Annotated in this window: 57 protein-coding genes and 2 pseudogenes (1 of these 59 cut by a window edge); 29 read left to right on the top strand and 30 right to left on the bottom strand. The window is 52.9% G+C overall.

The window, feature by feature from the left end; translation table 11 throughout:
- The 6 genes from yidC to gyrB all read left to right on the top strand — a co-directional run.
- Positions 1-1,147, top strand: partial view of a membrane protein insertase YidC gene (yidC, locus tag ACYZYZ_RS10430; protein ID WP_461484200.1) — the 3' portion only. The gene continues 530 nt to the left of window position 1, outside the view; only the last 1,147 of its 1,677 coding nucleotides appear in the window; its start codon lies beyond the left edge, outside the window; it ends in the stop codon at positions 1,145-1,147.
- A 43-nt stretch (positions 1,148-1,190) separates the two neighbouring features.
- Positions 1,191-2,549 carry a tRNA uridine-5-carboxymethylaminomethyl(34) synthesis GTPase MnmE gene (gene mnmE, locus ACYZYZ_RS10425; protein ID WP_461484199.1) on the top strand — a complete coding sequence of 453 codons (1,359 nt, stop codon included), beginning with the start codon at positions 1,191-1,193 and terminating at the stop codon, positions 2,547-2,549.
- A 339-nt stretch (positions 2,550-2,888) separates the two neighbouring features.
- The gene (gene dnaA, locus ACYZYZ_RS10420; protein ID WP_305170325.1) at positions 2,889-4,304 is read left to right on the top strand and encodes a chromosomal replication initiator protein DnaA; all 1,416 of its coding nucleotides are present in this window, start codon (positions 2,889-2,891) and stop codon (positions 4,302-4,304) included.
- Positions 4,305-4,401: 97 nt separating this feature from the next.
- On the top strand, positions 4,402-5,505 hold the full coding sequence (dnaN, locus tag ACYZYZ_RS10415) for a DNA polymerase III subunit beta (protein WP_461484198.1): 1,104 nt from the start codon (positions 4,402-4,404) through the stop codon (positions 5,503-5,505).
- Between the two features lie 24 nt (positions 5,506-5,529).
- Positions 5,530-6,636 carry a DNA replication/repair protein RecF gene (recF, locus tag ACYZYZ_RS10410; protein WP_461484197.1) on the top strand — a complete coding sequence of 369 codons (1,107 nt, stop codon included), beginning with the start codon at positions 5,530-5,532 and terminating at the stop codon, positions 6,634-6,636.
- A gap of 39 nt (positions 6,637-6,675) precedes the next feature.
- The gene (gene gyrB / locus ACYZYZ_RS10405; protein WP_305170322.1) at positions 6,676-9,093 is read left to right on the top strand and encodes a DNA topoisomerase (ATP-hydrolyzing) subunit B; all 2,418 of its coding nucleotides are present in this window, start codon (positions 6,676-6,678) and stop codon (positions 9,091-9,093) included.
- Between the two features lie 74 nt (positions 9,094-9,167).
- Here the strand turns inward: gyrB and ACYZYZ_RS10400 are convergent, their stop codons facing one another.
- The 5 genes from ACYZYZ_RS10400 to glyQ form a co-directional block, all read right to left on the bottom strand.
- Positions 9,168-9,341 carry a hypothetical protein gene (locus ACYZYZ_RS10400; protein WP_305170321.1) on the bottom strand — a complete coding sequence of 58 codons (174 nt, stop codon included), beginning with the start codon at positions 9,339-9,341 and terminating at the stop codon, positions 9,168-9,170.
- 82 nt (positions 9,342-9,423) lie between these two features.
- Positions 9,424-10,149, bottom strand: coding sequence for a lysophospholipid acyltransferase family protein (locus ACYZYZ_RS10395; RefSeq protein ID WP_461484196.1), 726 nt, complete (start codon positions 10,147-10,149; stop codon positions 9,424-9,426).
- A 1-nt stretch (position 10,150) separates the two neighbouring features.
- A complete protein-coding gene (gene gmhB / locus ACYZYZ_RS10390; RefSeq protein WP_305170319.1) occupies positions 10,151-10,714 on the bottom strand; it encodes a D-glycero-beta-D-manno-heptose 1,7-bisphosphate 7-phosphatase in 564 nt (187 codons plus the stop codon).
- A gap of 3 nt (positions 10,715-10,717) precedes the next feature.
- Complete coding sequence (glyS, locus tag ACYZYZ_RS10385; RefSeq protein WP_305170318.1) at positions 10,718-12,805, bottom strand: glycine--tRNA ligase subunit beta; 2,088 nt, start codon at positions 12,803-12,805, stop codon at positions 10,718-10,720.
- The gene (glyQ, locus tag ACYZYZ_RS10380; protein ID WP_461484195.1) at positions 12,802-13,752 is read right to left on the bottom strand and encodes a glycine--tRNA ligase subunit alpha; all 951 of its coding nucleotides are present in this window, start codon (positions 13,750-13,752) and stop codon (positions 12,802-12,804) included. Before glyQ ends, glyS begins: the two co-directional genes overlap by 4 nt.
- Positions 13,753-13,924: 172 nt before the next feature.
- Here glyQ and ACYZYZ_RS10375 point away from each other — a divergent pair, with 172 nt between their 5' ends.
- The 6 genes from ACYZYZ_RS10375 to ACYZYZ_RS10350 all read left to right on the top strand — a co-directional run bounded on the left by ACYZYZ_RS10375 (position 13,925) and on the right by ACYZYZ_RS10350 (position 18,209).
- Positions 13,925-14,563, top strand: coding sequence for a DUF2959 domain-containing protein (locus tag ACYZYZ_RS10375; RefSeq protein WP_305170316.1), 639 nt, complete (start codon positions 13,925-13,927; stop codon positions 14,561-14,563).
- Positions 14,564-14,595: 32 nt separating this feature from the next.
- A complete protein-coding gene (cysK, locus tag ACYZYZ_RS10370; protein WP_461484194.1) occupies positions 14,596-15,507 on the top strand; it encodes a cysteine synthase A in 912 nt (303 codons plus the stop codon).
- 109 nt (positions 15,508-15,616) lie between these two features.
- A complete protein-coding gene (locus ACYZYZ_RS10365; RefSeq protein WP_305170314.1) occupies positions 15,617-16,516 on the top strand; it encodes an MBL fold metallo-hydrolase in 900 nt (299 codons plus the stop codon).
- 5 nt (positions 16,517-16,521) lie between these two features.
- Positions 16,522-17,088 (top strand): GNAT family N-acetyltransferase, encoded by a 567-nt coding sequence (locus ACYZYZ_RS10360; protein WP_461484193.1) that lies wholly within the window; start codon positions 16,522-16,524, stop codon positions 17,086-17,088.
- Positions 17,089-17,877 (top strand): ceramidase domain-containing protein, encoded by a 789-nt coding sequence (locus tag ACYZYZ_RS10355; RefSeq protein WP_461484192.1) that lies wholly within the window; start codon positions 17,089-17,091, stop codon positions 17,875-17,877.
- 77 nt (positions 17,878-17,954) lie between these two features.
- Positions 17,955-18,209 (top strand): GrxA family glutaredoxin, encoded by a 255-nt coding sequence (locus ACYZYZ_RS10350; RefSeq protein WP_305170311.1) that lies wholly within the window; start codon positions 17,955-17,957, stop codon positions 18,207-18,209.
- A gap of 12 nt (positions 18,210-18,221) precedes the next feature.
- Here the strand turns inward: ACYZYZ_RS10350 and ACYZYZ_RS10345 are convergent, their stop codons facing one another.
- Genes ACYZYZ_RS10345 through ACYZYZ_RS10335 form a run of 3 tightly spaced genes read right to left on the bottom strand, consistent with a single transcriptional unit; the run spans position 18,222 to position 20,609 of the window.
- Positions 18,222-18,638 (bottom strand): acyl-CoA thioesterase, encoded by a 417-nt coding sequence (locus tag ACYZYZ_RS10345; protein ID WP_305170310.1) that lies wholly within the window; start codon positions 18,636-18,638, stop codon positions 18,222-18,224.
- A 22-nt stretch (positions 18,639-18,660) separates the two neighbouring features.
- On the bottom strand, positions 18,661-20,052 hold the full coding sequence (locus tag ACYZYZ_RS10340) for a TRAP transporter large permease (RefSeq protein WP_461484191.1): 1,392 nt from the start codon (positions 20,050-20,052) through the stop codon (positions 18,661-18,663).
- A complete protein-coding gene (locus tag ACYZYZ_RS10335; protein WP_305170308.1) occupies positions 20,052-20,609 on the bottom strand; it encodes a TRAP transporter small permease subunit in 558 nt (185 codons plus the stop codon). The genes ACYZYZ_RS10340 and ACYZYZ_RS10335 overlap by 1 nt, the downstream gene beginning before the upstream one ends.
- A gap of 221 nt (positions 20,610-20,830) precedes the next feature.
- On the opposite strand from ACYZYZ_RS10335, the gene ACYZYZ_RS10330 reads away from it, so the two are divergent.
- The 7 genes from ACYZYZ_RS10330 (at position 20,831) to ACYZYZ_RS10300 (ending at position 27,863) form a co-directional block, all read left to right on the top strand.
- Entirely contained in the window at positions 20,831-21,916 is a 1,086-nt protein-coding gene (locus tag ACYZYZ_RS10330; RefSeq protein ID WP_461484210.1) for a substrate-binding domain-containing protein, read from the top strand.
- Positions 21,917-22,023: 107 nt separating this feature from the next.
- Positions 22,024-23,412 (top strand): phosphate ABC transporter permease subunit PstC, encoded by a 1,389-nt coding sequence (gene pstC / locus ACYZYZ_RS10325; protein WP_461484190.1) that lies wholly within the window; start codon positions 22,024-22,026, stop codon positions 23,410-23,412.
- A complete protein-coding gene (gene pstA, locus ACYZYZ_RS10320; protein WP_461484189.1) occupies positions 23,405-24,691 on the top strand; it encodes a phosphate ABC transporter permease PstA in 1,287 nt (428 codons plus the stop codon). The genes pstC and pstA overlap by 8 nt, the downstream gene beginning before the upstream one ends.
- 99 nt (positions 24,692-24,790) lie before the next feature.
- On the top strand, positions 24,791-25,588 hold the full coding sequence (gene pstB / locus ACYZYZ_RS10315; protein WP_461484209.1) for a phosphate ABC transporter ATP-binding protein PstB: 798 nt from the start codon (positions 24,791-24,793) through the stop codon (positions 25,586-25,588).
- 12 nt (positions 25,589-25,600) lie between these two features.
- Positions 25,601-26,293 carry a phosphate signaling complex protein PhoU gene (gene phoU, locus ACYZYZ_RS10310; RefSeq protein WP_305170305.1) on the top strand — a complete coding sequence of 231 codons (693 nt, stop codon included), beginning with the start codon at positions 25,601-25,603 and terminating at the stop codon, positions 26,291-26,293.
- Positions 26,294-26,404: 111 nt separating this feature from the next.
- Positions 26,405-27,061, top strand: a complete 657-nt coding sequence (gene can / locus ACYZYZ_RS10305) for a carbonate dehydratase (RefSeq protein ID WP_305170303.1) — start codon at positions 26,405-26,407, stop codon at positions 27,059-27,061.
- Between the two features lie 34 nt (positions 27,062-27,095).
- Positions 27,096-27,863, top strand: a complete 768-nt coding sequence (locus ACYZYZ_RS10300; RefSeq protein ID WP_305170302.1) for an enoyl-CoA hydratase/isomerase family protein — start codon at positions 27,096-27,098, stop codon at positions 27,861-27,863.
- A 9-nt stretch (positions 27,864-27,872) separates the two neighbouring features.
- On the opposite strand, the gene putA is transcribed toward ACYZYZ_RS10300, so the two are convergent.
- A complete protein-coding gene (putA, locus tag ACYZYZ_RS10295; protein ID WP_461484188.1) occupies positions 27,873-31,010 on the bottom strand; it encodes a bifunctional proline dehydrogenase/L-glutamate gamma-semialdehyde dehydrogenase PutA in 3,138 nt (1,045 codons plus the stop codon).
- A gap of 164 nt (positions 31,011-31,174) precedes the next feature.
- Positions 31,175-31,636, bottom strand: a complete 462-nt coding sequence (locus ACYZYZ_RS10290) for an Lrp/AsnC family transcriptional regulator (protein WP_305170300.1) — start codon at positions 31,634-31,636, stop codon at positions 31,175-31,177.
- A 226-nt stretch (positions 31,637-31,862) separates the two neighbouring features.
- Between ACYZYZ_RS10290 and leuA the strand changes: the two genes are divergently transcribed.
- Complete coding sequence (gene leuA / locus ACYZYZ_RS10285; protein ID WP_305170299.1) at positions 31,863-33,554, top strand: 2-isopropylmalate synthase; 1,692 nt, start codon at positions 31,863-31,865, stop codon at positions 33,552-33,554.
- An 89-nt stretch (positions 33,555-33,643) separates the two neighbouring features.
- Here leuA and ACYZYZ_RS10280 read toward each other — a convergent pair whose 3' ends face one another.
- The 4 genes from ACYZYZ_RS10280 to ACYZYZ_RS10265 all read right to left on the bottom strand — a co-directional run bounded on the left by ACYZYZ_RS10280 (position 33,644) and on the right by ACYZYZ_RS10265 (position 36,079).
- Positions 33,644-34,180, bottom strand: a complete 537-nt coding sequence (locus ACYZYZ_RS10280) for a GNAT family N-acetyltransferase (RefSeq protein ID WP_461484187.1) — start codon at positions 34,178-34,180, stop codon at positions 33,644-33,646.
- A gap of 163 nt (positions 34,181-34,343) precedes the next feature.
- Entirely contained in the window at positions 34,344-34,934 is a 591-nt protein-coding gene (locus ACYZYZ_RS10275) for a malonic semialdehyde reductase (RefSeq protein WP_461484186.1), read from the bottom strand.
- On the bottom strand, positions 34,921-35,646 hold the full coding sequence (locus ACYZYZ_RS10270; protein WP_461484185.1) for a pirin family protein: 726 nt from the start codon (positions 35,644-35,646) through the stop codon (positions 34,921-34,923). Before ACYZYZ_RS10270 ends, ACYZYZ_RS10275 begins: the two co-directional genes overlap by 14 nt.
- A 28-nt stretch (positions 35,647-35,674) precedes the next feature.
- Positions 35,675-36,079 carry a DoxX family protein gene (locus ACYZYZ_RS10265; RefSeq protein WP_461484184.1) on the bottom strand — a complete coding sequence of 135 codons (405 nt, stop codon included), beginning with the start codon at positions 36,077-36,079 and terminating at the stop codon, positions 35,675-35,677.
- 130 nt (positions 36,080-36,209) lie between these two features.
- On the opposite strand from ACYZYZ_RS10265, the pseudogene ACYZYZ_RS10260 reads away from it, so the two are divergent.
- Both ACYZYZ_RS10260 and ACYZYZ_RS10255 read left to right on the top strand, forming a co-directional pair.
- Positions 36,210-36,392, top strand: a pseudogene (locus ACYZYZ_RS10260) (helix-turn-helix domain-containing protein); the annotation flags it as partial.
- Positions 36,393-36,533: 141 nt separating this feature from the next.
- Positions 36,534-37,079, top strand: coding sequence for a substrate-binding domain-containing protein (locus ACYZYZ_RS10255; protein WP_461484208.1), 546 nt, complete (start codon positions 36,534-36,536; stop codon positions 37,077-37,079).
- Between the two features lie 3 nt (positions 37,080-37,082).
- Here ACYZYZ_RS10255 and ACYZYZ_RS10250 read toward each other — a convergent pair whose 3' ends face one another.
- Positions 37,083-38,642, bottom strand: a complete 1,560-nt coding sequence (locus ACYZYZ_RS10250) for a M48 family metalloprotease (protein ID WP_461484183.1) — start codon at positions 38,640-38,642, stop codon at positions 37,083-37,085.
- 82 nt (positions 38,643-38,724) lie between these two features.
- Here ACYZYZ_RS10250 and yaaA point away from each other — a divergent pair, with 82 nt between their 5' ends.
- From yaaA to ACYZYZ_RS10235, 3 genes are read left to right on the top strand one after another with little or no spacing between them, the layout of a single operon-like run.
- Positions 38,725-39,498, top strand: a complete 774-nt coding sequence (gene yaaA / locus ACYZYZ_RS10245; RefSeq protein WP_305170292.1) for a peroxide stress protein YaaA — start codon at positions 38,725-38,727, stop codon at positions 39,496-39,498.
- Positions 39,499-39,509: 11 nt separating this feature from the next.
- The gene (locus ACYZYZ_RS10240) at positions 39,510-40,130 is read left to right on the top strand and encodes a DUF938 domain-containing protein (protein WP_305170291.1); all 621 of its coding nucleotides are present in this window, start codon (positions 39,510-39,512) and stop codon (positions 40,128-40,130) included.
- Positions 40,100-40,573 carry a methyltransferase family protein gene (locus ACYZYZ_RS10235; RefSeq protein ID WP_305170290.1) on the top strand — a complete coding sequence of 158 codons (474 nt, stop codon included), beginning with the start codon at positions 40,100-40,102 and terminating at the stop codon, positions 40,571-40,573. The genes ACYZYZ_RS10240 and ACYZYZ_RS10235 overlap by 31 nt, the downstream gene beginning before the upstream one ends.
- 3 nt (positions 40,574-40,576) lie before the next feature.
- Here the strand turns inward: ACYZYZ_RS10235 and ACYZYZ_RS10230 are convergent, their stop codons facing one another.
- The 11 genes from ACYZYZ_RS10230 to ACYZYZ_RS10180 form a co-directional block, all read right to left on the bottom strand.
- Positions 40,577-41,113, bottom strand: a complete 537-nt coding sequence (locus ACYZYZ_RS10230; RefSeq protein WP_305170289.1) for a BPSL1445 family SYLF domain-containing lipoprotein — start codon at positions 41,111-41,113, stop codon at positions 40,577-40,579.
- 26 nt (positions 41,114-41,139) lie between these two features.
- Positions 41,140-42,285, bottom strand: a complete 1,146-nt coding sequence (locus tag ACYZYZ_RS10225; protein ID WP_305170288.1) for a GNAT family N-acetyltransferase — start codon at positions 42,283-42,285, stop codon at positions 41,140-41,142.
- A gap of 73 nt (positions 42,286-42,358) precedes the next feature.
- Entirely contained in the window at positions 42,359-43,648 is a 1,290-nt protein-coding gene (gene phoR / locus ACYZYZ_RS10220; RefSeq protein WP_461484182.1) for a phosphate regulon sensor histidine kinase PhoR, read from the bottom strand.
- Positions 43,649-43,657: 9 nt separating this feature from the next.
- A complete protein-coding gene (gene phoB, locus ACYZYZ_RS10215) occupies positions 43,658-44,359 on the bottom strand; it encodes a phosphate regulon transcriptional regulator PhoB (RefSeq protein ID WP_461484181.1) in 702 nt (233 codons plus the stop codon).
- Positions 44,360-44,443: 84 nt separating this feature from the next.
- Entirely contained in the window at positions 44,444-45,316 is an 873-nt protein-coding gene (gene ubiA / locus ACYZYZ_RS10210; protein ID WP_305170285.1) for a 4-hydroxybenzoate octaprenyltransferase, read from the bottom strand.
- 19 nt (positions 45,317-45,335) lie between these two features.
- Positions 45,336-45,890, bottom strand: coding sequence for a chorismate--pyruvate lyase family protein (locus ACYZYZ_RS10205; RefSeq protein WP_305170283.1), 555 nt, complete (start codon positions 45,888-45,890; stop codon positions 45,336-45,338).
- 52 nt (positions 45,891-45,942) lie between these two features.
- Positions 45,943-46,542, bottom strand: coding sequence for an XTP/dITP diphosphatase (locus ACYZYZ_RS10200; protein ID WP_305170281.1), 600 nt, complete (start codon positions 46,540-46,542; stop codon positions 45,943-45,945).
- Between the two features lie 74 nt (positions 46,543-46,616).
- Entirely contained in the window at positions 46,617-47,057 is a 441-nt protein-coding gene (locus ACYZYZ_RS10195) for a DUF4426 domain-containing protein (RefSeq protein ID WP_305170279.1), read from the bottom strand.
- A gap of 47 nt (positions 47,058-47,104) precedes the next feature.
- A complete protein-coding gene (gene metW, locus ACYZYZ_RS10190) occupies positions 47,105-47,701 on the bottom strand; it encodes a methionine biosynthesis protein MetW (RefSeq protein WP_305170278.1) in 597 nt (198 codons plus the stop codon).
- Positions 47,698-48,855 (bottom strand): homoserine O-succinyltransferase MetX, encoded by a 1,158-nt coding sequence (gene metX / locus ACYZYZ_RS10185; RefSeq protein ID WP_305170277.1) that lies wholly within the window; start codon positions 48,853-48,855, stop codon positions 47,698-47,700. Before metX ends, metW begins: the two co-directional genes overlap by 4 nt.
- 107 nt (positions 48,856-48,962) lie before the next feature.
- Positions 48,963-49,739, bottom strand: coding sequence for an exodeoxyribonuclease III (locus ACYZYZ_RS10180; RefSeq protein WP_305170276.1), 777 nt, complete (start codon positions 49,737-49,739; stop codon positions 48,963-48,965).
- Between the two features lie 118 nt (positions 49,740-49,857).
- Here ACYZYZ_RS10180 and ACYZYZ_RS10175 point away from each other — a divergent pair, with 118 nt between their 5' ends.
- Positions 49,858-50,487, top strand: a complete 630-nt coding sequence (locus ACYZYZ_RS10175; protein WP_305170275.1) for a hypothetical protein — start codon at positions 49,858-49,860, stop codon at positions 50,485-50,487.
- On the opposite strand, the gene slmA is transcribed toward ACYZYZ_RS10175, so the two are convergent.
- From slmA to coaBC, 4 genes are read right to left on the bottom strand one after another with little or no spacing between them, the layout of a single operon-like run.
- On the bottom strand, positions 50,459-51,064 hold the full coding sequence (slmA, locus tag ACYZYZ_RS10170; protein WP_305170274.1) for a nucleoid occlusion factor SlmA: 606 nt from the start codon (positions 51,062-51,064) through the stop codon (positions 50,459-50,461). The two genes, ACYZYZ_RS10175 and slmA, sit on opposite strands and share 29 nt — an antisense overlap.
- A 5-nt stretch (positions 51,065-51,069) precedes the next feature.
- Positions 51,070-51,972: an acetylglutamate kinase gene (argB, locus tag ACYZYZ_RS10165; protein WP_305170273.1), complete on the bottom strand. Its 903-nt coding sequence runs from the start codon at positions 51,970-51,972 to the stop codon at positions 51,070-51,072.
- A gap of 28 nt (positions 51,973-52,000) precedes the next feature.
- Positions 52,001-54,385 carry a phosphomannomutase/phosphoglucomutase gene (locus tag ACYZYZ_RS10160; RefSeq protein WP_461484180.1) on the bottom strand — a complete coding sequence of 795 codons (2,385 nt, stop codon included), beginning with the start codon at positions 54,383-54,385 and terminating at the stop codon, positions 52,001-52,003.
- A complete protein-coding gene (gene coaBC, locus ACYZYZ_RS10155) occupies positions 54,382-55,584 on the bottom strand; it encodes a bifunctional phosphopantothenoylcysteine decarboxylase/phosphopantothenate--cysteine ligase CoaBC (protein WP_305170271.1) in 1,203 nt (400 codons plus the stop codon). The genes ACYZYZ_RS10160 and coaBC overlap by 4 nt, the downstream gene beginning before the upstream one ends.
- Before the next feature lie 96 nt (positions 55,585-55,680).
- Between coaBC and radC the strand changes: the two are divergent.
- From radC to rpmG, 3 genes and pseudogenes are all read left to right on the top strand, one after another.
- Positions 55,681-56,140: pseudogene (radC, locus tag ACYZYZ_RS10150) on the top strand (RadC family protein).
- 166 nt (positions 56,141-56,306) lie between these two features.
- Entirely contained in the window at positions 56,307-56,543 is a 237-nt protein-coding gene (gene rpmB / locus ACYZYZ_RS10145; RefSeq protein WP_305170269.1) for a 50S ribosomal protein L28, read from the top strand.
- Positions 56,544-56,554: 11 nt separating this feature from the next.
- On the top strand, positions 56,555-56,722 hold the full coding sequence (rpmG, locus tag ACYZYZ_RS10140; RefSeq protein WP_036858763.1) for a 50S ribosomal protein L33: 168 nt from the start codon (positions 56,555-56,557) through the stop codon (positions 56,720-56,722).
- Positions 56,723-56,905: the final 183 nt, after the last annotated feature.

The raw sequence follows: 56,905 nt of genomic DNA, 5'->3' as shown, positions 1-56,905 counted from the left end.
GGGTGCCGTTTCTATCATCAAGCGCTATACCCTCAACCGTGGTGATTATCTGCTTGATGTCTCCTATCTGGTGGACAACAAGAGTGATCAGCCCTGGAAGGCGGCACTATTTGGTCAAATAAAGCGCGACAGCCATCAACCCCAGGCCACTAATGGTATGGGTATGAGCCCCTACCTGGGAGCGGCGTTGCGTACCACCGAAGAAAACTACAAAAAGCTGGATTTTGAAGACCTGCAAAAAGAGGCTTTCAAGGAAAACCTGACCGGAGGATGGGTGGCGATGATCCAGCACTACTTCATAAGTGCCTGGGTTCCTGATCAGACGGCCGTCAACCATTTTAATCTGCGCAAGCTTGGTAATCAGGATCTTTATGCGCTAGGTTTTACCTCTCCGCAGATTGATGTAGCCCCCGGCACAACAGGTGAACTGAAAGCCTCTTTTTATGCTGGTCCCAAGGATCAGTATCGGTTGGAGGAAATATCACCTTACCTGGACCTCACCGTCGATTATGGTTGGCTCTGGTGGGTCGCCAAACCCATCTTCTGGGTTCTTTACCATATACAGGGACTCATCGGTAATTGGGGTTGGTCGATCATTCTGCTGACAGTTCTTATCAAGTTGGCTTTTTTCAAGCTGTCGGCAACCAGTTATCGTTCAATGGCTAATATGCGGAAGCTGCAGCCAGAGATGGCACGTTTAAAAGACCTCTATGGAGATGATCGGCAAAAACTTTCCCAGGAAACAATGAATCTGTACAAACGGGAAAAAGTAAACCCCATGGGTGGCTGCCTGCCTATCCTGGTTCAGATGCCCGTCTTTATTTCCCTTTACTGGGTGCTGTTTGAAAGTGTTGAGTTGCGTCACGCGCCGTGGATTCTCTGGATTAGTGATTTGTCAGTCAAAGACCCCTACTTCATCCTGCCACTGTTAATGGGTGCCAGCATGTTTGTACAGATGCGATTGAACCCAACGCCACCGGATCCCACCCAGGCGAAGATCATGCAGATGATGCCAATAGCATTTACTTTCTTCTTCATGTTCTTCCCAGCCGGCCTGGTGTTGTATTGGACGGTGAACAACCTGCTGTCCATTGCTCAGCAGTGGGTCATCACACGTCAGATTGAGGGCGCACCGGCAAAAAAATAAGATAGGGGCTCCTTCGGGAGCCCTTTTTCTCGGAGGTTGGGTTTTGGATCAAGATACCATTGTCGCAGTTGCCACGGCCCCCGGTAGGGGTGGTGTTGGTATTGTGCGGCTATCCGGCAAGAACATCCTGCCTTTTATAGCGTCTGTTGTTGGAAAAAATCTGGATCCGAGAAACGCCACATTTTGTGATTTCCTGGATTCAGGTGGAGAGGTAATTGATCAGGGGTTAGCCATTTATTTCAAGGCGCCAAACTCCTTTACCGGCGAGGATGTGTTAGAACTCCAGGGACATGGGGGGCCGGTAGTCCTCGACCTTCTGGTGAGGCGCGCGCTATCTCTGGGTGCGCGATTGGCTGAGCCGGGAGAATTCACTAAACGGGCATTCCTTAATGACAAGCTTGATCTGGCTCAGGCAGAAGCGGTTGCTGATCTAATTGATGCTTCTTCCAGTGAGGCGGCTCGATGCGCTGTGCGATCTTTGCAGGGTGTTTTCTCAAACCGAATACATGAACTGGTTGAGGGATTGATATCCCTTCGGATTTACGTTGAAGGCGCTATCGACTTTCCAGAGGAGGAAATCGATTTCCTTGCCGATGGTCAGGTATTGACGCAGCTCTGCGTCCTAAATAAAAAGCTGAGTGAAGTGCTTAAACAGGCCCAACAGGGCAGTTTATTGCGCGATGGGATGACCGTGGTTATTGCCGGCAAACCCAACGCAGGCAAATCGAGCCTCCTCAATGCGCTTGCGGGTAGGGAGCGTGCCATCGTCACCGATATTGCCGGCACTACTCGCGATGTGCTGCGGGAGGAAATCAGTATTGATGGCATGCCATTGCATGTCATTGATACTGCGGGCCTGCGGGAGACAGGGGATATCGTCGAGATGGAGGGCATACGAAGAGCCTGGCAGGAAATCGAAAATGCAGACCGGGTGCTTTTTGTTATCGATAGTACGGACGACTATTCCCTGCAGGCTAAGCAGATCTGGCCAGAGTTTTATGAGCGCTATCCTGATAAAACCAATATCAGTTTTATTCTGAACAAGGCTGACCTGTCGGGGTTACCCTGTGGTCTGGATGAAAGTGCCGCTACCCCGGTAATAGCGTTGTCGGCCAAAGGGGGCTTGGGGCTAGACGCCTTAATTACCCACCTCAAGGATTGTATGGGTTATACCGGTGGAGGTGGGGGAACATTTATCGCACGACGCAGACACCTTGATGCTTTGCACCGGGCACAAACCAGCCTGGTAGCAGGCCATACCCAGCTGCAGGAGGCAGGAGCAGGGGAGCTGTTGGCGGAAGATCTCAGGCTGGCCCAGCAGGCCCTGGGCGAAATCACGGGCGAGTTCTCCGCAGATGATATGCTGGGTAGAATCTTTTCCAGTTTTTGTATTGGCAAGTGACTCTTGCTAGAGGCTCGGTCACCAAATTCTAAGAACCTAGCAAGAACAATACCTTAGAAGTTTCTCGACAGATAACCCCCTGCATGTCCACTAGATACCAACAGGTTATCCATAGGATATGGTCAAAAAACAATCAAAAAATTATTTTTATCTGTGCATAATATAAGTCAATTGATATTTGGTAACCCAATGATAAACAACAAGTTATTATTTTTTGTTCCTTCGCAAAAATTATGAACAGGTGTGGATAAGCAGGGTTATTCCCGATAGACTATCGGCACAAAAAAGAGCGTAGCAGTTAGCGACAATCGAACGGATAAAACAAAAAAGGGGTTGGGCTTGGCACAAGTACTTTGGGAAAAATGTCTGGGTTGCTTGCAGGAAGAGCTACCCGCCCAACAATTCAATACCTGGATAAGACCCCTGACGCTGAATATTCCTGATGGCCAACCGGCCGCACCCGAAGACAGCACAAACAACATTCAACTCCTTGCCCCGAACCGGTTCGTCAAAGACTGGGTATCCGACAAGTTCCTTGATCGCATTGTTGAGCTATTCCAGCAGATTAGCGGTAAGCGTTGCTCAGTGACCGTGGAATCCGGAACGCTCTCACCGGCGGTGAAACTGCCACCGGTGGACATTCCAAAGGTAAATGCGCCCGTAATTGAAAGTACAACTCGCGTCCAGGTCGTTCCTGACACCCGAAATTCGGGAGTAGAAGGTGGGCTAAATCACCAAAGCAATATAAATGAAACGTTCACGTTTTCTTCATTTGTGGAGGGTAAATCCAACCAGTTGGCTTTAGCGGCATCCCGTCAGGTGGCAGAGAACCCGGGTAGTTCATATAACCCGCTCTTTATTTACGGAGGTGTTGGGCTCGGTAAAACGCACCTCATGCACGCGGTAGGGAATGCGCTTCGACAGCAAAAGCCCAACGCAAAAATTATTTATCTTCACTCAGAGCGTTTTGTTGCCGATATGGTAAAAGCTCTGCAGTTAAATGCCATCAATGATTTCAAACGGTTTTACCGTTCCGTTGATGCGCTGCTAATTGATGACATACAGTTTTTTGCTGGCAAAGAGCGATCCCAGGAAGAGTTCTTTCACACCTTCAATGCCTTGTTGGAAGGCGGGCAGCAAATGATCCTCACCTGTGACCGCTACCCCAAGGAAATAGATGGCTTGGAAGAGCGGCTGAAGTCTCGTTTCGGTTGGGGCCTAACCGTAGCTGTAGAGCCACCCGAGCTGGAAACCCGGGTGGCTATTCTGATCAAGAAAGCGCTGCAGGCTAAAGTTGAGCTACCCACGGATTCGGCTTTTTTTATTGCCCAGCGTCTGCGTTCTAATGTTCGAGAGCTAGAGGGTGCACTAAAAAGGGTGATAGCAAGCGCTCACTTCACAGGCAGGCCCATTGATATAGATCTTATCAGGGAGTCGTTGCGGGACCTGCTGGCGCTGCAGGACAAGTTGGTCACGATTGATAATATTCAACGAGTAGTCTCTGAATACTACAAGGTAAAGTTGTCAGAACTATTATCGAAAAGGCGTAGTCGTTCCATTGCCAGGCCTCGGCAGGTTGCCATGGCTCTGGCCAAAGAGCTCACCAGTCACAGCCTTCCGGAAATCGGAGAAGCTTTTGGTGGCCGCGACCACACCACGGTTTTGCATGCTTGCCGCAAGGTGAAAGAATTGCAGGAAACCAGTCGAGAAATCAGCGATGATATCAAGCAGTTGATGAGAACATTAACGACCTAAAAAGCTGATTAAATAAACGCCTGTCCTTGGTACATTTATCGCTCATAATAAGCAACCTCTTTACTTTTACTCTTCTAATAGTTGGGATGAATAACGGATGAAGTTCAGCGTATCGCGAGAAGAATTTTTAAAGCCGCTTCAGCTGGTAGTTGGTGTAGTAGAACGCCGTCAGACACTGCCAATCCTGTCCAATGTTTTGATCTCCTTAAAAGATGGTCGGCTATCTTTAACAGGTACTGACCTTGAAGTGGAAATCATCGGCCAACTCAAGATGGAGAGTATGTCCGACGAGGGAGAAATTACCGTACCAGCAAGAAAGCTGATGGATATTTGTCGTTCACTACCCGATGGAAGTGAGTTGTCCCTGCAGGAAGAAGCTGCGGGCCGTTTGCTCATTACTAGTGGTCGCAGTCGTTTTACTTTGTCCACACTCCCAGCCAGCGAATTCCCCAGTGTTGATGGTGGTCCAGGTAATTGCGAGTTCAACATTGATCAGGGCCTTTTTAAGCAGTTGCTGGACAGTACAGCATTTGCCATGGCACAGCAGGATGTCCGCTACTACCTTAATGGCATGTTGCTCGAAGTGGGCGACGGCCGTCTCAGGGCAGTGGCGACAGATGGCCACCGCCTCGCCATGAAAGATGCTTCATTGCCGGGAGTTGATCAGTCCCCGATCCAGGTCATTGTTCCGCGCAAGGCAGTTATAGAGTTATCCCGGCTGATGGGTGGAGAAGGAGAGGTTACGGTAGTTCTCGGTAATAATCATATCCGTGTCACCACCCCAGAGTGCTGTTTTACTTCAAAACTGGTTGATGGCTCCTATCCGGATTATGAGAGGGTTTTACCCAAGGGTGGAGACAAGCCATTAACTGGTAATCGTGAAGATCTTCGCCATGCCTTCAGTCGCACATCCATTCTTTCCAATGAAAAATATCGTGGCGTACGCTTAGTACTCGGAGATGGCGTATTGACCATGACGGCTAACAACCCTGAGCAGGAAGAGGCTCAGGAGGAAGTGGTGGTTAACTACAACTCCGGCGAGCTCGAGGTTGGCTTTAATGTCAGCTATATCATAGATGTTCTCAATGTGCTGAAAGGCAAGGATGTACGATTCGTGTTATCAGATGCCAACAGCAGTGCATTGATGCAGGATCCGGAAGACGAAAGCGCGGCTTATGTTGTCATGCCCATGCGTCTCTAAAAAAGTGGGTCCGTGTAGCACACTATGCCCCTGACAAAACTGGATGTTAGCGGCTTGAGAAATCTCAAGCCGATCCAGCTCCATCTCAGCCCAACACTCAACCTGTTTTACGGTAGCAACGGAAGTGGTAAAACCAGTCTTCTGGAGGCTGCCTTTTTGCTGGGGCGAGGGCGCTCATTTAGAAATCGACAAATTCAGGCAGTGATCAATGAGGGTCAGACCGGGTGTACGGTCTTTGGTCTGTCGAGGGAGTCGAGTGGCAGGGAAATTCCTCTAGGTGTAACACGCTATCGGCAAGGTAGTGGAATCTTCAAAGTGGGTGGGGTATCAGTCAATACGGCATCATCGCTGGCAGAGGCTCTCCCAATTCTGCTGATCAACCAGGATGGTTTTAATCTGCTGGAGGGCTCACCACAGCATCGCCGTCGCTTCCTTGATTGGGGTGTGTTCCACGTGGAACAAGGCTATCAGCGACAGTTTCAACGATTCCAGCGTACCCTTAAGCAACGCAATTCACTCCTTCGGCATGTTAGAATAGACACTGACTTACTGGCTACTTGGGACAAAGAGCTTGTCGATTCTGCGGAGCAGATAACCGCGGCAAGAGAAGGTTACCTAGAGCGACTTCTTCCTGTGCTGAATGATGTGTTGCAGGAGCTGTCGCCAGAGTTGCAGGATATCAGGTTTGCGCTGTTTAAGGGTTGGGATGAAGATAAGACCCTATCAGAGATTCTGTTGGAAGACCGAAGTCGAGACCAACAGTTTAAGACTACGCATCACGGGCCACACCGGGCAGACTTGAGAATACGTATAGATAGACATAATGCCAGTGATGTACTGTCCAGAGGACAATTAAAAATACTGGCTATAGCCATGTTGGTTGCTCAGGGGTACTTGTACCACCAGAAAACGGGACGGCATGGCTTATATCTAATAGATGATTTAGCAGCGGAATTGGATTTGAGGCACCGCATGTTAGTGACCAGGCTGCTAGGGCGGCTGGGGGCGCAGGTGTTTATAACAGGTGTCGACAAACACGTATTGTTGGGGCTGTGGGAAGGGTCGCCGCCACAGGCCATAAAATTGTTCCACGTGGAACAGGGTGAAATCACGGAAGAGGCTGGTGATTGAGCCCATATTCGGGCTATTAATGTCGTTACAGGACAAACCATGAGCGAAGAACAGAATTACGACTCGTCCAGTATCAAGGTCCTAAAGGGTCTCGATGCGGTAAGAAAGCGGCCAGGAATGTACATCGGTGATACTGATGATGGCACAGGCCTACACCATATGGTGTTCGAAATAGTCGATAACTCTATCGATGAGGCGTTAGCCGGTCATTGCACAGAAATCAGAGTTATCATTCACCCGGATGAGTCAGTCACGGTGGTTGATAATGGCCGTGGTATACCCACAGAGATTCACGAAGAGGGGGTGTCTGCGGCAGAAGTCATTATGACGGTACTGCATGCTGGTGGTAAGTTTGACGATAATACCTACAAAGTATCGGGTGGCTTACATGGTGTGGGTGTTTCGGTAGTAAATGCACTGTCTTCTGTGTTGCGTCTCACCATCCGTCGTGGAGGTAATGTTTACGAACAAACCTATCATCATGGCGTACCCCAGGAACCATTGAAAATTGTTGGCGAAACCAAAGAAACTGGCACTGCGATTCACTTTATCCCCTCACCAGAGACTTTCAGCAACATCAAATTTCACTTTGAAATGCTCGCGAAACGGCTCAGGGAGCTGTCTTTCCTGAATTCAGGCGTGCGCATTGTGCTAATGGATGAGCGCACAGGAAAAGAAGATGTGTTTGAGTATGAGGGAGGTCTGAAAGCCTTCGTTGAGTACCTGAACGTTAACAAAAATACCATCAACCAAGTCATGCACTTCGATATGCAGCGGGATGACGGTATTGGTGTGGAAGTTGCCCTGCAGTGGAATGACAGCTTTCAGGAAAATATTTTCTGCTATACCAATAACATCCCTCAGAGAGATGGCGGTACTCACTTGGCAGGATTTCGTGCCGCGCTGACACGCTCCCTGAATAACTACATAGAAAAGGAAGGTATTGGCAAAAATGCCAAGGTCAGCACCACGGGGGATGATGCACGCGAAGGTTTAACCGCGATTATCTCTGTCAAAGTGCCGGATCCGAAATTCTCGTCACAGACCAAGGACAAACTGGTCAGTTCTGAGGTAAAAACCGCTGTAGAACAGGAAATGGGGGCCCAGTTTGGCGATTACCTACTGGAAAATCCCCAGGATGCGAAAAGTGTTGTAACCAAAATGGTTGAAGCAGCTCGCGCTCGGGAAGCCGCCCGTAAAGCCCGAGAAATGACGCGCCGCAAAGGAGCTCTGGATATCGCAGGGTTGCCGGGTAAGTTGGCAGACTGTCAGGAAAAGGACCCGGCATTGTCAGAGCTTTATCTGGTGGAGGGTGATTCTGCGGGTGGATCTGCCAAGCAGGGGCGGGATCGACGCACACAGGCAATTCTGCCGTTGAAAGGTAAGATTCTGAACGTAGAAAAAGCTCGTTTTGACAAGATGCTGTCCAGTGCAGAGGTGGGAACACTGATTACTGCTCTGGGTTGCGGCATCGGGGCTCAGGAATTTAACCCAGAAAAACTTCGTTATCACACCATTCTGATCATGACCGATGCCGATGTGGACGGCTCTCATATTCGCACGCTGTTGCTGACGTTCTTTTTTAGACAGATGCGGGAGCTAGTGGAGCGTGGTCATATCTACATTGCCCAGCCGCCCCTCTACAAGATCAGCAAAGGTAAGCAGGAGCAATATCTTAAGGATGATCAGGCACTTACAGACTTTCTCACCCAGTCAGCACTGGAAAATGCCAGTTTGCACGTCAGTGCTGAGGCGCCGGGAATTAGCGGTACTGTTCTGGAGTCACTGGTGACGGAATACCGCCGTGTGATGAGTATTATTGAGAGAATGTCCCGGGTTTATCCAGAGGGAGTATTACACAAAATGGTGTACTTGCCGGCTCTGGATACGCAGGCCCTGTCAGACCGCGCAACTGTTGCAAAGTGGTGCAGTGAGCTGTCTGCCAGCTTGGAGCTGGATAATATTGCCGGAGGACACCGTTATCGAGTGGAAGTGGAGGAAGATACTGAACGGCATATCTACCGGCCATCTATCGAAATTACGGCACATGGCGTACCAACCACGTATCGTATCAGCCATGACTTTTTTGCTTCCGGCGAATATGCCGCTATTCGATCATTGGGGGAGAAACTCCAGGGGTTGTTAGAGGAGGGTGCCTACGTTCAACGCGGTGAGCGTAGTAAACCCGTGAGCAGCTTCAGTGAGGTGATCAACTGGTTAATGCAGGAATCCCGGAGGGGTTACAATATTCAGCGCTATAAAGGTCTGGGTGAGATGAACCCGGAGCAGTTGTGGGAAACCACCATGAACCCTGAAACCCGCAGAATGTTGCGGGTGACCGTGGAAGATGCCATAGCGGCAGATCAGATGTTCAATACCCTAATGGGTGACCAGGTAGAACCGCGTCGAGAATTTATTGAGAGCAATGCGCTTCTTGTGACGAATCTTGACGTCTAACCCATTGATATAAATAAAAAAAACGGCTTAAAGGCCGGTTTTTTTATGACGGGATGTATACTTGTCAGCAAGGATTACTCTTCACGCTGACGCCAGAGATCACCATCGGATTTACGACGACCCTTACCCTGCCGGCGATCGTCCTTGCTTGGCTCAAAACGAATATCTTCACGCCGATCTGTTTTTTTTCGACGTTGGTCGGAGCGGCGTTCTGGGCCTGTGTAAGTACCATTATCTAACGGTGACATAGGTTTTTTCTCCCTGAATATTATTGATACAGTCTAGGCTAACCCGCTAACACCCGCCATATACAGAACGTTATCTTGGCTATTAACGCACATCAAGCCTGTCTTGCTGCCCTTCGATCCATTCTTTCACTTCTTCGGTAAGCGCCTGGCTTTCCTTATCGGTAGTGCTGATAGGCTTGCCAATGACGACATGAACCACACCGGAACGCTTCAGTAACTGATGAGATGGCCAGCAGTATCCGGCATTGTGGGCAATGGGGACGACAGGGACCTTGGAGGCAATGGCCAGTGCCGCACCGCTGCGTCCGTATTTCCCTACTTTGCCGTAAGGGGTGCGCGTGCCCTCGGGATAAATCACAACGCGATTACCTTCGGAAATACGCTGTTTTCCCTGTTGCATCACCTGAACCATGGCTTGCCTGGGATTGCTGCGATCAATAGCGATGGGGTGCATAAGGCGAATACCCCAACCAAAAAAAGGGATTTTCAGCAGTTCCTGCTTCAATATGGTACTAACTGGCATAAACAGGCGCTGCAGGAAAAAGGTTTCCCAGGTGGACTGGTGCTTGCTGAGTACAACACAGGGGCCATCGGGAATGTTTTCCAGGCCCTCTACTTTGATTTTTACCCCGCAGGTCAGACTCAGGGAACGAACAATCAGCATACCGGCGGTCGTCAGCATGTGATGACGGTTTATGTAACTGAGGAAAGGTCCAGACAGGGAAGACAAAACACCGAAAAAAATAACGATCAGAAAATACAGCACATAAAAGCAAATGGAGCGCAGATACATGATGGGTGTATTCATGTTAGCTGTCCTGTGTTGTCTCAAGCAGGTTGGTGACGGCAGCCGACAGGTCGTCAAAAACCGGCGCAGTTGCCAGTTCGGATTCGGGCTGTTGTGCCAACTTGCTTTCCGTTGCTGCGCCCTTGCCGGTTCTGACCAAAATCGGAGAGCAGTGGTATTTGAGTCCGGCTTGCAGATCCCGCAGGCTATCGCCGATTAATGGCACACCAGCGAGGTCTGTAGAAAACTCCTCTGCAATTGCAGCCAGTAAACCAGGGGCCGGTTTGCGACAGAGGCACTGGTCATCTGGCGTATGTGGGCAATAAAAAATGCCGGATAACTCGCCGCCCTGTTCCAGTACCAGCTCGTTCAGTCGGGCGTGCATGGCTTCCAGCTCGTCAAGGTCAAACAGGCCGCGACCAATGCCGGACTGGTTGGTGGCAACCACCACGGTATAGCCGGCATTGGAAAGACGAGCGATGGCTTCGATACTGCCGGGGATCGGCACCCATTCTTCCAATGATTTAATGTAGTTGTCGGAGTCCTGATTAATGACACCGTCCCGATCGAGAATAATAAGCTTCATGGCTTACTTGGCGGGAACCAGCAGTGAAATATCTGCCACTTCCAGGAACAGTTCCCGCAGCTGCTGTAGCAACACCAGACGGTTATTGCGAACAGCAACATCATCCACCATGACCATCACGTCATCAAAGAAGCGATCCACAGGTTCCCTGAGGGAGGCCAGCTTTTTCAGGGCATCGGTATAGTCGCGGGTCTTCAGTAGAGGTTTAACCTGATTACTGAGTTCCACCAGTGTTTTTGCCAGTACCTGCTCAGCAGGATCATTGAGCAGCGTGTTATCAATGGCCGTGTTGTTAAATGCCGTGTCCTGTTTGGTAAGAATATTGGAAACGCGTTTGTTCGCAGCGGCCAATGCCTGTGCTTCCGGAAGCTGGTTGAAGGCATTAACAGCCTGTACCCGCAGGTGAATATCCAGGGGGTTACTGAGCTGGCGTGCTGCAACGGACAGGAAAACTTCTACGGGGATAGACTCATCTTCGTACCAAGCGCGGAAGCGGTCAACCATGTAAGTAAGTACTTGCTCTACGACTTTATCAGAGCCCGTCTTGATTGATGGTAAATCGTGAGCCGAAGCGGCAAGGGTTAGGGCCGTGCGCAAATCCAGGTCCAGTTTTTTCTCAACCAGAATGCGCAGCACACCCAGGCTGGCACGACGCAGGGCGAAAGGGTCGCGGGAGCCAGTCGGTGGCTGGCCAATACCGAAGATGCCAACCAATGTGTCCAAGCGATCGGCGATGGCCAGTGTAGCACCGGTGGCTGTTTGCGGCAGTTGGTCACCGGCGAAGCGGGGCAGGTACTGTTCCAGTAATGCTTCCGCTACCTCGGCATGTTCGCCATCATTAACGGCATAGTAGCGCCCCATGATGCCTTGCAAATCATCAAATTCGCCGACCATTTCGCTGACCAAATCCGACTTGCACAACTGGGCAGCGCGGGCCGCCAGTTTTGGATCGGCACCGGTGCTGCCAGCCAGCGATTCAGCCAGTCGGGCTACCCGCTCTGTTTTGTCATACAGCGTGCCGAGTTGCGCCTGGAAGACAATGGACTTGAGGGCATCCCGGCGTGATTCCAGAGATGTTTTGCGATCAGTGTCATAGAAGAAGGCGGCATCGCTGAGCCGTGGACGGATCACGCGCTCATTGCCATCCACCACTTGTGCGGGATCGCGACTCTCAATGTTTGCCACCGTGATAAACAGAGGGAGCAAATTATCCTCAGCATCTACTGCATGAAAGTATTTCTGGTGCTCTTTCATGGAAGAAATCAGTGCTTCAGGCGGTACTTGCAGGAAGCGTTCTTCAAAGCGACCCACCAGCGGAATCGGCCATTCATTCAGCGCGGTGACTTCATCCAGCAAACTGTCATCGATGACTGCGTTACCGCCGGCTTCTTTGGCGGCGATAGTAACGCCTTTCCGGATCAGTTCACGGCGTTCGGAAAAGTCCGCAATCACGTAGGCACTGCGCAACTGTTCCGCGTAGCTTGAGGGAGAATCAATGGTAATGGCTGCCGGTGCGTGAAAACGGTGTCCGCGGGTTTGCTGCCCGGCATCGAGGCCGAGAACTTTCGCTGGCACCACGCGGTCGCCCAACAACATCAGCACCCAATGAACCGGCCTGACAAATTCTTCGCGGCGGGCACCCCAGCGCATGCGTTTCGGAATAGGCAGGGCAGCCAGGGCTTTTTCCACGATAGTACCGAGAAGGGATTCAGTGGCTTCGCCTGCCTGGGTGGCGCGGTGACATAGCTTGTCCTGCTTGCCATCGTTCTCCACTTTGCTGGAAAGTTCGTCAATAGCAATGCCGTTTTTACTGGCAAAGGCTTCGGCGGCACGGGTTGGCTGGCCATCCTTGAAGGCAACATTGACCGGTGGTCCCCAGGCGATGATTTCCTGGGTCGGAGTTTGTTCATCCAGTGCTTTGATGCAGAGAGCCAGTCGACGGGGTGCGGCGTAACTTGTTACCTCTCCAAAGGTCAGCTCGCGTTCTGAAAGCTGGGCGAGGATTTCATCGCGAAAAGCTTCAGATAGGCTCAGCAGCGCCTTGGGTGGCAGTTCTTCGGTACCAATTTCAACCAGAAAATCAGCGCTCATACCTTAACCTCCGCAGCCAGACGGGTAACTTCTTCTGCCAGGGCCTTAGGCGCCAGAGGGAAGCCTAGGGCAAGGCGTGAATCAAAATAAGCCTGTGCTACGGCGCGGGCCAAGGTGCGAACCCGCAGAATAAAACGCTGGCGCTCGGTGACTGAAATAGCGTGGCGAGCATCCAGCAGGTTAAACGCGTGGGAGGCCTTCATAACCATTTCGTATGCCGGTAAGGGCAGTCCCTTTTCAATCAACCGCTGACTTTCCTGTTCGTAGACATCGAAACTCTTGAACAGAAAATCGACATTGGCTTCCTCAAAGTTGAAGGTGGACATTTCTACTTCATTTTGGTGAAACACATCGCCGTAGGTGACATCGCCCTCAGGGCCATGGGTCCACACCAGATCATAGATACTGTCCACACCCTGCAGGTACATGGCAATACGCTCCAGACCATAGGTGATTTCACCGGTGACCGGGTAGCATTCCAAACCGCCAACTTGTTGAAAGTAGGTGAACTGGGTAACTTCCATGCCGTTTAGCCAGACTTCCCAGCCCAGACCCCAGGCGCCCAGGGTTGGTGATTCCCAGTTGTCCTCAACAAAGCGGATATCGTGAATGGCGGTATCAATACCCAGCATGCGAAGCGACTCAAGGTACAGGTCCTGAATATTGTCGGGGGACGGCTTGAGTACTACCTGGAATTGGTAATAGTGCTGCAGCCGGTTGGGATTTTCACCGTATCGGCCATCGGTGGGACGGCGACAGGGCTGAACATAGGCGCTATTCCAGGTTTCCGGCCCGATAGCCCTTAAAAAGGTAGCGGGATGAAATGTGCCGGCACCCACTTCCATGTCCAGTGGTTGCAGAATGACACAGCCATGCTGAGCCCAGAATTGTTGCAGGGCCAGAATCAGCCCCTGAAATGTTGAAACGTCCGCTGATGCCTGTGACACCTGGCTTCCCCTATTGGCGTGCAAAGCTGGCAATTATAAGGCTGCAACCCACGAATAGTAAGGGGTTTCCCCCCTGTTCGCTGACCGGATGTGGGATTGATGCTGGTGGATTGGTATGGTGTTCGGTAATGGTAGAAAATAACGTGGACTGTAGATCAAGGAAGTATGACGAGTGAAAAAAATCTGGTGTGTCTTTTTTCTGTTTTTCACCCTGCTCGGTTGCGAGTCAGCCTATTACAGCGCATGGGAAAAGGTGGGCGTTCACAAGCGGGATATTCTGGTTGATCGGATAGAAGATACGCGAACGGCACAGGAAGATGCCCAAGAACAATTCCGGGATGCACTGGAACAGTATCGAGCCGTGGTTAACTTTGATGGCGGCGATCTGGAGCAACAATATACCCGCCTGGACAGTGAATATCAGGATAGCGTGGAAGCCGCGAACCTGATCTCAGAGCGCATCGCGGCGGTGGAAGATGTCGCTGAAGACCTGTTTGATGAATGGGAAGACGAGCTGCAGCTTATTGAGAACCGGACACTGCGTGAGGACAGTGCAAAAAAATTGCATGACACCCGGTATAAATACAAACACCTGCTGGCGGCCATGCGTCGCGCCGAGAAAAGTATCAAACCGGTGCTAACTGCCATGCGCGACCAGGTGCTTTATCTCAAGCACAACCTGAACGCCAGAGCGATAGATGCACTCAAGGGAGAGTTGAATAGCATCAGCGGCGATGTAAACCGACTTATTCTGGATATGCAGAAATCTATCGATGAGGCTAACCTGTTTATAGATAGAATCCAGAACTAACCCAGACATAACCAAACGCAGAGAACCACGGCATGAAATACAACAACATTCTCGAAACCATTGGCAATACGCCCCATGTACGCTTGGGAAAACTTTTTCCGGGGGATGTGAGCGTCTGGATGAAAGTGGAACGCTTTAATCCTGGCTCCAGCATCAAGGACCGGATCGGGCTGGCCATGCTGGAAGACGCGGAGGAGAAAGGCCTGATCAATAAGGATACGGTGATCATTGAGCCGACCTCCGGCAACACGGGCATTGGTCTGGCGCTGGCCTGCGCGGTGAAAGGTTACCGCCTGGTGCTGACCATGCCGGAATCCATGTCTGTTGAGCGGCGCCGATACCTCAAGGCGCTCGGCGCAGAACTGGTGCTGACACCCAAAGAGCTGGGTATGGGCGGTACTATTGCCAAAGCCAACGAGCTGTTGGAAGAAACAGATAATGCCTGGATGCCACAACAGTTCGTCAATCCCGCCAACGTCAAGGTACACCGGGAAACCACTGCGCAGGAAATTCTCGCTGATTTCCCCGAGGGCATCGATTATCTGATCACGGGTGTCGGTACTGGCGGTCATATTACCGGTTGCGCTGAAGTGCTGAAGGAAAAATTCCCCAATACACAGGTATTGGCGGTGGAGCCGGAGAAATCACCGGTCATCAGTGGCGGAGAAAAAGGGCTTCACCGCATTCAGGGTATTGGTGCCGGCTTTGTTCCCCAAGTACTCAACACGGACATTCTGGATGGGACGATTCTGGTTTCCGAGGAAGATTCTTTTGAAATGGCAAAGCGGTGTGCCAGGGAAGAGGGCATTTTCGTCGGCATCTCGTCCGGAGCCAGTTTGGCCGCTGTCAGTCAGAAACTGGCGGAGATTCCTCCTGGTAGTCAGGTGATGGTGTTCAGTTACGACACCGGTGAACGCTACCTATCCATAGAAGATCTCTTTTAGCGCCCGCCATCTGATCGTTAAAATCTAATAAGAAAAAGCCCCTTAACCCCGGGGCTTTTTTTATCGTTGGGACAAGCAGCAACTACAATTAATGGAAATGGAGTGATTTATGAGCAGGGTGCTGAAAACCTTTGTACTGGCGGCAGTGGTGAGTTGTGGAAACATGGCGCTTGCAGGCCATCACTGGGAAAACATCAACTTTGAGACCACCAGGGTTGGTGAAAATCTGTATGCCTTGATAGCAGAGGGCGGCAACCTCGGTGTGTCCATTGGAGAAGATGGCACGTTTCTGATTGACGATCAGTTTGCCCCGCTGACGCGCAAACTGTTGTGGCAGATCGGTGAACTGGGGGGTGGTACACCCAGGTTTCTGGTAAATACCCACTGGCATTTTGACCACACCGGGGGAAATGAAAACCTGGGTGCCGAAGGCACATTGATCATCGCACACGATAATGTCAGAAAGCTGCTTTCCCGTGACAACCATATCTCCGCCTTTAATCGGGATGTTCCGGCGCTCTCCAGTGAGGGCTTGCCGATGATTACCTTTAGCCACGATACGACGTTTCATCTCAATCAGGAAACCATCCACGTCTTCCATGTGGCCAATGCCCATACGGATGGCGATGCTGTGGTGCACTTCCAGCAGTCCAATGTGATTCACGCCGGGGATATCTGGTTCAACGGGTTCTACCCGTTTATTGATGTTGAACACGGCGGCAGCCTGGCAGGAGTTATCGCGGCTACCGAGCAGATCATTGCCCTCTCGGATGCACAGACAAAAATCATTCCCGGGCATGGGCCAGTGGGGAATAGGGCTGAACTGATGGCCTACCGAGATATGCTGGTCGGTGTTTTCAACACGCTCAGTGCGTTGCAAGCGGAGGGAAAATCACTGCAGGAGGTGATAGCCATGCACCCCATAAAATCTTACGAAGCAGAGTGGGGTGACGAGTTCCTGACAACGGAACAATGGCTTGGCATTATTTATAGTGGCTTGGGAAATTAAGAAAAATGCTGGAGTTTCGTGCCGCAAAGAAAGAAGACTGCCGAACAATTGCAGAGCTGTACAGTATTTCCTCTGATGGTGTAGCTGATTATATCTGGACTCAACTGGCGGAGGACAAAGAAAATGTTTATCACGTCGGACAGAGGCGTTATGAAAATGAAGACAGTGTCTTCAGCTATAAAAATTGTATTGTTGTTGAAAAAGATAAAAAAATAATTGGCATGTTGGTGGCATTTCCAATGATCAGTGATGGAGCTGTCTCCGATGATCCGGTGTTGGCACCCTATAGCCAGCTGGAATTCGACAACAGTTTCTATATTTGTGGAGTTGCGCTCTTTTCGGAATATCGTGGATTGGGTATAGGCACTGAACTAATGCAACTGGCTGAAAAACAGGCAAAAATACGCAAGTTTAATATCCTGAGTCTGGTGGTATTTGAAGAGAATACGGATGCAGTCAGGTTATACGAAAAGCTTGGTTACAAGGAAGTTCAACGTGAGAAAATAGTGCCACACCCACTGATTCACTACACGGGTGATGCCATTTTAATGATAAAAAATTTGAGCAAATAAATGGCTGAAAAACTTCGATTATCAGGAATATTTTTTGTAGTTATATTTGTCCTGATAATAGCCATATTCTTTGCTGCAACAGACCCAATACCACAACCAGAAAATTACAATATTTTTTCAGATCAGAGAAATTTTTTTGGGATTAATCATTTTCTGAATATTATTTCCAGCCTACCCTTTTTAGTCATTGGAATGGTCGGTATTTATTTGGATAAAACTCGAAAACTGGTTCACGATAATTTTTCAACTACACCCGTTTACCAGATCTTTTTTTACGCTGTATTTTGTATCGGCCTGGGTTCCGGTTATTTTCATGCAGCGCCAGATAATGATCGATTAGTTTGGGACCGGTTGCCCATGAGTGTTGCATTCATGTCTCTGGCCTGTGGGTTGGTGTCAGAACATAGCCATCGCGCCTTGCAGCGGTGGTTGTATCCATTGATTCTGATCGGCGTAATGTCGGTTGGCTACTGGCATATCACGGAGCAGATGGGTCGTGGAGATCTGCGTGCCTATCTACTGGTACAGTTTCTTCCTCTGGTAGGTATACCGGTGATCATGTTGATGCAGCCATCCCGCTTCACCAGGTCTGGGGATATTGTGTGGGTACTCTTCTGTTACCTACTGGCAAAATGCTTTGAGGCTTTCGATCGTGACATTTACCAATGGTCTGGGTTCGTCAGCGGACATACTCTGAAGCATCTGTTTGTGGCCTTGGGGTTGGCGGTGTTTTTAAGGATGCTTTTCTGTCGACGGGCAAAAAATAGCACTTGCCTATCAAAAGCATAAATTTAATCAAATGGAACTATGGAATGCAGAGGTTCTATAGTGACAGCTATTGATGACATACGAAGAGGAGGTTCATCATGCAGCGCTTCACAATTTTTGGACATGACGCATGTGGTTTCTGTCGCCAGGCGAAGGCGGTCATGGAGGCCAAAGAGCTGCCGTTCCGTTATGTCAATATTCATGAAGAAGGCATTACACCGGCCGACCTGGCGAAAACCATCGGCAAACCTGTGAACACCGTGCCGCAAATCTTTCATGGCGAAGAGTACATTGGCGGTTATCAGGAACTAACTAAATACCTGGAGACCCTGAAAGAGGAAAACGGGGCCTGATTAACCGCCTGGTTAGTCTTCCTTGCTACCCGAAAGCTGTTGATCCACCTTTCGGGTATTTCCATTTTCGTCAATGGCGACAAATACAAACTGGCCTTCGGTGACTTTGGCGGGTTCGTTTGTGGATTCGATGTTGATCCACACTTCCACATTGATGCTCATGGAGCTGCGCCCTACTTCCACCAGCTCACAGTAGCAACTGACGATGGCGCCAACGGGGACCGGGCGTAGAAAAGCCATTTCACTGATAGCTACCGTGGCGACTCTGCCCTTTGCAATACGTTGGGCCATAATGGCACTGCCAAGGTCCATCTGTGACATAAGCCAACCACCAAAAATATCACCGCTGGCGTTGGTATCCTTGGGCATGGCTATGGTTTGCAGGGTCAATTCCCCGCAGGGAGCGGGCGGTTGATTGATGGTGCTCACAGACAATTCCTCTTTTTATAGGTTATAAGTCAAACGTAATGCCATTGAAAATGGCATTGGGTAGCCATGTGGCGAGTCCCGGCCATAGCGCGAGCATCAATAAGAGTAGCAACTGAATAATAATGAAGGGGATCACACCGCGATAAATATCACTGGTTTTTACAGAAGCGGGCGCAACGCCGCGCAGATAAAACAGTGCAAAACCGAACGGTGGTGTCAGGAAAGACGTCTGCAGATTAATGGCGATCATAATGCCCAGCCAGACGGGGTCCAGCCCCATGGCTAGCAGAACCGGCGCCACGATGGGCACCACGACAAAGGTGATTTCAATAAAATCGAGAATAAACCCGAGCAGAAAAATCACCAGCATGACCACCAGCGTCGCGCCAATCACCCCCCCGGGGATGTGATCAAACAGATGTGCTACCAGTTCCTCACCACCGAAGCCACGAAACACCAGGGAAAAAACCGCTGCGCCAATCAGAATCAGAAACACCATGGCAGTAATTTCTGTGGTGGAACGGGTCACGTCCCTAAGGCGAGGCAGGTCAAGTTGCCCACGCCAGATGGCCAGTAGGGTTGCTCCCATTGCTCCGACACCTGCAGCTTCGGTAGGCGTGGCGGCCCCTTTCAGGATAGAACCGAGCACGGCAACAATCAGAATGACCGGAGGCAACAGACTGCGCAGTAACCGGGCGGCGCTAATTTGATGATCGTCGGTTGTAAACGCTACCGGAGCGGATGACGGTTTCAGCCGGGAAATAAACAGCAAGTAGCCGATATACATTGAGACCAGCACCAGGCCGGGAACAATGGCACCGACAAAAAGATCGCCAATGGAAACCGTCTTGGGTGTAAATATGCCCTGGCTCAATTGTGCCTGCTGGTAGGCACTGGAGAGGATATCCCCCAGTAAAACCAGTGCGATGGAAGGTGGAATAATCTGCCCTAGGGTGCCGGTTGCACAAATGGCACCGGTTGCCAGTGCCGGGTCGTAACCGCGTTTCAGCATGGTGGGTAAGGACATGAGTCCCATAGTGACCACCGTGGCCCCGACAATCCCCGTGCTGGCGGCCAGTAGCATACCCACAATCACCACGGAAATACCCAGGCCTCCCTTAAACTTGCCAAACAACAGGGCCATACTGTCCAGCAGGTCTTCGGCGAGTTTGGATTTCTCCAGCATCACCCCCATCAGTACAAACAACGGCACAGCGATCAGAGTGGTGTTGTCCATGGTGCCATACAGGCGGTTGGGGAGCGCATGCAGAAAGGACATGTCAAAGTGGCCACTGGCGCTGCCCACCAGTGCAAACAACAGCGCCGTGCCGGCGAGGGTGAGAGCGACGGGGTAGCCAGCCATCAGCACCAGGCAGACCACCGCAAACATGAACAGCGGTATGTATTCAGCCATCAGATCATCCCCTCATGCTGTGTGCCGGTATGGTCGCCACCGATACCACAGAAAAAGAGCAGATTTTTGATGAACTCAGCAATGCCCTGTAACAACAGGGTGACCGGCATAATCAGCAACAGGGTTTTTAGCAGGTAGACCCAGGGCAGGCCCCGGGCTTCTTTTGACACCTCACCAATGGCCCAGCTGCTGGCCACGTAATCCCAGCAAAAGATCAGAATCAGCAGAGAGACCGGAATCAAAAACAGTAGGGTGCCCAGTGCATCCACGAGAGCCTGGGTTCGGGCACTGAAGCGTTGATAAAGGATATCCACCCGTACATGACCACCCCGTTTCAGGGTGTAGGCCGCACCCAGCAGGAATAACAGGCTGTGCAGATAGGTCACCGACTCCTGTAAAGCGATAGAACCGGTTTCCAGAAAGTAGCGCATCACGACGATCACACAGGTAAACACCATCATGATCAGGGTTAGCCAGGCAATCAGTTGACCGGTTTTTTCGGTAAAGCAGTCGATGCCTCTGGCCATTGATTCCAGTAAGCGGATCGGTTTGGACATGGTAATTTTCAGCTCCCCAGCAACAGCTGCCCATTATAAGGGTATATATAAAGGGACACGAAGAAAGCCCGTTTGAGCTGAGAAAGCAGCTGTAACATAATTGTCATATTGTATTCATATAGTTGTCACGAAGTCGGAATAGCATGTCGTTCGATGTTTAACGATAAGCCTTGGAGGCAACAGTGAAAAACACCCAGAAATTAGCAATTGCCGGTGCCGTCATGGCACTGTCTATGGCCAGCACCACCGTGTTTGCCGCCGCCCGTGATTATGTGAGCATAGTCGGCTCCTCAACCGTTTACCCGTTTGCCACTGTAGTGGCCGAGCGTTTTGGCAAGTCTACCGGCAACCCCACACCTAAAGTTGAATCCACCGGTTCTGGTGGCGGCATGAAATTGTTCTGTGCCGGTGTAGGTACCCAGCATGCTGACATTACCAACGCGTCACGTCGTATCAAAAAATCAGAGTTCGAAATGTGCCAGGAAAACGGCGTAAAAGACATTATCGAAGTACAAATTGGTTACGATGGCATTGTTGTGGCCAACTCGGTTGATGCGCCACACATGAATCTGACCCGTAAGGATCTGTACCTGGCGCTGGCTGCACAAGTTCCCGGCCCAGATGGCAAGCTGATTGCCAACCCCTACAAAACCTGGAAAGAGGTTAACCCGACTCTGCCTGCGACCAAGATCGAAGTATTGGGACCGCCCCCAACTTCCGGTACCCGCGACGCATTTGCCGAGCTGGCAATGGAAGGTGGTGCGAAGAAGTATGCCGATCTGGCGACTCTGCGTGGTTCCAAAGACGAAGCGGAAATCAAATCGCTGATGGCTAAACTTGGTATCCCCGAGAATGCCTTTAACAAGAAAGGCAAAAAAGTATTCAAAGCTGTGGCTCACGCTATCCGTGAAGATGGTCACTACATTGAAGCCGGCGAAAACGACAACCTGATTATCCAGAAACTGGAAGCCAACCATGCAGCGCTGGGTATCTTCGGATTCTCTTTCCTGGATCAGAACAGCGACGTGGTTCAAGGCTCTACCATCGAAGGTGTGAATCCGGAGTTTGAAACCATTGCTGACAAGTCCTACAGCATCTCACGCCCACTGTTCTTCTACGTGAAAAAAGCCCACATCGGTGTTGTCCCCGGCATTGATGGCTACCTGGCAGAATTTACATCTGAAAAAGCCTGGGGTGAAGACGGCTACCTGGCGGAAAAAGGCATGATCCCGATGCCGGCAGCACTTCGCACTTCAATTGGTGCTGATGTGATTAACCAGAAGCCAATGACTGCAGATGGTTTGTAAGTTTCACATCGACAATACGTGGCTTCTCCCACAAGTTGATGAATTTGGGCCTGGCGCAAGTCAGGCCCTGTTTTTCTTTTTAACAGGTCCTTGTTGGTAACACCGCTATGCAGACAGCTAACCTGGTAATTGTCCTTCTTGCACTGAGTGCAGTGGCCTACCTACTGGCTCACAACCGTTCTGTCTCCCTATCTCGTCCTTTGGGCGGGATTCGGCATTTGCACTCCCTGCCTTTTTACTACGGAATGCACGCGACGATCTGGTGTGCCTTGCCTGCAATCCTGTTGCTGGCACTATGGCTGATGTTCGATGACCCGGTCATCAGTGCGGCACTTCTGAATGGTCTGCCGGAAAGCCACCAACCGGTAACGGTGGCCGACCACAACCTGTTGCTTAACAGTATTGAAAATATTGCCAGTGGTGCACTGAGCCGTGAAGGGGCTGACCCTGTGCTGGTACATGCGGCCGACCAGTTGGCCAAAATGCGCAATATCGGAAGCTATCTGGCAACGGCCGTAGTGTTGTCACTCGGGGTGCTTGGACTTGGCTGGGGCTGGGTAAAAGTCTCCCCGCAACTGCCGGCCCGGCAGCAGGTCGAGAAAGTGTTCAAAATCATGCTGTTGTCATGCGCCTGCGTGGCGATTTTCACCACTCTCGGTATTTTGCTGTCGGTGTTGTTCGAATCCATGCGGTTTTTCAAAAGTATACCGGTGACAGACTTCCTGTTTGGCACCGAGTGGAGTCCGCAAATGGCCATTCGCGCCGACCAGGTGGGCTCTTCCGGTAGTTTTGGCGCCATTCCCCTGTTTGTGGGTACCTTGTTGATCTCCATGATTGCCATGCTAGTGGCGGTGCCAGTGGGCCTGATGTCAGCCCTTTACCTTGCGGAATATGCTTCCCCGAAGTTTCGTGGCCTGGCAAAGCCGACACTGGAAATCCTCGCCGGTATTCCCACCGTGGTGTACGGATTTTTTGCGGCACTCACTGTGGCGCCATTCCTTCGCCAGAGTGGCGAAAGTATGGGCCTTCAGGTTTCCTCGGAAAGTGCGCTAGCTGCGGGCTTGGTGATGGGGGTGATGATTATTCCTTTTGTTTCATCCCTGGCTGACGATGTGATCAACGCGGTGCCTCAAAGCCTGCGGGATGGCTCCCTCGGCCTTGGTGCCACCAAATCGGAAACCATCAAACAAGTGATATTTCCTGCTGCGCTACCCGGTATCGTGGGAGGCGTCCTACTGGCAGTTTCCCGGGCCATCGGTGAAACGATGATTGTAGTGATGGCGGCCGGACTTGCTGCGCAGCTCACACTGAACCCGCTGGAAACCGTGACCACCGTAACGGTACAGATTGTTACGTTGCTGGTGGGTGACCAGGAATTCGACAGTCCGAAAACACTCGCGGCCTTTGCGCTGGGACTAATGCTGTTCCTGGTAACACTGGTGCTCAACTTCATTGCCCTGCGCGTCGTTAAGAAATATCGGGAACAATATGACTGAGATAAAACGTTCACATGCTGAAACCATCCAGCGCAGCCTGAGCAAACGCTACCGTGCGGAAAAACGTTTTCGTGCCTATGGCATGATGGCCATCGCCTTGGGTCTGCTCTGTGTAGCCCTGCTATTCGTCGACATTATTGGCAAAGGTCACAAGGCCTTCCTGGAAACTTCCATCCAGGTTGATGTGACCTATGACGCGGAAGTGCTGGGTATCACGGACCTGCAGAACAAGCAGCAGGTAGCACTGGCGGATTTCCAGGGCCTGGTGAAAAAAGCCTTACAGAAAAAGTTTCCCGATGTCAGCAAGCGCAAGGAAAAGCGTGAGCTGTTCTCCCTGATAAGTAGTGGTGCCGGTTACGAGCTGCGTGAACGGCTACTCCGCCACCCGGAATTGATGGGTCAGACAGAAACCCTGTGGCTGATAGCCGACGATGATGTCGACACCTATTATAAGAGCATCGGTAGCAAGGGCGGAGCCTTTACCGGACGGACCAGTGAACTGCGCCAGGGCTGGATTGATCAGTTGGAGCAGGAGGGTGCGATCAAGTTAGGTTTCAATACCACCTTTTTCACCTCCGGTGATTCTCGGGAGCCGGAGCAGGCGGGTATTTGGGGTGCCGCCATGGGTTCATTGTTTACGCTGGTAGTTACCTTGACTCTGTCCTTCCCCATCGGGGTTTCGGCGGCCGTTTATCTGGAAGAATTCGCGCCAAAAAACCGCTGGACCGATCTGATTGAGGTCAATATCAATAATCTAGCAGCGGTCCCATCGATTATTTTTGGTCTGCTGGGTTTGGCTATTTTCATTAATTTTTTCCAGGTGCCGCGCTCGGTGCCGTTGGTGGGCGGTCTGGTTCTAACGCTGATGACCCTGCCTACCATCATTATTTCCAGTCGAGCGGCCATCAAGGCTGTGCCTCCCTCCATTCGTGAGGCCGCCATTGGTGTGGGTGCCTCTCCGATGCAGGTAGTGCTTCACCATGTTCTGCCACTGGCCATGCCCGGCATGTTGACTGGCGCCATTATTGGTATGGCTCAGGCACTTGGAGAGACAGCGCCCCTGCTAATGATTGGTATGGTGGCCTTTATTGTGGATATTCCGGGTGGGTTTACTGACCCGGCAACGGTGCTACCGGTGCAGATTTTCCTCTGGGCAGACAGCCCGGAACGCGCCTTTATTGAGAAGACCTCTGCAGCAATCATGGTATTGCTGGCATTTCTTATCATGATGAACACACTGGCCGTGGTGCTTCGGAAAAAACTTGAGCGCCGCTGGTAACCTATTCAGGACGGACTGATAATGGTGAGCAAATTGGTAACAGACACAGCAACAATGTTAGAAAAAAAGGCTACAGCCAAGCAGACCGGGCCGGATGCCATGGATTATCCCGAACAGGCCATTGGTGAGCCTTTCGTCAAGAATCCCAAAATGTCCATGCGCAACGTGGATGTGTTCTATGGGGATAAGCAGGCGATTTACAATGTCAATGTGGATATTGGCCAGAATGAAGTGATTGCCATGATTGGTCCTTCAGGCTGTGGTAAATCCACTTTCCTGCGCAGCATTAACCGCATGAATGACACGGTGGAAAGCTGTCGGGTTCATGGTGAATTGAGCCTGGATGGAGAAGATATTTACGCCGCCAAAATGGACCCGGTGGCACTGCGTGCAAGAGTCGGCATGGTGTTCCAGAAACCTAACCCGTTCCCTAAATCCATTTATGACAACGTCTCCTATGGTCCTCGTTTACACGGGTTAGCCAGTCGGCGTGCAGAGTTGGATGAAATTGTTGAAAACAGCCTGCGTCGAGCCGGTTTGTGGGAAGAGGTGAAAGATCGCCTGGATCAACCGGGCACAGGTCTGTCCGGTGGTCAGCAACAGCGTCTCTGTATTGCGCGAGCCATCGCTATCAGCCCGGAAGTGATCCTGATGGATGAGCCCTGTTCGGCACTGGACCCTATTGCCACTGCAAAAATTGAAGAGTTAATTGCCGAATTGTCAGAAAATTACACCATTGCCATTGTGACCCACTCAATGCAGCAGGCAGCCCGTGTTTCCCGCCGCACGGCCTATTTTCACCTCGGACACTTGGTCGAAGTCAACGACACGGAAAAAGTCTTCACCGCACCGGAACATGCACTGACAGAAGCCTATATCACCGGGCGTTTTGGTTAACAGGAGCGATCAATGGACAAATTAAATCTCGACCAGCATATCTCCAGGCAATTCAATGAAGACCTGGAGGAAATCAAAACCAGCATGCTGGAAATGGGTGGCCTGGTGGAAATGCAGGTGGGTGATGCCATCCGCGCTCTGGAAGATGCGGACAGCCGATTGGCGGAAAGAGTGATTGAAGTGGAATCACGCATTGATGAAATGGAAATGGATATCGACGAAACCTGTACCACGCTGATCGCCCGCCGTCAGCCAGCGGCCAGCGATCTGCGACTGGTGACAGCAGTATCAAAAACCATCCGTGATCTGGAGCGCATAGGCGACGAGGCCCAGAAAATTGCCAAAATGGCCATCAAGCTCTCGGAGGAGGGTGAGGCCCCCCGGGGCTATACCGAAGTGCGGCATATCGGCAACTGCGTGCGCAAAATGCTTAATGATTCCCTCGATGCGTTTTCCCGGTTTGATGCCGAAGCGGCTATCGCGACCATGAAAGAGGACCGGCAGGTGGACATGGACTACAAGTCGGCATTGCGGGAAATGATCACTTATATGATGGAAGATCCTCGCAGTATTTCCCGATCCATGAATATTCTGTGGGCCTTGCGCTCACTGGAGCGCGTGGGTGATCATGCTAAAAATATCTGTGAACACATTGTTTACCTGGTACAGGGGCGGGATATCCGCCATCGGGGCCCAGACGCCTAGCAATAACCCTGTTTTCGCCAGACAAAAACCGGACAAATTGTCCGGTTTTTTTGTATTTCAATAGGTCGTAAACTGAGCCTCCCATCGATTGTCCTGCCTGGAGAAATCCCGTTGAAAGAATTGTTCAGAAAGAATATAGAGTGGGCTGAAGCCATGACTCAGGCAGATCCCACGTTTTTTGAGCGCCTATCCAAACAGCAGGCTCCAGAATATTTGTGGATCGGCTGTTCCGACAGCCGGGTACCCGCCAATGAAATTGTCGGTCTGATGCCTGGCGAACTATTTGTCCATCGTAATGTGGCCAACATCGTGGTTCACAGCGATCTCAACTGCCTGTCAGTGATGCAATATGCCGTGGAATATCTCAAGGTAAAACACGTGATAGTGTGTGGTCACTATGGCTGTGGCGGTGTTAAAGCGGCGGTTGAAAAACAACACCTCGGTCTGATCGACCACTGGCTACTGAATGTGCAGGATGTTCAGTACATCCATCAGACCTACCTCAGCGATGGTTGTGACAAGGACGCCATGATCAACCAGGTGTGCGAGCTCAACGTGATTGAAGGTGTGGTGAATGTTTCCAAAACCAACATCATCAAGGATGCCTGGGCACGCGGCCAGGAACTGACGGTGCACGGCTGGATCTACGGCATTGGTGATGGACTGCTGCGGGATCTGGAAGTTAATATTAATTGCCGCGAGGAAATCCGCAGCGTCTACCATGCAGCGGTGGAAAAAATTAAACACCGCTATGCAACATCAAGCTGAACACTCCTGAATCCTACATTGGGAAGGCTGTAAAATGAGTAATTCAGATGACCCGGTTTTATTATCCATGGATGGAGCGGTAGCCCGCATCCTTCTCAACAATCCCGCCAAACACAATTCGCTGACGGCCCAGGGCATTGACCTCTTTATCGACTGCCTGAATCGTGTGGAAGCCAACAAGAACATCCGCGTGCTGGTAATTACGGGCCAGGGTGAAAAAACCTTCTGTGCCGGTGCCTCTTTGGGGCAGATGTCTTCCGGTGATATGACGGGCGAAAAATTCGAAACCCTAACCGATCGATTGGCTGAGATGCCAATGCCGGTGGTCTGTGCGCTTAACGGCAGTGTCTACGGTGGCGGTTCCGAGCTAGGCCTGTGCTGCGATTATCGTATCGGTGTGCACGGCATGCGTCTCAAGGTGCCGGCAGCGGAAATCGGCCTCTGCTATCCCATGAACGGTATTCGCCGGTATGTGAAGCGGCTGGGTGTGACCACGGCCAAGCGCATTCTGATCTCTTCGGAAATACTGGAGTCGGAAACGCTGCTGCGGGTGGGTTACCTCACCCATCTGGTGCTTCAGGATCAGCTGGAGACGGAAACCATGAAGCTGGTGGAAAGTCTGTTGCCATTATCCCCGCTGACCGTTGCAACCATGAAGCAGCTTTGTGATCAGATGGCCGATGGCAATCTGGACCTGGCCAAGGCGCTGATTCAGATTGAGCGCTGTCATACCTCCGGTGATCTGAAAGAAGGATTACTGGCGCGTCGCGAGGGTCGTGACCCGACGTTTAGCAGTCGCTGATGGGCGGAGCTAATCGTCGGGTAAACCAAACAGTGCGGTATTTCCTCCTCGGGCGGTAATATTTTCACTGCGTACTTTTTCGATGGCGAACGCAGTCAGGTAATGAGGCCCGCCGGCTTTCGGGCCGGTTCCGGACAGGCCGCAACCACCGAAAGGCTGGCAGCCCACAACTGCACCCACCATATTACGATTGATATAGGTATTGCCCACCTGGGTGCGCTGGAATACCTGCTCGGCAAAGCCGCGGATTCGGCTGTGGATTCCCAGCGTCAGCCCGTAGCCGCAGGCATTAATCTGGTCGATTACCTCGTCCAGTGCTTCTGCCCGGTAACGGATCACATGCAGAATCGGGCCAAATACTTCTTCGTTTAACTGTGACAGATGCTCAATCTCGAACAGGTGAGGTGCCACAAAGTATCCGCTTAGGTTTGATGGGGGTGACAACCTGGCGAGCAGTTTGGCTTCTTTGGTCATTCGTTCAATGTGGGCCTGGAGTCTGTCCCGGGCCACCCGATCAATCACCGGGCCAATATCGGTACACAGCAAGCCCGGATCTCCCAACTGCAGTTCCTGCATCGCTCCGGTCAGTGTATGCAGAAGCGTATCGGCAATATCGTCCTGCACAAACAGCACACGAAGTGCTGAGCAGCGCTGTCCGGCACTGAGAAAGGCGGAGCGAATGATGTCATCAACGACCTGTTCTGGCAGCGCCGTGGAATCCACCAGCATGACATTCTGCCCACCGGTTTCAGCAATCAGGGGAACAATCGCCCCATTTCTCTCCGCCAGTGTGCGTTGAATGATATGGGCTGTGGCCGTTGAACCGGTGAACGCGACACCGGCAATGCGCGGGTCGGGTAAGAGAAGGTCGCCAAGTGCTTTGCCATCACCGGGCAATAGCTGAAGCACATCCCCTGGAACTCCCGCCCGGTGAAACAGTTGTGTGGCCAGCGCCGCCACCAAGGGTGTTTGACAGGCCGGTTTGGCGATCACTGCGTTGCCAGCAGCCAGTGCGGCGGTAACCTGTCCTGTAAAGATGGCCAGTGGAAAATTCCACGGACTGATGCAGAGAAACACACCGCGGCCATGGAGACTGAGCCGATTGTCCTCGCCGGTGGGCCCTGCCAGCGTGACTGGTTCGCCAAACTGTTGCCGGGCCTGGTGGGCATAGTAGCGGCAGAAATCAATCGCCTCTCGCACCTCGGCAATGGCATCGGCAAGGGTTCGACCGGCTTCTCGCACGATCAGTGTCACCAGAGAATAGAACGCTTCTGCCAGCACCGTCGCAACCCGCTCCAGTGTGTCGGCCCGTGCCCGGCCGCCCAGAAGGTCCCAGCGGGGTTGAGCCTGGCGTGCTGACTCAAGGGCATTCTCGACATCTTCGCCCGTGCTGTCGCTGGCGAAACCAATGGTTGTTCCATCAGCGGGGGAGTGCAGGGGTTGCAGAGATCCCGGTCGCAGCTGGCCATTAATGATGGGTCCGGCACGCCAATCAACGGTATCTGACTCTGATATGGCTTCGAGCAGGACGTTAACTTCCAGGGGATTGTTGAGGTCAATGCCAGGGGAATTGCTGCGGTGTGCCGCTGAATTCTGGTACAGGTCAACCGGCCTGGGTATATGGGGGTGCCTGCGGGTGGCCGACGATAGCACCTGAGGCAACAGGGGCTGCACCAGTTCCTCAACGGGGACCTTCTGGTCGAGCAGGCGGTTTACAAACGAACTGTTGGCGCCATTTTCCAGTAACCGTCTTACCAGGTAAGGTAGTAATTCCCGGTGCTGGCACACCGGCGCATAAACCCGCACTGGAGGCATCTGGCCTCCCGCGTGCTCAAGGTGCTGCTGCAGTTGACGGTAGAGCAAATCACCCATGCCATGCAGCCGCTGCAATTCAAATCGAGCCTCACCCGCCAGTTGCAGTATGGCTGCGACCGTTTGCGCATTGTGAGTGGCGAACTGTGGATAGATGTAGTCGGGGCTGGACAGCAGCACGTTGGCGCAATGCAGATAGCAATAATCGGTATTCACCTTACGAGTGAATACCGGGTAATCAGCGAGGCCGGCTTCCTGGGCGAGTTTGATCTCGGTATCCCAGTAGGCACCCTTGACCAGTCTCACCATAAACTGGCGATGGGTATCCTTTGCCAGTTGGATCAGCCACTGGGCCACCAGTGGAGCGCGTTTCTGATAAGCCTGAAGCACAAAGCCAAGACCCTGCCAGCCCTGTAATGCCGGATCCCGTGCCAAGGCTTCAAAAAGATCCAGAGATAACTCCAGGCGAGAGGCTTCTTCTGCATCGATGCTGAGGCCAATCTGGTAGTTTCTGGCGGCCAGGGCCAGGGTGCGCAAGCGATCCAGTAGAACCGTCATAACGTTCTGGCGCTGACTGAACTGGTAGCGTGGGTGCAGGGCAGATAATTTCACGGAAATACCATCTGCCCGGTCGGGGGAGTCCCCACCACTCGCTTCGCCAAGTTGCCGAATGGCCTCTGCATACGCCTCAAAATAGCGCTTGGCGTCGGCCTCGGTTCTGGCGCCCTCGCCAAGCATATCGAAGGAGAAGCGTACACAGACGGATGATTCCCTGTGGCCTCGAGACATGGCCTCCGGGAGCGTGCGTCCCATTACATACTGGCTACCCATGATCCGCATGGCTTGTACCATGGCTTTCCGGACCACTGGCTCTCCAAGGCGGTTGACCAGCCGTTTCAGCCACCCGGGTGGATCTTCCGTGATCTCTTGCTCCAGGGTTAATACGTCGCCCGTTAACATCAACCCCCACACAGAGGCGTTAACAAACAGGGACTCGGAGTGCCCTCGGTGGCTGGCCCAGTCCCCTTCTCGCAATTTTTCCGCGATCAATTTATCCGCGGTGGCCTCGTCGGGAACCCGCAATAGAGCTTCGGCCAGGCACATCAGGGCGATGCCTTCGCGGTTTGACAGCCCAAACTCCTGAAGAAACGATTCCAGCGTACCCTTACGCTGTTCATCCTTGCGGCAGGCAGCGACAAGTTGGCGGGCCATGGCCAGAGACGCCTGCTGTTGCTGATCATCCATCACGGTTGAAGCGATCAGCTCATCAACACAGGCCTGTTCGTCAGCACAGGTCGCTGCTTGTATCCGGGTTCTGAGATCAGTGAGAGACATACGTGCCCATACTTGCAGGTAACATGAACTTAGTATGGATCGGGTTGAGACAGGTTTCGACAGGATTTACCGGCAAAACTCACTTGATAAACGGCAGAAACACCAAAGAGACTGAAATTATAAGTGTTTGAAACGGTGCTAGAAGTCGAACAAATGCTCTTGGCTTACACCGGTAACACAGAGGTATTTTGAGGTGATTTCAGCACAAATGAGGACTGAACACCGGTAACGCCTTCGATTCGGGTAATCTTGTTCAGCAGGAATTGCTGGTACCCATCCATATCCTCCACTACCACCTTCAGCTGGTAATCTGCGGCTTGGCCGGTGATCAGGTGGCACTCAAGAACTTCAGGGTAATTGGCCACGGCGGACTCAAACCCGGCAAAGCGCTCAGGTGTGTGCTTGTCCATGCTGATCTGGATAAACGCCATCAATTTAAGCCCCAGCTTGCGGGCGTTAAGACGCGCGGTATAGCCCACAATCACACCTTCCTCTTCCAGGCGGCGCACCCGGCGCAGGCAGGGGGAAGGGGACAGATTAACGGATTCCGCCAGGTCCTGATTGGAGATGCGGCCATCCCGCTGTAACTTGCGAAGAATTGCCCTGTCAAAGTGATCGTATTCCATAAATTGCTCAATAGTTTGTATATGAAGTATATTATTGCGCAAACAAGATAAATCAACATATAAATGGCAATAAAATTGTTCTTCATGCGCATTAAACTGACCCTGTCCTGAGAAAAAGAAATGGGCCAGAAGCCCACCGGTACCGTTAATGGCTGGTTACCCGCTTTGCCTGCAATCAGGTACCGGCTTTTTTTCAGGGGTTAAACAACCGCCTTTGGAGAGCATTATGATCAGTAACCCTGCCAGCAAATACCGAGCCTTTGACCCGGTACAAATGCATGACCGCCGCTGGCCCGGTCGCACCATCGAAAAACCACCCATCTGGATGAGCACCGATTTGCGTGATGGCAATCAATCGCTGATTGACCCCATGTCGGTGGAAACCAAGTTGCGTTTTTTCGACATGCTGGTTGAGATCGGCTTCAAGGAAATTGAAGTGGCGTTCCCCGCTGCCTCCGAGACAGAGTTTAATTTTGTACGTCGCCTGATTGAGGAAAACCGTATCCCCGAAGACGTCACCATCGAGGTGTTGACCCAGGCGCGGGAGGACTTGATTGCGCGCACCGTTGAGGCGGTGCAGGGTGCCCGGCGGGTGATTATTCATATGTATAACCCCGTGGCACCTCAGTTCAGGCGCATTGTCTACAACACCGATATCGCCGGTGTGAAAGCCATTGCCGAGCAGGGTACCCGCTGGATCAGGCAGTACTCCAGCCAGTACCCTGAGACGGAATGGGTGTATGAATACTCCCCTGAAGTGTTTTCCGGTGCAGAACTCGAAGTGGTGAAAGAGGTGTGTGATGCGGTAACTGCCATCTGGCAGCCGACACCGGAGAACAGGATGATCCTCAACCTGCCTGCCACGGTGGAGATGGCCACGCCTAATGTCTACGCTGACCAGATCGAGTGGATGGACCGGAACCTCGCTAACCGGGAGAGCATTATTATCAGTGTACATCCCCACAATGACCGCGGTACCGCCGTGGCGGCGGCAGAGCTGGCACAAATGGCTGGCGCCGACCGGGTGGAAGGCTGCCTGTTTGGTAACGGCGAGCGCACCGGCAATGTGGATATCGTCACGCTGGCCCTGAATCTCTATAGCCAGGGAGTGGACCCGGGCTTGGACTTTACACGTATCGATACGATTCGGCATACAGTGGAGGAATACAATCAGATTCCCGTGCACCCCCGTCACCCCTATGCTGGCGAACTGGTATTCACCGCCTTTTCCGGTTCCCATCAGGATGCCATCAAGAAAGGTTTTGCACAGCGGCGGGATGGCGAAATCTGGGAGCTTCCCTACCTGACCATTGATCCCGCTGATCTGGGCCGGGGTTACGAGGCTGTCGTCCGCGTCAACAGCCAGTCGGGTAAGGGCGGGGTGAGCTTCCTGTTGCAGCAACAGTATGGCCTGGAACTGCCGCGTCGCCTGCAGATTGAATTCAGCCGAGTGGTAAAAGCCTTTACCGACCGGGAAGGTCGAGAGGCGACCAGTGCGGATATCTTTGCCCTGTTTGAACAGGAATATTTACAGGATAGCGGTGCCTACAGCCTGGCCGACGCGGATGTCACCATCCACAGTCACGGCAACAAGGGTGCCACCGAGGTCCAGATCCAGTTTATGGAGAACGGCGCAGCCAGAACCGTCAACGGCATTGGCAACGGCACCATCGACGCGGCGGTCAAAGCCCTGGGCGGCAATATCCGCGTCATCGACTACCACGAACACGCCCTGGGCACCGGCTCGGAAGTGGAGGCGGTCTGTTATCTGGAAATGCAGATTGACGACGGCCCGGCCATGTTTGGCGTGGGGGTGCACCGCAATATTATCAGTGCAGCCATAAAGGCCATCTTTAATGGGCTTAATCGCTGTAGTGATAATGTGACATTAAAAGCGCAGGAACTGGAATCTGCATAAAAAAATAAAAGAGAATAGCTATTGGAAAACCGGAGTTTTTACTCTGGTTTTTTTTCGAAAATTATCGGGCAATCAGATATTTTTTAGGCTTACCAATAAACAGGGTTGTTGAAGGCTTTAACACACATGGGACGTTCATTAATTACTGGGATAGGCTCAGAGGTCAGAGATTGACCAAGCCAACCAAACGGCATGGAAAGCTTCTGCGGGGCCTGAAGGACATTTTCTGAAAGTGCCTGAAACCCTACCTTTGAATAGAAAGCAGGGTCGCCATAGGTTACGGCAACATGAACAGAGCGTTTTTTGAGCTCGTTAAGTCCAGATTTTATTAGCGCCTGCCCGATCCCTTCGCCTTGGTGTTCGTCACTTATGGCTACCGGTGCCAGCATATAAACGCTGATAGCATGCTTAAAATGCAGACGAGTGAAAAAAATAGCGCCAACGAGAGTGTTGTTTTCAAATGCACCGACGCTGATCGTTTCGTCATTGTCGATCGTTGATGCCAACTCTGAAGCAAGTTTGCCAATCAATGTTCCTTCCTTCTCGCCCTCAGATGCAGTGAATACACTAGTGAACAGTTCAGTTATCGCTGCATGGTTTGATTGGTCGAGAATCTGATAAATCATAACGGGCATTCAACGTGGGTAGTTGGTTTAAGCGAAATGGCAACAAAAATTTCTAGGCTACTGTGCCACCAAAATGGTGGCACAGTCATTGATCACGCTTAAATATAAATGATTGGGTGTTGTCTCGATATCCAAGGGTTTGCCGAGGTGTAAGGAGAACGCGCTAGAGCAGGAGACAAGCTTCTTCAAAATCCAGCCGCTTGCCCCGTGCATACAGTGCGTCCTGATCGCCGTAGCCCAGGTTGATCAGAAAGTTAGATTGCCAGCCGTTTTCAGCAAAGAAAATGTCATCGATTTTGCCGTTATCAAAGCCGGACATGGGCCCGCAGTCCAGCCCTAGGGCGCGGGCGGCCATAATCAGCCAGGCACCCTGAAGGGTGCCGTTGCGAAAAGCCGTGCTGTTGGATAACTCTTCGTTGTCGGCAAACATCTTTTCCGCGCCGTCCATGTGAGGGAACAGTTCTGGCAGGTGGCGGTAGAACGTCGGGTCGTGGGCGACGATAACGGTGACCGGTGCCGACAGGGTTTTGTCCCGATTGCCTTCAGCCAAAGCCGGCAATAACCGCTGCTTGCTGGCGGGGGTGGTTAAAAATACAAACCGTCCCGGATGGGCATTCATGCTGGTGGGGTCCATGGCTGCCAGTTGGTAGAGCTGACGAAGGGTATCGGCGGCAATGCCACGATCCTGCCAGTGGCTGTAGGTGCGTGCTTCTGTGAAAAGTTGCTCGATGCTGTGTTGTTCAATGGGTTTCATCAATATGTCCTTGGTAAAGATGTTGGGGTACGTCGAAGACCAGGGCCAGACTATCTTGCCCGGCTAGGTATTCAGTGGCGTTTCCCGGCGCGGGAATCATTCCATCGCCGGGACCTAGTGTTTGATGGTCAATGGTCAGTGACCCTTCGATAAGTTGGAGGCGGCGTATCCAGCCCGTTTGTAGCGGGTGTAACAGCTCACCGCCGTTGGCGAGGCGCAATTGCCAGATATGGATATCCTGATCCAGCAAGAAGGCCTGGGCATCGGGTGCACCACTGGCGACCAGTTGCAGGGGAGCGCTTTCTTCAAAGCGTTTGTACTGGTAGTTGGGCAGTCCACCATGGTGTCTGGGCAGCACCCACAACTGGATAAATCCCATCGGCTCATTGCCTTTTGCGTTGGCCTCACTGTGGGTAATACCGCTACCAGCATTCATCAGCTGATAGTCGCCAGGTTGCAGTAGAGAGGTATGGCCGCTGCTGTCCTCGTGGTACATGGTGCCGTAGGTCACCAGGCTGATAATTTGCGCACTCTGATGGCCGTGGGTGTCAAATTTACCGCCGGGTGCGACATGGTCCTCGTTGAGTACCCGCAGCGGCCCAAAACCCATGTGCGCCGGGTCGTAATAGTGGTTGAAGGAGAAGCTGTGGTAGCTGCTGAGCCAGGGCAGTTGGGTACTGCCACGCTCTTTGGCTTTGAAAAATTTATCCATAGCACACCCCCTATCGAAGATAGTCCCTTTACTCTAAGACAACTTTTTCCTGTTGTAATGCCAGGCTGCCGTTTCCCTGCAGAGCAATGACCGCCGTCGCAATGGCGAGAAACAGGGGGTATTCCCAGCCACCTCCGGCATTGCTGAAGACCCAACCGGCGCCGCTATGGGCCCAGGTAGCACCCAGAGCTATCGGTAACAGCGCCAGTGCAGCCCAGCGAGCTTGGTAGCCAAGCACTAAGGCGACACCGCCAATGGCTTCTGCAGCAAAGGTTGCGTAGGCCAGGAAAGCTGGCAAGCCGAGGCTTTCGAAGAAGGCGGCGGTGCCAGGGAGGGTAAAAATCACCAGTTTCAGGTACAGGCTGTGGGCGATATAGATCACGCCCAGGCTAATACGCAGTAGCGTCGTTCCATAGTTTGTCGGTGTGTTCATCGTTTCGTCCTCTGTCGATGTGATTGATTGATTGATAGATTTGAGTGAAGTATGGGTATTGCATTAATGAGATAGAATCCGCATTGTTTCCAAACCACGTTTGCATATTTGCAAACAACTGTGGAGGAGGGTGTGTGTGGAGAGCTGGGACGACCTGCGGTATTTCCGGGCGGTGGCCGAGTGCGGCAGCCTCAATGGGGCGCGCAAACAACTGGGGGTGAATCATTCCACAGTGTTTCGCCGTATCCGCGGGCTGGAGGAAAAGCTGGGGGTCAGATTATTCGAACGCCGTGACGCCCGTTATCACCTGACCGGTGCCGGGGAAGCGTTGATGGTGCGGTCGGAGCAGGTGGCCGAAGCCATTGAAGAAATTGATCGCCTGATACTCGGTGGAGATCAGGAACTGTCCGGGACGGTTCGCATTACCTGTCCGGATGGGTTTGCCTACTACGACCTGCCTCCGTTACTCGCGGAATTCAGACAACTGTATCCCGGTATTGAGGTGGAGTTGCTGGCCAGTAGCGACGATCTCAACCTGTCCCGTATGGAGGCGGATATCGCCCTGCGTGCCACCGCCCGACCACCGGAACATCTGGTCGGTAGAAAATTGAAGGTCGTGCCGTGGTACCTCTATGGCGTTGTGGGGAAACATTCCACATCTGACCAGTGTTTAACCCTTGAAGACTTTGCCGGACAGCAGGTGATTGGGCCGGACCGCTCATTGTTGCGACTCGCCCCCATGCAATGGCTGGAGAAAAATATTCATCATTTCGCCGTGGCTGCCCGCGCCAATACCCTGATCGGTATGGCCGAGTTGGCCCGTGCGGGTTTGGGGCTGGCTTTTTTGCCAGAAGATGTCGCACCCGGTCTTCAGCCTATCGGTCAGTTTGAACGGCAATTTGAATCGCCGCTCTGGCTACTGACGCACCCGGATTTGCGGAGCAATGCCCGGGTGCTGGCCTGTAGCCGATTTCTGGCGGAGCGGCTTTCGGATACGTGAGAGTTACTGCGCGGCGATCTGTACCCTGGACACTTTGATACGGTAAGCGCTGGCTTCGGCGCTTTCCTTAAAGGGGCCGATACGGGTTTGCAGACTGACTTGTTGGCCGGGGGCCAGCTTGCTTGGGCCATTGATGCTGGAAGTGCTATCGGCGATAAATGAATTGAGCATTTTCGTCAGTTGCAGCTCTACATTCGTCACCGTCACCGGGCTGTTGTTCTTAATGACGATAATCAGATAGCCGTCGTCACCCAGTACCAACTTGCTGGGAATATATTTGTGGGGCGCTGTTTCCAACTCCAGTACCGCTAGCCGCTCCTGAGATTTTTTGGCAATCTCGCCACTGCCTGAAGCGGCGGTCTGAAAATAGCGAATGGCGTTCTGTTGATCGCCGCTGTCCAGGGCAATTTCCCCCAGATAGTAACTAGCATAGGGAGTGGGCAGAATGTTGTAGCTTTTTTCGAGGTCAGACCGTGCCCCTGTTTTATTCGCCTCTTCATAGCGCAGCATGCCGCGGGCCAGGTAATGGCTGAAATAGTCAGGGTTTTTACCAATGGCGGCGGTGAAGGCTTTCTCGGCGTTGGCAGCATTATCCAGCATCTCCCAAGCGTGGCCGCGAAGCTCCCAGAAATAGCCATCACCGGGTTGTATGGCGATCGCCTTGTCTAGTGCGGCCAGCGCACCTTTAGCATCTTTGTTGTTGAGCGCCTTGATGGCCTCATCCTGAGCTTTGTAGGCCGGTTCGTCACGTTTCAGCCGGGAGATTTTTCGTTGGTAAATATCGCGGTTGGTTACGCCTTTGGGGAGAGTCGCAGCCTTGGCCTGATTGGCATTGACGCGTTCCTGAGAAGGCGGGTGACTGGCGAACAGGCCGCTGATGAAATCCTGCTGGCGGCCCTCACTGAGCTTCACAAACGTCTCCTGTAGCTTCACGGCGCCATAGGGGTCATAGCCAGCTTTGACCATGTAGTCCATACCGTAGCGGTCAGATTCAAGTTCGTCTTCTCGGCCGTAACGGGCCATCCAGGCAGCGGCCCCCAGTTGTGCCACCTGGGCACCGGCCTGACCGAGGCCGTAATTGGCGCCGGCAATGCCCACAGCGGCCGCTCCAATATTCAGCAAGGTGCCGCGAGTCATTTGAGAAGCCCCATGGCGGGCCGCGGCGTGAACAATTTCATGGGCGAGCACGGCGGCAAGTTGCGATTCGTCTTCGAGGTAGGTGAGCAGGCCACGGTTGACAGCGATTTTGCCTCCCGGCAGTGCCCAGGCATTGGGCACCGAATTGTTCAGTACAACAAATTCATAGGGCAGATTGGGACGATCACTGACAGCGGCCAGTTTCCGGCCTACCGAGCTGACATAGACCTGTAGGTCCGGATCAAGATAGTACCTGCCACCCTGGGATTGCTGGGAAGGCGCATAGTTGTTGGCGCCGATCGCCACTTCCTGCTCGGGAGATACTAGGGAAAATTCACTCTGGCCCGTGACCGGGTTCACCGAGCAGCCCGTGAGGGTCAGTAGCAGTGCGAGAAGGGGAAATGAAATTCGGTGAAACCGGCGCATGTTTACTCCTGGCAAGCGGCAGTGGTGAAATGAGTATAATGAACTACCTTGATGTGTAAATGACTACCCGGTTGGACAACGTATGTTGACAGTAATTTCCCCTGCAAAGACCCTCGATTATGAATCGCCGCTGAATACTGCCCAGTACAGTCAGCCCGACTACCTGGATGATTCCGCAGTATTGATCGAGGAGCTGCGGCAGTTATCACCACCGCAAGTGTCTGCCCTGATGGGGATCAGTGACAAGCTGGGTGCGCTCAATTATGGCCGCTTTCAGGACTGGCAGAAGGCGTTTACTCCCGATAATGCGCGTCCCGCCGTGTTGGCTTTCAAGGGTGATGTCTACACCGGGCTGGAAGCCGAAACCCTTTCAGAAGCAGACCTGTTATGGGCGCAAGACCACCTGCGCATTCTATCCGGTCTTTATGGCCTGCTACGCCCGCTGGACTTGATGCAACCCTATCGTCTGGAAATGGGCACACGGCTTGCCAATCAGCGGGGCAAGGATCTCTACGGTTTCTGGGGGAACAAAATTACGGAAGGGCTGAATGCTGAACTGGATACTATGAGCACGCCGGTACTGGTCAACCTGGCATCCAACGAGTATTTCAAATCGGTGATACCGAAAGAACTCCATGGGGACGTCATCACCCCCGTCTTCAAGGACTGGAAGGGTGGTAAATACAAAATCATCAGCTTTTATGCAAAGAAGGCTCGGGGGCTGATGAGTCGTTACATCATCGAAAATCACATTGACGATGTTGAACGCCTCAAGGAATTTGATGCGGCGGGTTATGCCTACCAGCCTGCGATGTCCTCAGCACGTGAGTGGGTATTCACTCGCGATGAAACATAGATTTAATAAGCATGTATCCTGAAAAACCTTTTTCCCAGGCCTGCGAAAACAATCGTCAGCCGATTCTGGATATTCTGCAGAGGGCTCTTGCAGACCGCCAGCAGGTGTTGGAGCTGGGCAGTGGTACAGGTCAGCACGCGGTGTATTTTGCGCCGCGTCTGCCCCACTTAACTTGGCAAACCACAGATCTGGCGGTTAATCACGAAGGCATCAACGCCTGGATCGACGAGTTCCCCGCGGATAACCTCAGACGGCCATTGCTGGTCAATGCAGACCAGCGCCCCTGGCAGCTCGATGATTATCAGCCTGATGCGCTGTACACGGCCAATACTTGCCACATCATGGCCTGGTCATCGGTGGAAAACCTGTTTGCGGAACTGGAAATACTCATGCCTGAAGATGCGACCCTGGCCATCTATGGCCCCTTCAACTACGGGGGTCGTTTTACCAGTGACAGCAACGCACGTTTCGATCAGTGGCTGAAACAGCAGGCGCCCCACCAGGGCATACGAGACTTTGAAGCGGTTAACAGACTGGCAGAGACCGCCGGGTTTAGGCTGGCAGAGGACAATGCAATGCCTGCCAACAACCGGTTACTGATATGGAAAAAGCGCTCAACAACCTCGGATTGAAAATTCCACCCCTGGCGCAATGGCTTCTGATCGGGGTGTTAATGTGGCTGCTGGCCCGCGGGTTTGGAGCCGATACCTCCTATAGCGCGTTCTGGAGTTTACTGGTGATACTGGTCTTGGTGGCGGGTGTGGCTGTGGTCGCCCTGTCAGTGCTCACACTGTATCTGGCGAAAACCACTATCGATCCACGTTACCCCCACAAGACAGTGCGATTGATCACCCAGGGTATTTACGGGTATTCCCGCAACCCTGTTTATCTGGGGCTGCTGGTGATGCTGCTGGCCTGGAACCTGTATCTGGACAGCTTGTACGCGACCCCGGGATTACCGCTGTTTGTCGCGACGATAACACTGCTACAGATCATTCCCGAGGAGAGGATACTCACTCGCCAGTTTGGCGACAGTTACCAGAGTTACTGCGGCACTGTGCGTCGCTGGCTTTGACGATCAGCGAACAATGGGGGTGATTTTGGAGCCCTCGATGGTGAGGTTGTACATCAGGCCCTTGTTGGAAAAGATGAAACCAATGATAGGCTGCTGTGCCGTCTGGGTATCAATTTCTCCACCGGCCCCAAAGCTGGCGATGGCGACGCTGCCATCGACTCCCGCTTCCCAGCCCTCACTATTGCGGAATTTGTTGAGGGCGCTGTCCGTCATGAACAGGATGATTTGAGATTTGATCTGTGCGCCCAGTTGAAAGCCCAGGGAGGCAGAGGCAATGTTGTAATATTTGACGTTATTGCCGCTAATGCGCAGCGCGCCTTCGCCGTACTCACCACCCACCCAGAAACCGGCTTTGTAGACCTTGGGAAAAACCAGGATACCTCTGGCCTGTGAGGTCAGTTCCCTGGCGGCAGGAGACTGTTTATGTAACTCGGCCAGTGCTTCCTGCACATAGAGGTCGATTTCCAGCTTAGTGGCAGCCTGGCCTGATGCAGAGAAAAACAGGCATCCCAGCATGAATAACCAAACGGACTTCTTCACGGCTAACTTCCTCCTCGGAATCGGGTCTAACCACCGTTATCGGTTTTGTATGGTAACTGTCGCCGGGTGTCCTGAATATAGTCCAGCACATATTGTCGTTCTTCGGTGACAAAACGTTTGATCGCTATGGCGAAATCCACATTGCGAATCCAGTGGGCCGAGCAGTTTTCCCGTGGTTCAAAGCCGCGGCGTACCTTGTGCTCACCCTGGGCACCGGCATCAAAATGTGCAAGATCAGCCTCAATGGCAAACTCTATGCCCTGGTAATAACATAGTTCAAAATGCAGGAAATCATATTCCTGGATACAACCCCAGTAGCGACCGTAGAGACTTTCATCGTCGTAAAAGAAGAGTGCTGCGGCCACCTTTTCGTCATCGCGCTCGGCTACGGCCATCATCAGCTGGCCATCCATCACCTCGCCCAGGCGGTCAAAAAATGACTTTGTCAGGTAGCCCTGGTTGCCGCTGTGTTTGTGATAGGTGCTGTGGTAGACCTGGTAAAAAAACTCCCACCATTCGGGGGTGATTTCCCCGTTGCGCAGGCGCCTGACAGCCAGCCCTTTATTGGCCAGTTCGCGGCGTTCGCGGCTGATATTTTTGCGTTTGCGGGACGATAACGCAGCGAGAAAATCATCGAAATGCCGATAACCCCGATTTTCCCAAAGATATTGCACATTGCTGCGAAGCAGAGCGCCGGCCTTCCCCATGGCCTGAATCAGAGTGGGCTCCGCAAACAGTAGGTGCCAGCTACTGATATCTTTGTCGTCGGCCAGCTTGTGGATGGCGGAAAGCAACAACGGCGCTACCCTGGCAAGCTCGATATTGGGTGCCAGGGCCAGCCTGGGCCCCACCGCGGGGGTGAAGGGAACAGCGCTGAGCAGCTTGGGGTAATACGCCATGTTTTGACGCTGGTAGGCCTCAGCCCAGGTCCAGTCAAAAACGTATTCTCCCCAGGAGTGATGTTTCAGGTACATCGGCAGGGCACCAATGGTGCGCCTTTTCTCCGTAAGGAGCAGGTGACAGGGTTGCCAGCCCGTGGCGGTGGAGGCACTGCCGGAGTGTTCCAGAAGCGAGAGAAAACGATGCTGCAAAAATGGGTAAGAGCTGTTGTATAGCCCATCCCAAACACTGGCATCGCATTCATCAATGCTGTTTAGAACCCGAATATCCAAAAAACTGATCCATCTTGAGTGGCACCGACAGTGATTACGGACCCCGATAGGGTCGGTAATCGTCAACAGGGGACTATGCTACTACAGTCGGTTTTGGAAGGTGGCAGCAAAAGCAGCTGCCTTTACCCAGGATGCTGCGAATCTGCAGGGTGCCGCCGTGGCGCATGAGAACATGTTTGACAATGGCCAGACCGAGGCCGGTTCCGCCAGTGCTTGAGGCGCGACTGTTATCGACGCGGTAGAAGCGTTCGGTAAGCCGCGGAATGTGTTTGGGATCTATGCCGTAGCCATCGTCACAGATCTCAATAATCACTTCATTTTCGGTGCTGCGGCAGGTCAGGCTAACATCCACGCCACCGGGATTATGTTTGATGGCATTGATGGCCAGGTTGGAAATGGCGCTGTACAGCTCTTTGTATTCACCTCTGACCTCCAGTTTTTCTTCCACCAGCTCCATCGAAATATGGTGGTTTTCGGTGCAGACCATGCGGGCATCCTGCACGACCTGTTGCAGCAACGTGGCAATATCAACGGTAGTGCGCGGTGGGGGTTTTCGGTTCGACTCCAGCTGCGACAGCATGACCAGATCGTTGGCCAGCGCGTTGAGGCGTTCGGTCTGCTGGTCCATCTGATTGAGGGCTTTTTTCCAGGTGCCCGGCAGTTGATCACTGTTATCTTGCAGGGTTTCCAGATAACCGGAGAGTACGGTCAGCGGGGTGCGCAGTTCGTGGGAGATATTGGCAACAAAGTCCTGCCGCATCTGTTCCAGGTTGCGCAGTCGGGTGATGTCCTGCGCCATCAGGATAATATTCCCGTCGCCAAACTCGGCTGCACTGAACAGCAGGGTTCTGCTCGGGTCTTCCGGGGAGGGTAATTCTGTAGGTGGCGGCAGTTCGTTGTGCTGGATAAAGGCCACAAAGCGTGGGTCGCGAAGAATATTGATTATGGACTGGCCCCGGTCCCCCTTTTCCAGGCCCAGTAAGGCCTCTGCCGCGGGATTCCACCATTCCAGAACACGGTCAGGGGTCAGTGTCATGATGCCGTCGGGTAACGCAGAGGTGATATTGCGCACCCGTTCGGAAAGCTGGCGGCGGCTCTGTTTGGCGCGGTCATTGCGCTGCTGCATACGGTACAGGTAGTCCGTCATATCACCCCAGACACCACTGGCATCTGGCGGCAGCCCATTAGCCCCCTGATCCAGCCAGTCGTAGAGGCGGGCGATATGAGAAAAAGTCCAGAGCATATAGATGCTGCCACCGGCCAGCAGGGTGAACAGTATTTCGCCCAGCATGAAGCCGATGAATAACAGCAGCAGCGTGATCAGGACAATCCGCCGTATTTCTGCCTGTAGCCCTCTGTGCAAGTGTAGTCCTTACTCTTCTACAACCCGTGTGGAGAAGCGGTAGCCCGCGCCCCGCACAGTCTGTATGAAGCGGTCATGGCCTTCAAGGGCTATTGCCTTGCGCAGCCGTCGAATATGGACATCGACGGTGCGCTCATCCATGTACACATTGCCGCCCCAGACGTGGTCCAGAATTTGGTCGCGGGAGTAGACCCGCTCCTGGTGGGTCAGGAAAAAACTCAGCAGGCGGAATTCAGTCGGCCCCATGGAGACGGTCTGATCATTGATGGTCACTCGGTGGCTGATGGGATCAAACAGCAAGCTTTCCACCTGGATCGGTTCCTGTGGCAGGGCCGGTTCAGCGCGGCGCAGAACCGCGTTAATCCTGGCTACCAGAGCGCGGGGAGAGAAAGGCTTGGTGATATAGTCATCGGCACCGATTTCCAGTCCCTGGACAACATTGTCCTCACTGGCCTTGGCGGTGAGCATGATGACCGGAACGTTTTTGGTCAGCTCGTCACGTTGCAGGCGACGAATCAGCTCGACGCCACTGGTGCCGGGCATCATCCAGTCCAGTAACACCAGGTCTGGTTGCTCGTCGATGATCATGGCGTGAGCCTGCTGGGCGTTTTCCGCCTGAATGCAGTTGAATCCCGCCACGTCGAGAGCTGTGCTGATCATGTCGCGGATGGCTGGTTCGTCATCCACGACGAGAATGGTTTTTTCGCTCATATCCCTATCGTCTCTTTTCATATCTGTGTATTACATGACTCAGGTATGACAGAAATATGACAGTGGTTGGCACGACATGGTGAACTAGTTGCCGCCCAGCTGATAGTCGAGCACCAGTCCTATAAAAATAACGGCACCCACGTAGTTGTTGTTGAGGAAGGCCTTAAAGCAGCCGTCCCGGTCACGGTTACGTATCAGGTACTGCTGGTAGAGAAACAGCAAGGCCGCAACAGCCAGCCCCAGAAAAAACCAGAGGCCGCGGCCAAAATTCGTACCTATCATTAGCAATGCAATCACCACCAGTACCTGCAGGGTGGCGGTGATGGCGATGTCCATGTCGCCAAACAGAATGGCCGTGGATTTGATCCCGATTTTCAGATCATCATCACGATCAACCATGGCATAGAAGGTATCGTAGGCGATGGTCCACAGGATGACAGCAGCGTAAAGCGCCCAGAGCTCAGGGCGCAGTGAGCCGGTTTCCGCTGCAAAGGCCATGGGGATACTCCAGGCAAATGCCGCGCCAAGTACCAGCTGGGGCAGGTGGGTGTAGCGCTTCATAAACGGATAGCAGAATGCCAGCGCCACGCCGACAAAGGCCAGCTGAATGGTGAGCGCGTTGGTTAGCAACACCAGCAGGAAAGATAACAGGCACAGGGCGGAAAACAGTATCAGTGCCTCCCTGGCGGTGATGGCGCCTGTGGCCATGGGACGGTGCTGGGTGCGAGCTACATGACCGTCGACTTTGCGGTCGGCAAAATCATTGATGACACAACCGGCGGCACGCATCAGGAACACGCCGAGAACAAATACCAGCAGATTCTTGATGGAGGGAACGCCCTCTGCCGCTAGCCACAGGGCCCAAAGGGTGGGCCATAACAGCAACAGCGTCCCAATGGGCTTGTTGAGGCGCATCAGGCTGATGAAGTCTGGCAACCTTTCCCGCAATGAGTTCATGTTAGGCGTTAATACCGGGCTAAAGCGGGGTATTGTAAGGGGTAAATTCCGGTAAAAACATCTCACACACCAACAGCGGTTTGTTGTCCAGCCAGAACAGGGAGCGTCGCCCCGGTATTGTGGCCTGTATCCCTTGCAGGGGACCGGGTAGAGGTAGCTGGCGGGTATCCTGGCAGGTGAGCTCTATGGCACCCCTGCGCATGTGTGGGTCGCTGAATAACAGCGCTCCCAGTGGTCGGTTGTCCAGTTTGCGCAAACCGCGCAGACGCCCGTTTAGTGAGGTTTGGGGGATGACACTGCGCGCATAGACCCAGGGTCTGCCACCGCCGAGCAGAATCACTTCGCGAATCAGCGCCAGCTGGTGGTGCCTCATAGCCAGTGCTTTGCGCTCGGATGGTCTGGGGAGTGACATCTGCTGGCGGATGACCTGTACACCAAAATCACCATGACTGAGTTTGATCAGTCGCTCGGTGAGGGAACCCCGATCCAGCAGCCAGCTGCGAAGCGGGCCGTTGGCCGGTGAAGCGGGGCCGCGCTTGTGGCGATGCCAACGGGGTTCTGACGTGAACGACATGGGGGTCCTGGTAACGCTGGTGTGGTGGCTATTCTAACGGCTGAGAAGGCAGTTAGGTTCGTGTTTGGGGTGACAGTTTTTCCAGTAACAGTCCCATGGCCTGTCCGCGATGACTAATGCGGTTTTTCTCGGTTTTCTCCAGCTGCGCCGATGTCACACCCAGCTCTGGTATCAGGAAAAGGGGGTCGTAACCGAAGCCATTGTCACCCTGTGGCGCGAAGCTGATTCTACCTTCCCAGGTTCCCTGGCAGATCAGCGGTGTCGGGTCTTCGGCATTGCGCATCATCACCAGCAGGCATTGGAAACGGGCGGTGCGTTGTTCCTCCGGTATCTCCTGTAGCAGGGATAGCAGGCGCAAGTTGTTTTTTTCATCTGTGGCGTTTTCACCGGAAAATCGGGCGGAATAGATGCCGGGTGCCCCGTTGAGCATATCCACCTCAAGGCCAGAATCGTCAGCGATAGCGGGTAGGCCAGTCAATTTGGCGGCGTGCCGTGCCTTGATAATGGCGTTCTCAACAAAACTCAAGCCATCTTCTATGGCATCGGGAATGTCAAAGTCGGACTGTGGCACAACGTCCATATCCAGTTCCGCGAGCAGTTGCCGGAATTCAGTGAGCTTGCCTTTATTGCCGGTGGCGAGGACGACTTTCATAACTGTGGGTACCTGTTACATCAATGAATTCTGCGGGCCACCACTACTACAGTGGCCCACAGTTGAAGCTGATCTCACTCGTCCTGATACAGGGTTTTCTGAAAGGTGACGGAGAGTGGTGGTTTGTTGGGATCGGGTGTGACTTCAATCTTGAATGTCATGTAATCCTTGTTATCAATACGAAAAGGCGCAAGGTAGTAAACCGTATCTCCTTCCCGGACTTCAAAAAAGTCCAGGGTTTGCTGCTGGGCGAGGATATTGGAGACAGTGCCCTTGACCAGTGCAGTGGTGCCGCCTGTCTTGTCGTCCCGCAGTACGGCAATATTGACCAGTCCACGATCCTTGCCGCGAACGATTTTGTAGGCGCTGGCGATGTCAGGCTGTATGAAACTGCTATTGAACACGCTGTAAAACACTTTGATATTGCCAAATTCACGGTAGGGTTTGTCGTTGGCCTGAGCCGTCACAGTGAACACAGTTAGCAAGACGAAACAGATGGATCGGGTCAATTTCATGGTGATTCCCTCGCAGTCTCAATAACAGATTAACGGCGCTGCAATGTCTATTTGCTCAAATGGTAAATTGCAGTTTCACTGAAAAGGTTAGGCCAAATTCCCTTGATTTGCCGGTCGGGCAAGCGGGTGGCAACAAATTCACGGTGCAACAGGCGAATGCTTTTTTCCGCGCACAGGGCTTCGAAGTCATCCACGGTACAGAAGTGAATGTTAGGGGTGTCGTACCATTGATAGGTCAGCTGTTTGGTAACCGGCATGCGGCCACGGGTGAGCAGGTAGAAGCGCGCCCGCCAGTTGCCGAAATTAGGAAACGTGACCACGCATTCCTTGCCGACACGCAGCATTTCATCCAGCACCAGATGCGGGAAGCGCATGACCTGCAGAGCCTGCGTCATGACAACGGTATCGAAACTTTTATCGCTGAACTGGGATAAGCCTTCGTCCAGGTTAGTCTCCAGCACATTAACCCCGTTGGCCACGCAGGCGGTGATCTTGTCCGGATCGATTTCGAGGCCATAACCCTCAACGTTTTTTTCCTGGTGCAGCATTTTTAACAGCGTACCGTCACCGCAGCCGAGATCGAGAATGTGGCTTGAGGGTTTGATCCACTGCTTGATAATGTCCAGATCGGTCCGGTTGGTCATGGTGCCGCGACCTCATTGTCCAGGCGGGTCAGATAAGCCGAGAGTACCTGCTCGTAGCGCTCGTTTGGCAACAGGAAGGCATCGTGGCCGAGATTGGACTGAATGGCGGCATAGCTGACGTTTTTATTGGCAGCTATCAATGCTTCCACAATTTCCCGGGAACGTTCAGGGGCAAAGCGCCAGTCGGAAGAAAACGAGACCACGAGAAAATCACACTGGGCATGCCGGAATGCCTCCACCTGATCGTGGTTGTATTCCCTGGCCAGATCAAAGTAATCCAGTGCCTTTGTCATCAACAGGTAAGTGTTGGCATCAAAGGCGCTGGCAAACACGTCACCCTGGTAGTGCAGGTAGCTTTCTACCTGAAATTCAATGGGGGTATCCTGCCCGCGCTGGAATGATCCAGAGCGCAGTTCGCGGCCGAATTTATCGCCCATAATTTCATCGGAGAGATAGGTGATATGCCCGATCATCCTGGCCAGACCAAGACCATTGCGTGGCAACGCCTGGTGTTCCAGGTAGTGGCCATCGAGAAAATCCGGATCCGATTTAATGGCGTTGCGGGCGATTTCATTGAAGGCGATATTCTGTGCACTGAGCTTCATGGCTGAGGCAATGATAATTGCATGGCGCAGCCGATGCGGATGTTCCAGAGACCAGCGCATAACCTGCATACCGCCGAGGCTGCCGCCGACAATAGCAGCCCACTGCTGAATCCCCAGCCGATCCGACAGTCTCACCTGACTCTCTACCCAGTCGCGTACTCGAAGAGCAGGGAAATCCGGCCCCCAGGGTTGCCCCGTTTGCGGATTGATGGATGTCGGACCAGTGCTGCCGTGACAACCTCCCAGATTGTTCAGGCACACCACAAAAAAACGGTTGGTATCAAAAGGTTTTCCCGGGCCGATATGGTTATCCCACCAGCCCGGCTTCTTGTCCTCCATGCTGTGGTATCCGGCAGCATGATGATGCCCGCTGAGGGCATGACAGATCAGGATGGCGTTGCTGGCATCAGCGTTAAGCTCGCCATAGGTTTCAATCACCAGCTGATATTGATCCAGGGTGCGGCCGCAGGCCAGTGTCAGTGGATCATCGAACTGAATCACTTGAGGGGTGACGATACCTACTGAGTTGTCGGGAATAACGTCTGGCATCAGGGCGGCAAGGGTTCCTTGGCTTTTTCAGGGATCTGCGGGAGTCTAAATAGGGGCGGCCATCAGCGCAACCAGATTACCTGTCAGGTTGTTAATGCAGAGGCTGCTCACAGCGATTCGATGTCGTAATCAATGATCACAGGCAGATGGCTGGAAAAGCTTTTGGCCTTGTAGGTCACTGCATATTCCACGCTGTGACGCAGGTTATTGGAGATGAGTTGCAGGTCCGTACGCCAGCCGCAGCCTTTGCCAATCTCGCCGGAGGGCCAGAAGGTGAATTCATCTCTGTCGGAATTGAAAAGCCGAAAGGCATCGGCGTAGCCAATGGCGTTATAGAGTTGCCCCAATGTTTGTCGTTCGTGGGGCAAAAACCCAGACAAGGCCTCACAGGCGGCAGGTTCTGAGACATCGGCTTCGCGATGGGCAATATTCCAGTTGCCACAGAAAAAGTAGTCTCGACGCTTGTGGCTGATCTTTGTGAGGTGACCGAGCAGGTCGCGAAAAAAGCGATCCTTGGTCTCCTGGCTGCTGGTACCGGCAATGGCTTCGGGGGCCAGAAGCGAGCAAATACTGATCCGCTCGAAATCTGCCTGCAGGTATCGCCCCTCCATATCCTCGCCATTACTGGCGCCAAAGCCATACATGATGGCCTTGGGCATCTCCCGGGTATAGATAGCGACACCGTTTTTAGTCGCATCCGGGGCATCAAGAAAATAGCTGAAATAACCATCCAGGACGTAGTCTTGACACTCCTCAAGCTTGTAGGCGGAGGTGCGCAGGTCCTGAAGGCAGATCAGGGTGGCATCCTGGGATGCCAGCCATTCAAACAGGCCTTTTTCTGTTGCTTGCTGAATACCGTCGACGGCAAGACTTATGATGCGCATTATCGCCCCTTGTTTTGGGAGAGTGTATGATAACCGGCAAGCCAGCATTGATGAATTGGCAAACAGGATTCAATGACCTGGGCATTTGGACTCGACTTTGTAAGGGCAGGGTGCGTTTGTGAGAAACACCAGAACAACCTACAAATCCATCGGTGCTGTCGCCGTTGTACTGCTATGCCTGAGCGCTATGGTAGCAGAGGCAGGCAATCTTTACCGCTATCGAAACAGCGATGGCAATCTGGTTATTGACCACCAGGTTCCCCCAGAATACATCGCCCAAGGATATGAAGTTATCACCAGTACCGGGCGTGTGGAAGCGGTAATTCCTCCCCACCAGGAAAACCAGGAAGAAATGGCACCTGAGGCGGTGCAAACGGCAGCCCAGAATCGCGAAGAAGACCAGATGCTTCTGCGCAGCTACAGCAGCGTCGAGGAGTTGCAGGCAGCCGGCGAGCGTCGCCTGCAACAGCTGGATCGCGAGATCGAAAATGTCGAATCCAATCGGGAAAAAAATAGCCGACAATTGACGGAGTTTCGTGAAAAGGCGGCAATGGAGCAGTTCAACGGAGCAAAGCTGTCAGATAAGCTGTTGAACAGCCTGAATGGCGTTGAAATAGCTAATCGTGATGCCGTGCAAATGCTTGAGCTGCGTCAGAATGAGCGTGAGCAAATGGCATTGCGCTATCAGCGCTACGTAGAGCGTTTCAAAGAGTTGACAGCTAAAACCCCGGATTCCCCTGCCGAATAAACACCGCTTGCGCGACGGCCCATTGCTCCTGCCAGTGCTCCGTCGGCGGACGACTGAATCCGCTGCGCACAAACTGGCTGATGCGGCCTTCTGCCAGTGACAAAATAAAATTGGCTGCTGCTGTAACGGTGGTTGCCAGCCGCAAATTTCCTGCCATCTCAGCTTCCCTGAGAATTTGTTTCAGCTGTGTTTCCAGTCGGTCGAAAAGCTGCTGAATACGTTTGTGCAGCCGGTCAGTTTCGCCGGTGAGAGCATCGCCGGTCAGTAGACGGGTAATTCCCGGATTTCTTTCCGCAAAGGTCAGCAGCAGTGTCAGTATCCTGTAGCAGCGCGTAGCGGCGTCGGGTTCTTCGCTGAGAATGGTGCGGATACGGCTGAAAAGTGTTTCCTCAATAAAGTCGATCAGGCCTTCGTACATCCGGGTTTTACTGGGAAAGTGCCGGTACAGGGCCGCCTCAGAAACACCTACTTCGGCGGCCAGGGCAGCAGTGGTGATGCGGCCGCCGGGGGTCGCCTCGAGCATCCTCGCCAGGGACTGGAGTATCTGCTGCTTTCTAGATGGATTATCCGTTGCCACGTTTATTACCCGGTTGTGTTGGTGATCAGGGTGCCGACACCCTGGTCAGTGAAAATTTCCAGCAGAGTGGCATGATTCACCCGACCATCAATAATATGGGCCGCCTTCGCGCCACCCTTCACCGCATCCAGTGCACACTGAATCTTGGGTAGCATGCCGCCGTATATGGTGCCGTCTGCAATCAGATCATCCACCTGTTTCGTAGACAAGCCGGTCAGCACCTGGCCATTCTTGTCTTGCAGCCCAGCTACATTGGTCAGCAACATCAGTTTTTCTGCTTGTAGCACCTCGGCGATCTTTCCGGCCACCAGGTCGGCATTGATATTATAGGAGCGACCTTCGCCATCGACGCCAATTGGGGCGATCACCGGAATGAAATCGCTGTTGGTGAGCATGTCGATCACACTGGTGTCGATCGAGGCCACTTCGCCCACGTGACCGATGTCGATGATTTCCGGTGCCGCCATTTCCGGCTTGCTGTGTCGAACCTTGAGTTTACGCGCCATCAGCAGCTGGCCGTCCTTGCCGGTAATGCCCACGGCTTTGCCGCCCGCGTGGTTGATAAGATTGACGATTTCCTTGTTGACGGTACCGCCGAGCACCATTTCCACTACGTCCATGGTTTTGCTGTCGGTGACGCGCATGCCATTGATGAAGTGTGATTCGATATTGAGTTTCTTCAGCAGGTCACCGATTTGGGGGCCACCGCCGTGAACCACAACCGGGTTCATGCCCACCAGTTTCATCATCACAATATCCCGGGCAAAGCTGGCTTTGAGCTTTTCGTCGACCATGGCATTGCCGCCAAACTTGACGACAATCGTCTTGCCGGTAAAACGTTGAATATAGGGCAGCGCCTCGGATAGCACTTTGGCTGTGTTGGAGGCGGCTTCGCGGGTTAGTGACATTGATGTTCCTGGTGTTTTTATCAGCGGGTTAGAAGGTGAGGTTGCTGTCTATGCTACGAAGTTGCTCCCGGAAAAGCGACTGGATTTTTTCCAGGGCATCACTGGAATCCGCCTCGAAGCGGAGGGTCAGTGCGGGGCTGGTATTGGATGCTCGCACCAGTCCCCAGGCTTTGGGGAACTCCACGCGCAAGCCGTCGATGGTGCTCACTTTGCCATCCTGAAAGACTTCTTTTGCAAGCAGTTTCTGCACAATGTCGAACTTGCTCTCTTCATCTGTCGGCACAAGAATTTCCGGAGTGGCATAGCGGGTTTCGAAACTGGCCATGATGTCATCTAGGCCCTGCTCGCGAATGCTCATGATTTCAATCAGCCGGGCTGCGGCGTAGAGTCCGTCGTCAAAACCGTGCCAGCGATCATGGAAGAAAATGTGGCCACTGAACTCGCCTCCCAGGGGCGCCTTGCTTTCAATGATCTTGTTATACATGTGCGAGTGACCGGTTTTCCACATCACCGGGCGGCCGCCATAGCTGCTGATCAGGCTGTTGAGCCGACGGGTGCTCTTGATATCGAAGACCACATCGGCTCCCGGGTGCCGGGAGACCACATCACGGGCAAAAATCATCAGTAGTTCATCGGGCCAGATAATCTGCCCACTGGCGGAAATGGCTAGGATGCGGTCACCATCGCCATCGAGGGCGATCCCCAGGTCGGCATTCTGTTCCTTGACCCACAGTCTCAGGTCCTCGAGGTTGGCGGGCACCGAAGGGTCCGGTGGGTGGTTGGGGAAGGTGCCGTCCACATCGCAGTAGAGCGGCAATACATCGCAACCAATGCCTTCCAGCAGCCTGATGGCCAGTTCACCGGCTGCGCCATTGCCCGCATCCAGAATCACTTTCAGGCCCTGTGCCGGCACAATGTCGCTGATGATGGCCTGCAGGTAATCCTCCGAGAGATCCTGTTGACTACGCTCTCCCGGGGTTTTCTCCGGGATTTCCGCAGACATTTCCTGTCGCAGTGACTTCACTTCTTCGCCGCACATGGCGTGGTGCTGAAAGAACATTTTGAAGCCATTGTATTCGGCGGGATTATGGCTGGCGGTCACCATCACACCACAGTCACTCTGTTGCAGGTGGTGGGTGGCAAAATTCAGTAGCGGTGTCGGTACCAGGCCCAAGTGAATAATATGACAGCCCGTGCTGAGGATGCCCTGTTCCAGCGCCTCGCTCAGTTGTTCGCTGGACTGGCGGCCATCGCGGCCCAGAATCAACGTGTGTTCGCCCCGGGCGATGGCGCGCAGGGCAAGCGCTTTACCAAGCTGTTGTGCAAAGTCCACAGTTAATTGCTTGCCGGCAATACCGCGGATATCGTAATCGCGGAATACCACATCCGGGTAGGAGCCGGTTACTTCCGGACGATCTTCCTGCTCCTGTACTGGCGTATCTGTCGTCCCTTTGCCAGGAATCACATCAAGGAAAGATTTGCCGGAATCGTTCACAGGGTCGGTTGCTGGAGGGTTCAAATGTGTTTTCTTCTCTGCACGAGGGGAAGGGGCTTTGTCCACATGGAAGTGCAGGGTCAGGCGCAGCAGCAGGTAGATGATAACTAAGGTTGAAACAGCCAGTACTGAACCAAACAGGGCAAAACCTTCATAGGATGGCTCCGTGCTCTGTAATAACACCTTGCTGCCGGTAAAGCGCAGTGACCAGTTGGCTGGTTCGAGCTTTAATTCAATGGTCTCCAGGGCCTTGGATTTATTGCCCGTTGTTACAAATGTAGCGCCCTTTGTTTTGGGCATGGTCTGTACCAACTGGGTCAGCCCCAGGTTTTCTTTCACTGCGGGTTTCAATACATCCAGGAGCGGTTGCAGTGATTCCATGCCCAGCATAGCGCCGATAATTTCACCCTGCTGATCTTTCAATGGGTGGCTGTAGAGAAGCTGCCACTCCTTTCCGAGGCGTGCAGCAGCTATCGATTGCAGATCGCCAGCCAGGGTTTTTTCTGCCAGGTAATGGCCGGCAAAGTTCTGCTGGTCAATCAGGCGTTGGTCTCCCGGTGTAATGAGATAACCGCCAGTGAAATCCGGCGCCCATTCCAGCAGCAATTTTTCTGCGGAGAGAATCTGCGCCATATCGGCAGAAGCAGCCGCAGTAGTAAATAAAGACTTTTCAGCCAAGGATAGCAGCTGTTGGTTGCGCTCTTTCAGGTAGTGATTGGTAGTACTACGTAATTTGGTCGCAAGTTCCCTGGCGTGTTCGGTAGCCTGCTCTTTCTGGGACGTCGTTACAGTTTTCTGAAATAGCCAGTAACTGGTGTAGCCGGCACCTGCGAGGAGCAGGACTACCAGAAGCAGAATCAACGGGTGTTGTTTGAGTTTGTGCAGGGCGCTTGATGCGCCGTTTGTTGTCTCTGTCATTTTGTCGGATTAGTCATTTCAGCAATTTTGGCAATCAACTGGCGAGCCAGAATGGATTTGTTGATTTTCGGGATGGCTTCCGAGGTATTCATCTCGACCACCAGTACTTCGTTATCGTCACTGTTAAACCCGATGGTGCGGTCAGAAACGTCATTGGCAATCACCAAGTCCAGATTTTTTCTTTCCAGTTTGCCGCGGGCATAGTTTTCCAGGTTGGCGGTTTCAGCAGCAAAACCCACGGTAAAGGGCCGGTTTGCTAATGCGGCGACGGCGCTGACAATGTCCGGGTTCTTGACCAGCTCAATGGTCATTTCTGCGGCATCTTTTTTAATCTTTTGCTGCGAGGTTTGCACCGGCCGGTAATCGGCGACGGCAGCAGAAGCGATAAACAGCTCGCTGCCGTCTGCTTCATGCAGCGCCGCCTCATACATTTCCTGGGCACTGGTCACAGCGATTGTTCGTACGCGATCTGGTGGTGTCAGGCTCACAGGACCACTGATCAGAATGGTCTCTGCGCCGGCTTCAGCAGCAGCTTCGGCCAGTGCATAGCCCATTTTTCCTGAGCTGTGGTTGCTGATATAGCGCACGGGATCAATGGCTTCCCGGGTGGGACCGGCTGTAATGACCACTTTCTTACCCGCCAGAGCTCCGGTCTCAAAGATATCTGCCATCAGCTCGGCAATATCTTCGGGTTCGCTCATGCGACCTGGACCAATATCCCCGCAGGCCTGGCTGCCTTCTGCTGGACCGAAAATATGGACTCCGCGACCGCGCAGGCGCTCAAGATTTGCCTGGGTTGCCGGGTTGCGCCACATGCCCTGATTCATGGCAGGCGCTATGGCCAGTGGTGAGCGGGAGGCGAGACAGAGGGTGGACAGCAGGTCATCCGCCTGCCCATTGGCCAGCTTGGCAATAAAGTCGGCGCTGGCGGGAGCGATCAAAACAGCATCAGCCCAACGAGATAACTGGATATGCCCCATGGCGGCCTCTGCCTCGGTATCCAGCAGCTCCAGGTGAACCGGATGGCCTGATAGTGCTTGTAGGGTCAGCGGCGTGATGAATTCGGTGGCAGCCGGTGTCATAACAACCTGAACATCTGACCCGGCATCCTGCAGACGGCGGATGATCTCAGCGCTTTTGTAAGCGGCAATGCCGCCGGTAACACCCAACAGAATCCGTTTGTTTGCCAATGACAGCATGAAGTTACCCATAGTCGTGCCGAGGGGGCTAAGATAACATCGCGAGCAGGGTTTGCGTAGTCAGGGCTCACATAATCGGAAACACAGGGAGGTGTTATGTCGATTCGCGATTGGCCGGAGGGCGAACGTCCCCGGGAAAAATTGTTGACCCGGGGGGCGGACGCGCTTTCCGATGCCGAACTGCTGGCTATTTTTCTGCGCACGGGTTGCGGAATTCCTGCAGGCTGAATTGCGGTCGTGCCGACAGGAAGTTCTCGGTGCCCTTTTTCTGGATGCCCAGCATCGGTTGATCGCCTGGGAAAAACTGTTTTTCGGGACAATTGATGGTGCCAGCGTGCATCCGCGGGAGGTGGTGCAGCGGGCATTGCATCACAATGCTGCAGCGCTGATTTTTGCCCACAATCACCCCTCCGGAGTTGCTGAGCCCAGTGAGGCAGACCGCCAGATTACCCGGCGGTTGCAGGATGCTCTGGCGCTGATAGATGTGCGGGTGCTGGATCATCTGGTGGTCGGTGCCGGTTATTCAGTCTCTTTGGCAGAGCGAGGGCACCTTTAAAAGCCTTTGACTTGGGTGCTTTTTCGGCAAATTTGTTTGATTTAGGGTGGCCCTTCTGGTATAAAACGCGGCTCTTCGCGGGGGTGTCCCCGCAGGTCGACAGCAAAAGTCAGAATTTATGTGCGCTCGCTAGAGATCGGTGGCGCCAGTTAGCAGAGGCAAAACAATGTCTAAAGTATGTCAAGTCACCGGCAAAAAGCCGATGACCGGAAACAACGTTTCCCACGCCAAAAACAGAACTCGCCGCCGGTTTGAACCAAACCTGCACACTCACCGTTTCTGGGTTGAAAGCGAGAAGCGTTTTGTCAAACTTCGTCTGTCTTCCAAAGGCATGCGCATCATCGACAAAGTGGGTATCGACCAAGTGCTGGCGGATATCCGCAAGCGCGGTGACAAGATTTAAGGAGCGCTAACATGGCCAAGTCAAATCGAGACAAAATCAAACTGGTTTCCAGTGCCGGTACAGGTCACTACTACACCACCACCAAGAACAAGCGTACCCAGCCCGAGAAGCTGGAGTTCAGCAAGTACGACCCAGTGGTTCGCAAGCACGTTCCTTACAAAGAAGCGAAAATCAAGTAAGTTGCGCTTCCACGCTTAGGCATTCAATCACTAAAAAAGCCCCGACTAGTTCGGGGCTTTTTTGTGGCGGAGTAAAAGACGGTGAATGATTATGAGCCGCAGAAGACCGGTTAAGGCATCGTGGTGAGAGCGATGTCGTTGACACCGGCTTCCCGAGCCTGATCTGAAATAATGACAAACGAG

This window comes from Porticoccus sp., from assembly GCA_023261185.1.
GTDB lineage: Bacteria > Pseudomonadota > Gammaproteobacteria > Pseudomonadales > Porticoccaceae > Porticoccus > Porticoccus litoralis.
Note: the sequence above shows the minus strand (reverse complement) of the source record. Positions and strands in the feature narration are given on the sequence as shown.

Bases quoted from the DNA above. Each gene is read 5' to 3' on its own strand.
- ACYZYZ_RS10270 (WP_461484185.1), bottom strand. From the start codon at position 35,646: ATGGATAAATTTTTCAAAGCCAAAGAGCGTGGCAGTACCCAACTGCCC.
- recF (WP_461484197.1), top strand. From the start codon at position 5,530: ATGCCCCTGACAAAACTGGATGTTAGCGGCTTGAGAAATCTCAAGCCG.
- ubiA (WP_305170285.1), bottom strand. From the start codon at position 45,316: ATGAACTCATTGCGGGAAAGGTTGCCAGACTTCATCAGCCTGATGCGC.
- metW (WP_305170278.1), bottom strand. From the start codon at position 47,701: ATGACCAACCGGACCGATCTGGACATTATCAAGCAGTGGATCAAACCC.
- ACYZYZ_RS10235 (WP_305170290.1), top strand. From the start codon at position 40,100: ATGGAAAAAGCGCTCAACAACCTCGGATTGAAAATTCCACCCCTGGCG.
- pstC (WP_461484190.1), top strand. From the start codon at position 22,024: ATGCAGACAGCTAACCTGGTAATTGTCCTTCTTGCACTGAGTGCAGTG.
- leuA (WP_305170299.1), top strand. From the start codon at position 31,863: ATGATCAGTAACCCTGCCAGCAAATACCGAGCCTTTGACCCGGTACAA.
- ACYZYZ_RS10400 (WP_305170321.1), bottom strand. From the start codon at position 9,341: ATGTCACCGTTAGATAATGGTACTTACACAGGCCCAGAACGCCGCTCC.
- pstB (WP_461484209.1), top strand. From the start codon at position 24,791: ATGGATTATCCCGAACAGGCCATTGGTGAGCCTTTCGTCAAGAATCCC.
- ACYZYZ_RS10290 (WP_305170300.1), bottom strand. From the start codon at position 31,636: ATGGAATACGATCACTTTGACAGGGCAATTCTTCGCAAGTTACAGCGG.
- yaaA (WP_305170292.1), top strand. From the start codon at position 38,725: ATGTTGACAGTAATTTCCCCTGCAAAGACCCTCGATTATGAATCGCCG.
- ACYZYZ_RS10200 (WP_305170281.1), bottom strand. From the start codon at position 46,542: ATGAAAGTCGTCCTCGCCACCGGCAATAAAGGCAAGCTCACTGAATTC.
- glyS (WP_305170318.1), bottom strand. From the start codon at position 12,805: ATGAGCGCTGATTTTCTGGTTGAAATTGGTACCGAAGAACTGCCACCC.
- ACYZYZ_RS10330 (WP_461484210.1), top strand. From the start codon at position 20,831: ATGGCACTGTCTATGGCCAGCACCACCGTGTTTGCCGCCGCCCGTGAT.
- ACYZYZ_RS10335 (WP_305170308.1), bottom strand. From the start codon at position 20,609: ATGTCCAAACCGATCCGCTTACTGGAATCAATGGCCAGAGGCATCGAC.
- gyrB (WP_305170322.1), top strand. From the start codon at position 6,676: ATGAGCGAAGAACAGAATTACGACTCGTCCAGTATCAAGGTCCTAAAG.
- ACYZYZ_RS10195 (WP_305170279.1), bottom strand. From the start codon at position 47,057: ATGAAATTGACCCGATCCATCTGTTTCGTCTTGCTAACTGTGTTCACT.
- ACYZYZ_RS10300 (WP_305170302.1), top strand. From the start codon at position 27,096: ATGAGTAATTCAGATGACCCGGTTTTATTATCCATGGATGGAGCGGTA.
- putA (WP_461484188.1), bottom strand. From the start codon at position 31,010: ATGTCTCTCACTGATCTCAGAACCCGGATACAAGCAGCGACCTGTGCT.
- pstA (WP_461484189.1), top strand. From the start codon at position 23,405: ATGACTGAGATAAAACGTTCACATGCTGAAACCATCCAGCGCAGCCTG.
- ACYZYZ_RS10240 (WP_305170291.1), top strand. From the start codon at position 39,510: ATGTATCCTGAAAAACCTTTTTCCCAGGCCTGCGAAAACAATCGTCAG.
- gmhB (WP_305170319.1), bottom strand. From the start codon at position 10,714: ATGAAGCTTATTATTCTCGATCGGGACGGTGTCATTAATCAGGACTCC.
- ACYZYZ_RS10275 (WP_461484186.1), bottom strand. From the start codon at position 34,934: ATGAAACCCATTGAACAACACAGCATCGAGCAACTTTTCACAGAAGCA.
- ACYZYZ_RS10280 (WP_461484187.1), bottom strand. From the start codon at position 34,180: ATGATTTATCAGATTCTCGACCAATCAAACCATGCAGCGATAACTGAA.
- phoB (WP_461484181.1), bottom strand. From the start codon at position 44,359: ATGAGCGAAAAAACCATTCTCGTCGTGGATGACGAACCAGCCATCCGC.
- ACYZYZ_RS10360 (WP_461484193.1), top strand. From the start codon at position 16,522: ATGCTGGAGTTTCGTGCCGCAAAGAAAGAAGACTGCCGAACAATTGCA.
- metX (WP_305170277.1), bottom strand. From the start codon at position 48,855: ATGCCAGACGTTATTCCCGACAACTCAGTAGGTATCGTCACCCCTCAA.
- rpmB (WP_305170269.1), top strand. From the start codon at position 56,307: ATGTCTAAAGTATGTCAAGTCACCGGCAAAAAGCCGATGACCGGAAAC.
- rpmG (WP_036858763.1), top strand. From the start codon at position 56,555: ATGGCCAAGTCAAATCGAGACAAAATCAAACTGGTTTCCAGTGCCGGT.
- ACYZYZ_RS10395 (WP_461484196.1), bottom strand. From the start codon at position 10,149: ATGAATACACCCATCATGTATCTGCGCTCCATTTGCTTTTATGTGCTG.
- ACYZYZ_RS10340 (WP_461484191.1), bottom strand. From the start codon at position 20,052: ATGGCTGAATACATACCGCTGTTCATGTTTGCGGTGGTCTGCCTGGTG.
- dnaN (WP_461484198.1), top strand. From the start codon at position 4,402: ATGAAGTTCAGCGTATCGCGAGAAGAATTTTTAAAGCCGCTTCAGCTG.
- ACYZYZ_RS10350 (WP_305170311.1), top strand. From the start codon at position 17,955: ATGCAGCGCTTCACAATTTTTGGACATGACGCATGTGGTTTCTGTCGC.
- ACYZYZ_RS10160 (WP_461484180.1), bottom strand. From the start codon at position 54,385: ATGACAGAGACAACAAACGGCGCATCAAGCGCCCTGCACAAACTCAAA.
- ACYZYZ_RS10250 (WP_461484183.1), bottom strand. From the start codon at position 38,642: ATGCGCCGGTTTCACCGAATTTCATTTCCCCTTCTCGCACTGCTACTG.
- ACYZYZ_RS10355 (WP_461484192.1), top strand. From the start codon at position 17,089: ATGGCTGAAAAACTTCGATTATCAGGAATATTTTTTGTAGTTATATTT.
- argB (WP_305170273.1), bottom strand. From the start codon at position 51,972: ATGTCACTAACCCGCGAAGCCGCCTCCAACACAGCCAAAGTGCTATCC.
- cysK (WP_461484194.1), top strand. From the start codon at position 14,596: ATGAAATACAACAACATTCTCGAAACCATTGGCAATACGCCCCATGTA.
- coaBC (WP_305170271.1), bottom strand. From the start codon at position 55,584: ATGCTGTCATTGGCAAACAAACGGATTCTGTTGGGTGTTACCGGCGGC.
- ACYZYZ_RS10205 (WP_305170283.1), bottom strand. From the start codon at position 45,890: ATGTCGTTCACGTCAGAACCCCGTTGGCATCGCCACAAGCGCGGCCCC.
- ACYZYZ_RS10180 (WP_305170276.1), bottom strand. From the start codon at position 49,739: ATGCGCATCATAAGTCTTGCCGTCGACGGTATTCAGCAAGCAACAGAA.
- ACYZYZ_RS10265 (WP_461484184.1), bottom strand. From the start codon at position 36,079: ATGAACACACCGACAAACTATGGAACGACGCTACTGCGTATTAGCCTG.
- ACYZYZ_RS10365 (WP_305170314.1), top strand. From the start codon at position 15,617: ATGAGCAGGGTGCTGAAAACCTTTGTACTGGCGGCAGTGGTGAGTTGT.
- phoU (WP_305170305.1), top strand. From the start codon at position 25,601: ATGGACAAATTAAATCTCGACCAGCATATCTCCAGGCAATTCAATGAA.